Here is a 57,671-nt window from a genome sequence, read left to right as displayed (position 1 = left end):
CTGCAAGCGGGATTCCCGAGTCAAGGGGATCCAGCTGAGTCGGAACTTCGGCCAGCACTACGCGCTGACCGCCGGGCTCGACGCCGCGAACGGCCGATATGTGATCGTCCTCGACTGCGACCTCCAGGATCATCCGAAGTACATCCCGGTTCTGTACGAGAAGGCCCTCGAGGGCTACGACGTCGTGTTCACCCGCAAGAACCGACGAGCTCACGGCGGGAAGCGCAACGTCTTCGGCCGCGCGTTCCACCGGATCCTCAACTTCCTCGTGAACGAGCCGACCGTGCGCAGCGACAGTGTCATCGGCAACTACTCCCTCCTCACACGCCCAGTGGTCGACGCGTTTCTCCGGATGAACGACTACTACCGGCACTATCTGGGCTTGCTGCGATGGCTGGGATTCGAGAGCACGAGCATCGAGATCGAGCACTACGAGCGCCCGGAAGGGCGAAGCTCCTACACCTTCGCGAAGCTCGTGCACGAGGCGATCATCGGCATCACGTCACAGTCCCAGCGACTCTTGCGGCTCACGATCATCGGTGGCTTCACTTTCGTCGGGCTGTCGATCGTTGCCATCCTCGGCCTCGTCGTCGCCTACCTCATCGACGGCTTTGCGGAGGGTTGGACCTCTGTCGTCGTGCTCAACCTCGCCACGACGGGCGTCATCCTCGTGTGCATCGGTGTGACCGGGATCTACGTTGGCAAGACCTTCGACCAGACGAAGAACCGGCCGCTATACGTTGTCCGGACGACCTTGAACCTGCAGCGAGATCCTGAGGCAGTGCCGGCCGACCGCCTCCCGGTGCCGTGACCCCCGCGTATCTCGGAGCGTAAGAAGAGGCTTCCATGGACGCGATGCAACGCGAATTCGACCGCGAATCTGAGCGCGCAGCGACGGCGGCGGAGTCGACGGTCCTGACGACCCTCGACGCTGCTGTGCCTCCTGGGCTCGGTCCTGAGCAGAGCCCCTGGGGGGACGTGCCGATCCGGCCGGTTCCGACGCCCGAGGCGGGTGACGCGGTCATCCCGTTCAACAAGCCGTTCATCGCCGGCCGGGAGCTTTATCACATCGCCAAGACCGTGACGTACGAGAGAATCGCAGCCGACGGTGCCTTCACGCGTGAGTGCAGTCGGCTTCTCGAGGAGCGATTCGGCATCCGCAGGGTCTTGATGGTCACTTCGTGCACCGCCGCACTCGAGATGGCGGCCATGCTGTGCGAGCTCGAGCCCGGCGACGAGGTGATCATGCCGGGGTTCACCTTCGTCTCGACTGCGTCCGCAGTGGTGAGAGCAGGTGGTCGCCCGGTCTTCGTCGACATCCGACCTGACACGCTCAACATCGACGAGGAGGAGGTCGAGCGCGCGATCACACCTCGTACCCGGGCGATCCTCCCGATCCACTATGCCGGTGTCGGAGCCGAGATGAACGACCTTTGTCGGCTCGCCGACGATCACGGTTTGCGGATCATCGAAGATGCAGCGCAAGCGGTCAACGCCCGGTACCGGGGTCGGGCCCTCGGATCGATCGGGGATCTCGGTTGCTTCAGCTTCCACGAGACCAAGAACTACGTGAGTGGTGAGGGCGGCGCTCTGTGCATCAACGATCCGGCGCTGGTGGAACGGGCCGAGATCCTGCGCGACAAGGGCACGAATCGTCAGCAGTACTTCCGCGGCCAGGCCGACAAGTACACGTGGGTCGACGTTGGTTCCTCCTTTGCGCAAAGCGAGATCCTCTGTGCGTTTCTCTACGCGCAGCTCGAAGTCATGGATTCTCTACTGGCGCTTCGCGGAAAGATCTACAACTGGTATGTGGAGCACATGTCGCCGCTCGAACGCGCTGGTCTCCTGAGTCTCCCGAAGCATCCCGCACACTGTGAGAGCAACTCACACATCTTCTTCGTCCTGCTACCCGACGAAGAGATCCGTGACGGGCTCATGAACTATTTGGCCGAGCGGAACATTCATGCCGTCTTCCACTACGTTCCCCTGCACACTTCTCCGATGGCCAAGAAGTTGGGTTGTGCTACGCCAAGCTTGCCGGTCACCGAAGCCATGAGTTCTCGGTTGCTGCGTCTGCCCTTCTACTACGAGCTCCGCGAAGAGGACATCGTCCGGATCGCCCGCACGATCAGGGCCTATCTGGCCTACTAGCGAGAAATCAGAGCCCGAGGCCCCCGTGGCGAGACTCTCGTTGTCGTAGAGACTGTTGGTGCCGTTCATGATTCGATGGTGCCGATGAGCGTCGCAGTTCGAGACGCAACATCGGAGCAAGCCGGGGGCGACCGCTCGTTTGCACGCATTGCCGCTTACCCCGCGGTGATCCTGGCGGCACTCGTCGTCGGATTCCTCGCGATCGGCATCGCGTGGGTCTCGAGCGAACCGCCATTGGGAACCGATGAGTCCGTGTACGCGCAGCGCGCGCGCGACATGGTCGACGGCACGAGCCCAGATCGCTTCTGGCACGATCTCCGTGCACCCGGGTTCCCCGCCGCCCTCACGGCGGGCGTCGTGGTGGGAGACAGCGAACTGTCAATGCACGTCGTCGTGCTGGCGTTCGGTGCCGCAGGCATTGTCGTCACCTGGCTGCTCGCGCGTCAGCTGGCGGGTGAACGGGTGGCACTGCTCGCCGCAGTGCTCCTCGCCCTGTGCCCGGGGTATCTCCGTTCCAGCACGTACTTGTGGCCGGACGTCCCGGGCGCGGTGCTCTCCATGGGCGTGATGTGCGTCGTGGCCTATGGCACGGCTGACGGTCGTGTACGACGGTGGATCTACTGGGCGATACCGCTGTCGATCGTTGCGACGTACGTCCGATTCGGATCACCCATCCCGATCGCGGTCGGCTGCGCCGCGATCCTGCTCTACCGATGGCGCACGACACGCCAGCTTCTCAGGCGAATCGCCCTCCTGGCGGTCGGCATCGCCGGTTCGGCCGCTGCCATCCTCTTCGTTCCGTGGTTGACCGGATCAGACGAGTCTCCGTACATCGCGGCCTACAGCCTTCCGCAGACCGCTGAATTCGAGGCGTTTCAATCGTTCACCGACTTCGCCCGACAGCTGCCCGGCTACCTCGGCGCGGCGAGTCTGGGGAAGACGTCCCTGTTGCTCGGTTACGTGTTCTTCTCGGTCATGGTGGTCGGTCTGGTTCTCGGCGCCATCCGGTCGGTCCGGGAGAAGCGCGTGGAGGAGGGCTTCGTGGTCCCGATCGCGACCGGGTTCGCGACCGTCTTCCTTCTCGCGATGACGTTGAATCACGGTGAGTCCAGGTATCTCAGTCTTGCCGTCCCTTATTTCGTGATCGCCGGTGCATTCGGCCTGTCGGAGCTGACGTGCCGCGTGCCGCGTGGTATATGGAAGAAGGCCGTAACTGTGTTCGTCGTGATAGCGATCGCAAGCCTCTCCGCCCTCATGGTCCATGACCTCGGCCAGCGAGACGGTCACGAACGAACTCGGCACGCTGGGCTCGCGCTCAGCGCTTCCCTCAGAAGCGACTGCGTGGTGATCAGCAACTTCCGGGGTCCGCAGATCCGGTGGTACTCGGGCTGTCCCACGGTCGTTTTCCCCCGCCGAAGGACTGAGAACGCTGCGTTGCGGCAACTGGATCGGATCATCGGCGCGCGCGACGAGGCCGATGTTGTAGTTATCGTCGACCGGCGGGACGGCGACCCTGTTCCCGCGCGCCGAGCGCTTGAGGCACACCTCGGCGTGTCATCCCGGCGTGACCCGGCGATCGAAGGAATCGAAACCTACATCGTCGGGCGCTCTGGTGATGCGAGATCGGCTCGATCGACGGCGACCGGGGCGGTCCGGCGACGGGCGGGCGCGTGATACGACATCGAGCGACGCAGCCGCGGGAGTCGTGGGCTCACATTCGGGTCGCGGACCCGCCGATGCCGTCCGTGTTCATACCTACCTGGAGACGTCGGGATCGTCCGGCGTGTACCCGAACGAGCGAGCTGCCTCCGCCAGTCTCTCCCGTGCATCTCCTGCTGGCAGGTCCTCCCACGACAGAGGTGGACGAGATTCCGTTGATTTTCGCGTCGCGGCGTTGATGTCTCGGGTCACGTGGGCGATGGCTTGCTCGGCCCGGCGTTGGGCGTCGTGCGAGTCCACGACGCCGACCATCTCCAGCATGGAGCTGAAGAGCTCTGCGTCGATGCGCTCGACCTGATAGGTGAGGTCGGCGTACGAGGCGGCGGCGGCGTTCCACTCGACCCACCACCGCATGGCATCGAGGAGATCGTCGCCAAGGATGTCGAAGTACATGGCGGCGAAGCGTCGGTACGGGACGTAACGCGCAGCATCGGTGAAGAAGCGCATGTCCACCAGGCTTTGGATGACCTTGAGGGGGTGACGAAGCTGAAGGAACACCGTGCCTCGGAAGCCTGGTAGGCGTGGGACCGCCATCCAAGAAGCGTCTCCGGCGATGGGTAACCGTCGGCGCCGGACTTCTTCGCGGACACGCAATGCGGGGCTCGCGAGCCTCGAAACTCGGCGGTTCCTCGGCATGGCTTGAAGGTCCCGTACGCCCGCACGGTAGTTGAACCACTCCTCATGGCCACATCGAATGCCGGCGGTCGTGAACACGGTCGATGCGTAACCAGTTCCGCTGCGGCCTGTGCCGGTGACGACGAATCTCATAACTCGACTCCGGGGTTTTCGAGGTGGTCGATAGCCGACTTCGTCGTGGGGGAACGCGTTGGCGAGAGCATAGCGACGCGAGTGTGAAGAGTGGGATCTGCAAAGACAACGCCAGCCCTCAATGGCCGGCGTAATGTTCCGGCCGACTCTTACTCGCGCTTTCGCACGTCTGTCATGGCATTGCTTGCCGTCTACGCTGCGCTCGGGCCGGAGCAGTCTCGTCGAGGTGGACGCGAAGACCGGGATCGGACGCACATTCGTCCGGATCGCCTGCGACCGCTGTCACTTGATCACCACCCGTCAGCGCAGCTCGCGCGCGATCGTTCGGTTCAGCGCGTGGAGCGTCGCCTTCGCAGCTGCTTCCGGGATGCGTTCGGCCCGCGCGATGCCGTAGCGCATCTGACCGGACTCGGGGTCGCCAAGCCCCACGACGATGACCGATGCCTCGTCGGGGGCGGTGCCGAGCGGCCGCGCCCAGTTGCGCGTGAACGCCAACTCAGGAATCAACTCGCCAACAGCCTCGAGTGTCGCGTCGACGGCACCCGCGACTTCGCGGTCGGCGTCGGACCGGCCGATGATCCGACGCCCGTCGAACGCGATGTGCACCTCGAGCTCGTTCGTCTCCGGGAAGACGAGCATCGCGAGCAGCTCGAGCCGGGGGTCGGGCCGCACGACGACGACCTCCGCACCGGTACTGGCCGCCGACCCGTCCGAGCCCGATCCGCCGTTGCCCGGCGCTTCCTGCGGCGTGGGTGGCCTTGCTCGGACGAGCTCTACGGCCACGAGCCCCTCCGCATGGCGGGCCGCGATCCGAGTGGCCTTCGCGACGAGCGCATCGTCGACGTCCGCGTCCACGCAGACCTGGACGCACAGCACATCGTCCTGCTCCGCGAAGCCCGCGGCGTGGACACCGTCGAGCCGCCGCAGCTCGAGCTCGAGCTCGTCGATCGTCATGCCCGCCGTCGCTTCGCGTCGTACAGGCGCTGGTCCGCGAGCGCGAGGAGCTCATCCGAGTCGGTGGCATCGGTCGGGCAGATCGCCGCGCCGTAGGAGAATCGCGGTACCGGTTGATCGTCATCGGTGTCGATCCGTTCGAAGAGCCGCGCGACCTGCTCGGCATCCGTCTCGGGAAGGATCAAGGCGAACTCGTCTCCCCCAATGCGGGCGGCGTCGTCGCTGAGCCGGAGTGCCGTTCGCAGGTACTGGGCGAGGGCGCGCAAGGCCGCGTCACCGGCCGGATGTCCATACTTGTCGTTCACCGACTTCAGATCGTCGAGATCGACGAGCACCAGCGCGAACCGCCATCCAAGCCGGCGGCTCCGCGCGATCGCGGTGTTGAGCAGGCGAGTGAACGTTCCCCGCGTGTACAGCCCGGTCAGCGGGTCGTGGGCCGAGTCGTGGCGCTGCAAGTCGAGGCGCAGGGCGACGAGCGAGAGGCTCGCGAGCAGCGAGGCGTCGAAGCTCGTGTCCGGCATGGGCGGCGAGGTGTAGAGCCCGGACGGCAGGTCGATGAGGCGCATCTCGTCTTCCCGCAGCCCGCGGCGCCCGGCGCGAAACACCTGCCGCCCGAGTTCGGCGTCATCGACGACGAGCGCGGCGTCCTCGAGGCCGAGCTCGTCGACGAGCCGGTCGAGCGCACGGTAGATGAGCGCGATCCCAGATTCGGTGACAGCGATATCAGCAGAGAGCTGCGCCCCGAGCCTCACGACCCGGGAGCTCCCAGCGCTGTCGGGAGCCGCGTTCACCCTGGGCCCGTCGAGTGGCTCGACCGGCGTCGGCACGACCGAGGCCAGCCCGATCGGACCGCTGCGCTCGGCCACCGAACCTCCTAAGGGGGGAAGAACCTGTGATTGTACAATCGCAGATTCCCGCCCACGCGACCACTCCCGCGACCGGCGGGCGCGCGCTGCGCCGCTCGAGAGTTCGCGCCGGGGAACGCGGCGACGCCACGTCGCGTACACCCAGACGCGGGCCACGTCTGAAGGATCTGCCGCGGGCCACAAGAAATCGACCTCGGGGAGCCCGTCGAGCCTCCGCGACCGGTGGCCGCCGAGTTGCGGCGCTAGCGGCCGATCGGGGTCAGGTCGGAGCCAGGCGCCAGCTGCTCTGGTGGGTCCTCCTCGTCGCGCAGCAGCGCGTCGAGGAGGCTTCCCCGCACGCGGCCGAGGGCTCGAACGATGACGCTCCCGACCCACGCGACGATTGCGGCGACGAGCAGTGGAGCCGCCGTGGCGATGGTCAGCAGGTACCGGAAGACGCTCACGTTGCCTTCGAACTCGGTGTCGACGTACTGCACAGCACCGATGGCGGCACCGACGAAGAGCACCAGGAGCACGATCGCCGCCCGGTTCAGCACCCTGGCCATGCGCTCGAGTCTCGACTTCGGTCCGGGCATCCAGCCTCCTCCTTGCCCTCGGTTCGGTCTGGCGAGCGCGTCTGCCACATTAGGCGCGCCCTCGGTGCTCACGCAGCGCGTTCAGCGTCGAAGGCCAGCCGCGGGGAGTGGTAACGTCCTCCCGGCGAGATGGGCGCGCATCGCGGGACGGTCCGACGTGTGCCGCGAGGAGAGGCGTGACCGTTGACCAATTCGCCGGACGGAGGTTACGAGCTCGGTACGGCGGCGCGGATCCACGCGTACATCGTCGAGAGCTTCCTGTTCGGGGACGACGACGGATTTGGCGACGCGGATTCACTGATCGAGTCCGGCGTCATCGACTCGACCGGCGTCATGGAGATCGTGGCTTTCTTGGAGGAGACCTTCGCGCTCGAGATCGACGAGGAAGATCTCATCGCCGACAACCTGGACTCGGTCGAGCGACTGGCGACGTTCGTCGACCGCCAGCTCGTACACGGAGCCGGTCATCGTGCCGACGTGGAGGGAACCGCATCCTAGTCCACGACCTTCTCGCTGAGGCCGTGGCGCGTCGCCCGGGCGCAACCGCCCTCATCGCCGACGGGTACGTGCACAGCTTCACCGCGATCGATCGCGAGAGCGACCGCCTCGCCTGCGCGTTGCAAAGCGCCGGGATACGCCGCGGCGACCGGGTTGCCGTCATGCTCGAGAACTCGCCTGAGCTGGTGGTGTCTCTGTTCGGCATCCTGAAGGCCGGCGGTGTGTTCGTGCCGGTGAACCCGACCATGAAGGCGCACAAGCTTGCCTACATCTTGAGCCAGTGCGGCGTGAGCTGTTTGGTGGTTCACTCGCGGATCGCCCGAGTGATCGTCCCCGCGCTGGTCGCCGCGCCGACCGTCGGCGCCGCCATCTGGATCGGCGGGCTCCCGGCCGGGGCCCCGTTCGGGCTCGCGTTCGAGGAGGTGATGCAGGCGCCTGCGAGCCCGGTGGCGACTCCTGGTCTCATCGACGCCGATCTCGGCGCCATCATCTACACATCGGGAACCACGGGTGATCCGAAGGGAGTGATGCTCACCCACCGTACGATGCGCAACAACGCGTGGGCGATCTCGACGTACCTCGCCAACGTGCCCGACGATGTCGTGGTGTGCGCACTGCCAATGGCGTTCAGCTACGGGCTCTTCCAGGTGCTCGCGGGAGCGCGAGTCGGTTACGCGGTGCTCATCGAGCGATCCTTCGCGTATCCACGCGATGTGATGCACCGGGTCGCGCAATACCGAGTCACGGGCTTTCCCGGAGTGCCTGCAATGTTCGCGGCGATGGTCCAAGTGGCGCCGTTCGACGACCTCGATCTCTCCCACCTTCGATACCTCACGAACGCCGCGGCGCCCATCGCGCCGGCGCACATTCGTCGCCTCCAGGAGTTGTTTCCCCAGGCCGACATCTTCTCCATGTATGGACTCACCGAGTGCACGCGTGTGTCGTACTTGGATCCGGCTCGACTCACGGACAAGATCTCGTCGGTTGGCACGGCCATGCCGAACACAGAGGTGTACATCGTCGACGAGTACGGTCATCGCGTGCCGCCGGGTGAGGTCGGTGAGCTCGTCGTCCGCGGTGCGAACGTCATGCGCGGGTATTGGGGGAAGCCGGAGGAGACCGCGGAGCGGCTACGCGACGGTGAGATCTCGGGCGAGAAGGTTCTTCACACGGGCGACCAGTTCCGGATGGACGACGAAGGGCTTCTCTACTTCGTCGGCCGCACGGACGACATGTTCATGTGTCGGGGCGAGAAGATCAGCCCCAAGGAGATCGAGAACGTCCTCTACGAGTTGGAGGCCGTGAGCGAGGCCGCCGTCGTCGGGGTCCCGGACCCCGTGGAGGGGATGGCGATCAAAGCGACGGTCGTGCCACGCGATGGGGTGACGCTCACGGACCAGCAGGTCCGGCTCCACTGCCGCGACCGATTGGAAACCTCCAGAGTGCCGAAGCTGGTCGAGATCCGCGAGTCGTTGCCCAAGACCGAGTCTGGCAAGATCAAGAGGTCCGCGCTCTCCCAGGCGTAGAGCCGACACCTGGGAGAAGGGCCGGAACGGGGCACGAGCGTCATGTGTGGAATCGCCGGCATCCTGGCAGGATCCGGGCCGGTGTCCTTGGAGGACCTTCGCCGGATGATCGCGATGCTCGGGCATCGTGGACCCGATGGCTACGGTCTGTATCGCGACGATCGGGTCGGGTTGGCGCACGCGCGGCTGAGCATCATCGACCTGGCGGGGGGATTTCAGCCGATTCACAACGAGGACCGCACGATCTGGCTGTCCTTCAACGGCGAGATCTTCAACTACCTGGAGCTCCGCCGTGAGTTGGCAAGCCTCGGTCACCGCTTCTACACCGACGGAGACTCCGAGGTGATCGTCCACTGCTACGAGCGCTTCGGCCCCCGCGCCTGGACGATGCTCAATGGTCAGTTCGCGTTCGCGCTCTGGGACGCCCGCCGCCGGCTCCTCTGGCTCGTTCGAGACCGTCTCGGGATCTTGCCCCTTCACTACGCGCGGTCGGCCCGCCGAGTGCTGTTCGGGTCGGAGGTGAAGGCACTCTTTGCGTGCGACGACCTCGAACCCGAGATCGACGCCAACGGCCTCGCCGAGGTGTTCACGCGCTGGTCCACGACACCGCCCCACACCGTCTTCGCGGGCGTCCGCTCGGTGCCGCCCGGAACCGCGCTGTCCATCGACAGCGACCTGACGGAACGATCCCATCGCTACTGGGCAGCAGATCTCGCCGAGAACGCGACGCTTCGCGACCTCACACTCGACGAAGCCGCAGATCGTCTCGGCGACCAACTCTCCGATGCCGTCGACCTGCGGCTACGGGCCGACGTGCCCGTAGGCGCGTACCTCAGTGGCGGTCTGGACTCGTCGGTGATCGCCGACCTCGCGCGGAGTGCAGATCGGAGCCCACTCCAGACCTTCGCCGTGCGCTTCGCCGATCCTGCGTTCGACGAAACGGCCGAGCAGCGCCGGATGGCCACGAAGCTCGGCACGGAACACCACGAGATCGTCTGCGGCGCGCCCGAGATCCAGAACGCGCTGGAGGACGTCGTGTGGCATTGCGAGGCACCGCTCCTACGGACTGCGCCCGTGCCGCTGTTCCTGCTGTCCGGACTCGTGCGCGCGGCGGGCATGAAAGTGGTGTTGACCGGCGAAGGCGCCGACGAGCTGCTGGCGGGCTACAGCATCTTCAAGGAGGACAAGGTGCGCCGGTTCTGGGCCCGGCAGCCCGACTCGGCGCTGCGCCCCGCGTTGCTCGCCCGGCTCCATCCGGAGGTGGCCGCGGCCGGAGCGAGGGACAGCCAGCTCTGGCAGCGATTCTTCGGCCGCGGGCTGACCGATACGGACCATCCCTTCTACTCTCACCTGATCCGATGGCGGAACACGGGCTGGTCGACGCGCGTGCTCTCACCCGATCTGCGAGGGAGCATCGACCTCGACGCGATGAACCGAGCGGCCGAGAAGGAGCTGCCCGCTGACTGGAACGCGTTGACGCCACTCGCACGAGCGCAGTGGATCGAGATCCACAGCTTCCTCTCGTCGTACCTGCTCTCGTACCAGGGCGACCGCGTCGCGATGGCGCACGGTGTGGAGGTCCGGTATCCGTTCCTCGACCCTGGCGTGGTCGAGTTCTGCTCCGGTCTGCCGACCCGGCTCAAGATGCCGGCGCTCCGGGACAAGGTGACGCTCAGACGCCTCGCGTCACGCTCCCTGCCCCCCGAGATCTGGCGACGTCCCAAGATGCCCTATCGCGCGCCGATGACGACCGCGCTCTTCGGCCCCGACATGCCAGAGTACATCCGTGCGCTGGTGTCTCCCGCGAACATCGCGCGCCTCGGGCTGGTGGACCCGACGGCAGCCGCGCACTTGGTCGCGAAAGCGACGCGCAGCGACGGCCGGATGTCAGGTGAGCGCGAGGAGATGGCACTGGTCGGGCTTCTCACGCTGCAGTTGCTCGGCCAAGCATTCTTCGACGGCTTCCGGCAGCGGGCCCGCGATGGTCGACGTCGACTCGAGCACGCACACCTGTGCGTGCTCGAGGATCATTCCGGCGAGGATCGCGCCGAGCAGCGCGATGGGCAAGCCCACACCGGATCCTCGGTCCCCGACGGTGGAGGATTTCCCCGATGAGCACGTCGTTCGACCGCAGTGTTCTCGACATCGATGGCGCCCGCGTGGCGTCCGCCATCGAAGCGGCGATGCTGCAGGCCGTGTCTCGCACGTTGAACCGTCGCGGGGTCGCGGTCGGCGTGAGCGGCGGCGTCGACTCGGCCGTGTGCGCCGCGCTCGCGGCACGTGCGTTCGGCGCCGATCGAGTCGTCGCCCTCCTGATGCCCGAGGCCGACACTGCCGACGGCAGCACGGCCCGGGGGCGGGCGCTCTGCGAGCACTTCGGCATCACGTCCGTTCTCGAGGACATCGGCCCCGCGCTTGCCGCGCTCGGTTGCTACGAGCGGCGTGACGAGGCGATCCGCCGTCTGTTTTCCGACTACGGAGCCGGGTACCGCCAGAAGGTCGCGCTCGCCGAGGGACTGCTCGACCGCGATCGCGTCAGCTACTTCACCCTTACCGTGGAGTCGCCCTCGGGCGACCGATCGACCCGACGCATGCCGACCGACGTGTACCTCGAAGTCGTCGCGGCAACGAACATGAAACAGCGGACGCGTAAGCTCATCGAGTACTTCCACGCGGAGTCACGCAACTATGCGGTACTCGGGACACCGAACCGACTCGAGTACGAGCTGGGGTTCTTCGTGCGGGGTGGCGACGGGCTCGCCGATCTCAAGCCCATCGCGCACCTCTACAAGACACAGGTCTACGCACTGGCGGCCTACCTCGGCATCCCCGAGGAGATTCGCGACCAACCCCCGACCACGGACACGTACAGCTTGCCCCAGACCCAGGAGGAGTTCTACTTCGCGCTGCCGTACGCGGAGATGGACCTCATGCTTTACGCGTGGGAGCATCGTGTCCCCGCGGTTGAAGCCGGACGTGTCGTCGGGCTTACCATCGAACAGGTCGAGCGGGTCTTCCGTGACATCGTGGCGAAGCGCCACGCCGCGGAACGCGGGCTGCGCGACGCGCTCCTCGTCGAGCACGTCGAAGTCTCTTCGGGAGCGTCATGAGCTTTGCCACGCGCGCCCGCGCGGGCATCACTCGCTATGTCGACAACGATCGGGACGCGCTGCGCGACTTCCAGCTGCGGATGTTCGGACCGGGGTCACGCCAGATCGACCCCGACCGGTCCACCTGGCTGTTCGACCGGAACCCCTGTCGCTTGCCTGACGGCCCGGGCCTCTGGATCTGTCGCCGCGACGGCGCCGTGGTCGGCCAACAGGCCGAGATCCCGTTCGAGCTCAAAGTCGGCGATCGCACGTGTCGCGCGGCCTGGGCCATCGACCTGATGGTCGATCCCGCGTGGCGGCTGCGCGGCGTCGGTCCCGCGCTGGTCGAGGCCCAGCTCGACGTGAACCACATCGTGGGCGGCCTGAACATTTCCGAGAAGGGGTATCGAGCGTATCTGCGAGGGGGATGGACCGACCTCGGCATCGTTCCCGTCTACGTGCGTCCGCTTGTCGCGCGCCGTGCCCTGTCGGTCAGCCCCGTCCCGGAGCGCTGGCGCCGGCCGGCGGCTGCGGTTGCGACACCCGCCCTCGCGGCCGTCGGTGCCGTGCACGGTTCCCTTACCCGGCTGGCGGCCGCGCGGCTCGAGTCGATCGAGCGTTTCGACGAGCGAGCCGACGATCTGTGGGAGGTAGTCGCGCCTCGTTATCAGGTCCTCGCGGTGCGCGACGCCCCGACGCTGCGCTGGCGATGGGACCAGCGACCCGACCGGACCCGGCACCATCGCTTCTACCTCGTCCGGCGTGGGCGGGTGGTCGGATACGCCGTGGTTCGCTTCACGGCGTGGAGTGACGAGCGGGTGGCGCTCATCGTGGACTATCTGGTGGCGCCGGGCTGGGTCGTCCCGCTCTTCACGCGAGTCGCGGACCACGCCAGGGCGAAGGGGGCAGTGGCCGTAGTCTGCAAGACCCTCAACGAGTCGGCTGACCGACTCTTGCGCTCCATGGCGTTCCGGCGGTTCCAGCGCGGTCCCGACCCGCCCATCCGGTTCATGGTCCGCTTCTCCGATGGCGATGAGCAGTTGCGATCCGCGCTGTCGAGGCGACGGAGCTGGCTCCTCACCGCGGGCGACAGCGACCTCGAATGGGGCACCGCCAGTCCTGCGGCCGGGGGAGCCCGCTCCGACGACGTGAGAGGCTCCGACCGGTGAACCGGCTCGAGTTGCGTGTCGTGAGCGATGTCGTGGAGTTCGATCGATTGCGCGCGCCGTGGAACGCGGCGGCCGACGCGAGCGTCGATGCCAACGTGTTCCTGACGTGGGAGTGGTTGCGGACGTGGTGGGAGCATTTCGGGGCCGCGGCGCAGTTGCACGTGGTGACGCTGTGGGAGCGCGATGAGCTCGTGGCGGCGGCGCCATTGATGCGTTCGCGGGTCGGCGTGGGGCCGGTGGAGGGCACGCTGTTTCAGTCGGTGTGCCACGACGCCGGCGACTATGGCGGCGTCGTCCTGGTGCGGCGCGAGGAGGAAGCAGTGGCATTGCTGCTCGCGCACTTTGAGGACGTGGCGACGAGTCGGCGTAGCCCGGTGCTGCTCTCGCGGCTCGTGGCCGACAGCCGGTTCGTCGAGCACCTGCGACGGCGACTGGCCTCGGTGCCGACGCTCGCTTGCACGGAGGTGCCGCTCGACGGTGCATGTCCGTTCATCGACTTCACCGCCGGCTTCGAGTTCGAGAAGCTGACGAAGAAGCGGGATATCCCGCGGCTTCTCCGGCGCCTCGAGGAGCGACATCGCGACTTGTGCTTCGAGCATCACACCGGTGCGCGTCTGGACGCCGGTTTCGAGGCATTCCTTGACGTCCACCGACGACGCTGGGCCGGAAAGACCGAGCGTCTCCGCGGCATGCTCGCCGATGCGGCGTCGGAGCGCTTCCTCCTCGATGCCATCCGGAACCTCGATTGCATCGGCCGGGTACGGCTCCTCAGCCTCAATGCCGGGCAGCGTCCGATCGCGGTCGAGCTCGACCTCGAGTACCGCGCGCGCCTCTACAACCTCAAGGTCGCGTTCGATCCTGAGTTCGCCGAGTACGGTCCCGGCTGGCTGCTGCGGAAGCGGGCGATCGAAGACGCATTGCAGCGCGATGTCACCGAGTACGACTTCATGCGCGGCGGACAGGAGTACAAGCGGCGGTGGGCCAACGGTGAGCGGACCTTGGTCGCGGCGACGCTCACGCGCGCCGGGCCGGCTGGTCGCCGGGACCGCCAGAGGCTCCGCGTCGTCCGGTCGCTGCAACGGCGGCTCCGGCTTTCGCCGTCGGGTGCTTCGCGGTTAGGGCGGTGAACACATGAGTACCCCGCTCGAGCTGCGCGTCGTGAGCGATGTCGCGGAGTTCGATCGATTGCGCGCGCCGTGGAACGCGGCGTGCGACGCGAGCGTCGATGCCAACGTGTTCCTGACGTGGGAGTGGTTGCGGACGTGGTGGGAGCATTTCGGGGCCGCGGCGCAGTTGCACGTGGTGACGCTGTGGGAGCGCGATGAGCTCGTGGCGGCGGCGCCATTGATGCGTTCGCGGGTCGGCGTGGGGCCGGTGGAGGGCACGCTGTTTCAGTCGGTGTGCCACGACGCCGGCGACTATGGCGGCGTCGTCCTGGTGCGGCGCGAGGAGGAAGCAGTGGCATTGCTGCTCGCGCACTTTGAGGACGTGGCGACGAGTCGGCGTAGCCCGGTGCTGCTCTCGCGGCTCGTGGCCGACAGCCGGTTCGTCGAGCACCTGCGACGGCGACTGGCCTCGGTGCCGACGCTCGCTTGCACGGAGGTGCCGCTCGACGGTGCATGTCCGTTCATCGACTTCACCGCCGGCTTCGAGTTCGAGAAGCTGACGAAGAAGCACCGGGTCACGCAGCGGCTCCGGCGACTCGAGGAGCGCCACCCCGACGTGGTCTTCGAGCACCGCACCCACGAGTGCCTGGAGGCCGGTCTCGATGCGTTCCTCGAGGTCCACCGTCGGCGGTGGGCGGGGGAGACCGATCGCCTCCGGGGGCTTCTGGCAGATCCGGCGTCGGAGCAGTTCCTCCTCGACGCGATCCGAGCCCTTGACCAGATCGGTCGTGCACGACTCCTGACGTTGACCGCCGACGGGCGCCCGATCGCGGTCGAGCTCGACCTGGAGTACCGCGCACGCCTCTACATGCTCAAGGTCGCGTTCGACCCGGAGTTCGCCGAGTTCAGCCCGGGCTGGCTGCTGCGCAAACGGGCGATCGAAGACGCAATGCAGCGCGGTGTCACCGAGTACGACTTCATGCGCGGCGGACAGGAGTACAAGCGAGGGTGGGCCAACGGTGAGCGGACCTTGGTTGCCGCGACACTCACGCGTGCTGGACTGGCGGGGCGATCCGACCGCCAGCGGCTTCGTATCGCCCGGTCGCTGCAACGGCGGCTCCGGCTTTCGCCGTCGGGTGCTTCGCGGTTAGGGCGGTGAACACATGAGTACCCCGCTCGAGCTGCGCGTCGTGAGCGATGTCGCGGAGTTCGATCGATTGCGCGCGCCGTGGAACGCGGCGTGCGACGCGAGCGTCGATGCCAACGTGTTCCTGACGTGGGAGTGGTTGCGGACGTGGTGGGAGCATTTCGGGGCCGCGGCGCAGTTGCACGTCATCACCATGTGGGAGCGCGACGATCTCGTGGCGACTGCCCCGTTGATGCGTTCGCGCGTGGGCGTGGGCCCCGTGGTCGGCACCTTCTTCGAGTCGGTGAGCCACGACGCGGGTGACTATGGAGGCATCGTCCTGGTGCGGCGCGAGGAGGAGGCGGTGGCGTTGCTGCTTGGCCACCTCGAGGAGGTCGCCACGAGCCGGGGACACCCGGTGGTCTTCTCGCGACTGGTGGCCGACAGTCATTTCGTCGAGTTCCTGCGCCGCAGCCTTCGCGGCGTTCCGGGGATCGGCTACTCGGAGGTGCCGCTCGACGGTTCGTGCCCGTACACGGACGCAACCGCCGGGTTCGACCTGCGCAAGGCGGCGAAGCGGCACAAGATCGGCCAGCGTCTCCGGCGGCTCGAGGAGCGACATCGAGAGGTGGTCTTCGAGCACCACACCCACGGGCGTCTGGAGGCCGGCCTCGACGCGTTCCTCGAGGTCCACCGTCGGCGGTGGGCGGGGGAGACCGATCGCCTCCAGGGTTTGCTGGCCGACCCCGCGTCGGAGCGCTTCCTCCTCGATGCCATCCGTGCCCTGGACATCGTCGGCCGCACCCGGCTCCTGACCCTCAGCGCCGACGGGCGCCCGATCGCCGTCGAGCTCGATCTGGAGTACCGCTCGCGGCTCTACATGCTCAAGGGCGCGTTCGACCCCGACTACGGCGAGTTCAGCCCCGGTCAGCTCGTGAACCATCGCGCCATCGCGGACGCGTTGCAGCGAGGGATTACCGAGGTCGACTTCATGCGCGGGGGGCAGGAATACAAACGACGATGGGCGAACGGCGAGCGCACGTTGCTCGCCGCCATGCTCTCGAGACGAGGCGTCCCTGGCCGCCTCGACCGTGGGCGGACCCGCGCCGCCCGGTCGCTCCGGCGGCGCCACCGGCGCGTCCGGCGTTCGCCGGCGGCGGAACCCACCCGGCGTCCTGAGACGCTCCACGGGGAGCGCTTGAGCAACGAGTAGATGCGAGCGATCACCCACATCCACACGCGTCATTCCTGGGACAGCCGACTCCGGGTACCTGTCTTGCTCCGGGTGCTGCGGGCCAACGCTGTCGACCTGGCAATGATCACCGACCACGACTCCTTCGCCGGGAGCCTCGAGGCACGGTCGATCGTGGGGAGGCAGGGGCTGCCCCTGATCGTGCCCGTCGCCGCGGAGATTCGTACCGATCTCGGCGACGTGATCGTGGTGTTCCCCTCGGAGGAGGTCCCTCCGGTGTCCGATCTGAAGACGTGGCGCTCGCTCCGAGTCCTCGCTCGCGAGTACGGGGCCATGGTCTGGCTGCCTCACCCATACCGGAGCCACAAGGAGATCGAGGAGCTGGCCGCGGGCGCCGACGTGATCGAGGTGTTCAACTCGCGTTGCAACCGCGAGGAGAATCGCGAGGCGATCGAGCTCTGCGCGCGCCACGGTAAGGCGGTCGCGTTCGGATCCGACGCCCATCTGAAGCGCGAGGCTCGCTGGTTCGTCGACTATCCGGACGGCCCGGATCCGCTGGTCGTGCTCCGAGCCGATGCGACCTGTCCCGTCCCGGTGCCGACTCGCACGAGTGACGTCGCCGTGGCCGAGGCGATCTACGGATGGAAGCGCCGGCGGCCGCGCGTCGTCGGCTACCAGGCTCGGCGTTTCGTCAAGCACAAGGCGTTGGAGTTGGCAGGCAGGAGTGGCTAGGTCAGGCGCCCGCCGCGGAGCCGAGGGAACACAGGCCTGCGTGATCGGTGACATGGATCTCGTCCGCCCACTCTTTCTGGCCGGGATCCGCGGCGCTGTCGTCACCCAGCGATGGAAGCCTCCCCGCTTCTCCCGGTTTCGCCGAGACGCGATCGACTGGGTCATCGATCCGTGGAGCGAGCAGGAACTCCTTGTCGAGCGACTCTCGGCCTGGGCTGGGCGGCAGAAGTTGCCGCCGGTTCTCTTCTACCAAGGGGATCCCGAACTTCTCATGATCTCGCGGCACCGAGAACGGTTGCAGGAAGGCTTTCGGTTCGTGGTTCCGAGCGCCGATCTCGTCGAGGTTCTCATCGACAAGGCCCGCCTCGGAGCGGTGGCGCGGACTCACGACCTTCCGGTGCCGCGCGCTGAGGTGCTGGCTCCCGGCGTCTCCGACCTCGATCTGCGGGCACTTCGGTTCCCGGTCGTCGTGAAGCCATGCCGGCACATGGACGAACTCTGGAGGTCGGTCGCCGGCGCAGCCAAGGCCCTCGAGGTACCCGACGCCGGCGGGCTCGCGGAGCTCTGGGGCAGTCTCGAGGCGCGCGGTGCCACCGTGATGGTCCAGGAGCTCATCCCCGGTGGGGAGACGCATGTGGAGAGTTATCACGTCTACATCGACGATCGACGCCAGATCGTGGCCGAGTTCACGGGCCGGAAGATCAGGACGCTGCCCCGCATGTTCGGCGAGTCGACGGCGGTGACGATCACCGACGAGACCGACGTGAAGGAGCTCGGGCGGAAGGTCACACATGCCCTCGGTCTCACGGGTGTGGCCAAGGCGGATTTCAAGCGCGATCCGGAGGGGCGCCTCTGGTTGCTCGAGATCAACCCGCGCTTCAACCTCTGGCACCACCTGGGGGCCGTGGCAGGTGTCAACATCCCCGCGCTCGTCTACGCCGACCTCACGGGCACCCCTCGACCTCCGATTGGCCCGGTGCTCATCGGCGCCCGCTGGTGCAAACCCTGGAAGGACGTCGTCGCCGCTCGCGAGGATGACATCCCGGTCCATCGGTGGCTGCGTTCCATCGTCGGATACGAAGCCACCTCGAGCTTCGCTTTCGACGACCCCCTCCCCATGTTGGGAGTGGCCATGCGGACCGTCCGAGACCCGCTCAAGCGGCTGGTCAATCGGACGAAGCACCGGTGAGGACTTGTGCTGAGCGTCCCGCGGAGCGCGCGATTGGCTACCCTCGGGACCCGCGCGAACGTATGCGGCGGTGCGCCGCGACGGCGATGACTCGGCGGGCACCATTGACGGATCACCTGCCAGGAGCCGCGAGTGCTTGGATCTGATGCCAGGAATGCCTGAAGCCAGCGCGCCCCGCTTCGGATCGTTCATCCTGACCTTCAATCGCCCGACCCAGCTTCGGGAGACGATCCGCGCGCTCATCGCACAGACCGTTCCTCCCGAGCTCGTCGTCGTGATCGACAACGGCGACAACGAGGAGACGACCTCCGTCATTCGCGAATTCGGGGATGCCCGCCTCGAGTACTGCGCCACCGGCGAGAACCTGGGCTCAGCCGGTGGCGTCGCGTTCGGGATGCGTCTTCTCCTCGACCGGGGATGCGAGTGGATCCACTCCGTCGACGACGACGATCCGCCACTCACACCCGACACGGTCGAGCGTCTCCGTGCCCTCATCGAGCGGAACGACGACGGCCGGCTCGGCGTCGTGGCCGCGGTCGGGAGTCGCTGGGACTGGACGACGGGGGAGCAGCGCCGGCTGCGCGACGATGAGCTGACAGGCGACGTCCCCGTCGACATCGTCGGTGGTGGTCAGCAGCTGACGGTCTGCCGACGAGTGCTCGAGGAGATCGGGACGCCGGACCCCGAGTTCTTCTTCGGGCATTACGACCCGATCTGGTGCCTGCTCGTGGCGAAGGCCGGATATCGCCTGATGGTCGACGGCGAGCTCATGTACCGCAACCGCGAGATCGCGAATCGGGTTGGCGTGACGGTGCACCGCGCCAAGTTGCCGCGCCAGCCCTACGACGCGATCTGGCGGCGCTACTACGTCACCCGCAACTACGTCTACGCGATGCGCCAGATGTTCGACCGACCGGACCTCGCCCGGCGCGAGACTGCAAAGTCGCTCGTTCGCACGGTCGCGTCCTGGGGTCACGGTCCGCGCTACGGAGCCCGGTTCTCGTTGCTGCAGCTGCGCGGAGTGGTCGACGGCTATCGTGGGCGACTCGGTCGGACCGTCATCCCATGGGCGGATCCGAAGCAGCCGTCCACCCCGCGTCGCTGAGAGCCCGGCTTGCGTCTTCTGTACGTCATCGACAGCCTCGTGCCCGGTGGTGCCGAACGCTCGCTGCTCGCCCTCGCACCCCACTACGCCGCGCGGGGCGTCGACCTCGAAGTCGCCTACCTGCATGACCGACCGGGCCTCCAGGCCGACCTTGAGCGCGCGGGTGCCATGCTCCACTTCGTCGATGGCAACAGACGGATGGAGCGGATGCGACGCCTGACGACACTGCTCGGAAGGCGACGCCCGGACCTCGTCCATACGACCTTGTTCGAGAGCGACCTCGCGGGACGCGTCGCCGCGCGCCGCACGCGGACACCCGTGGTGTCGAGCCTCGTGAGCGAGCACTACGGACCCGCCCATCGCAGCAACCCAGCGCTGCGACGCTGGAAGCTGCGAGGTGCGCAGGTCGTCGACGCGCTGACCGCCCGACTCGCGGTACGGCTGCACGCGGTATCCGCGCACGTCGCGGACCTCATGGCGCACAACCTCCGCTATCCGCGAAACCGCATCGACGTGGTACCGCGCGGCCGAGATCCGGACTCGCTCGGCGCTCGGACACCGCAGCGTCGGGCCACGGCACGAGAGCAACTGGGTCTCGCGCCGGACGCGCGCGTCCTGCTGGCGGTAGCACGCCAGGAGCACGCGAAGGGCCTCGATGTCGTCCTCGAAGCGATGCCGTCGTTGGCGGCCGACGTCGACGCGATCCACCTGTTCGTCGCCGGACAAGAAGGCGGCGCCACGACCGACCTCCGCGCGCTCGTCGATCGGCTCGGCCTCGGTCACTCGGTGACGTTCCTCGGGGGTCGTGACGACGTCCCTGATCTGTTGTGCGCGGCCGATGTCTTCGTGCTGACCTCGCGCCGCGAAGGCTCGCCGGGGTCAGTGATGGAGGCGATGGCGCTCGAGCTCCCGATCGTCGTGACCGACCTTCCACAGATCCGCGAGGTCGTCAACGAAGCCAGCGCGGTTCTCGTGGCCCCGAGCTCGCCGCCGGAGCACCTCGCGCGCTCGATTGCGCGTGTGTTCCGAGAACGCGGAGCCACCGAGCGACGCGTGAACGTCGCTCGTCGGCGCTTCCTCGCCGACTTCACGATCGGGCAGGTGGCCGACGACATGGTCGCGTTCTATCGCCGTTCGCTCGCGTCGGTATCCCGCGCGGCCGGCCACGGCCCACGCCGATGATGCAAGACCAGGGTTCCGCGGGTCTCGCCCACGCGTCGGCCCCAGGTGCGCCCGCGTTCAGCGTCGTGATCCCCACGTACAACCGCAGCTCGATCGTGCCGCGGGCGATCTCCAGCGTCCTGGCGCAGACGGTGACAGATTTCGAGCTCATCGTCGTCGACGACGGCTCGACGGACGATACGGCGAACGTCGTGTCGGCGATCCGGGACGACCGGATCCGTCTTCGTCGCCAACAGAACGGTGGCCTCTCTGCGGCGCGGAACGCCGGCGCGCAGATCGCCCGTGGTCGGTGGCTCACGTTCCTCGACGACGACGACCAGGCGCTGCCGTGCTGGCTCGAGCTCTTCCGCGCCGAACGGGCCGACCCGGCCAGCGGGATCGTGTGTTGTGGTCGCATCGTCGTCGACGCGGAAGGTGCGCCGTTGCGCACCGAGGAGCCCATGCCTCTCGGCCCGGCGTACGACGACCAGGTGGGGTCGTTCGCCAGTGGGACCTTCGCGGTCCGTCGCGAGCTCTTCGAGAGCGTCGGCGGCTACGCACCGGGACTGCAGACGACCCACGGCACCGAGCTCGCGTTCCGCCTCGTTCCCCACTGCCTCAACCTCGGGCTCGAGGTACGGAGCGTGGCGGAGCCGGGCGTGAAGATCGAGGCACGCCCGCCCACCGACCGCCCCCTGAGCACCGCTGCCCTGTTGTACGAGGGGGTCGTGTACGTGCTGGAGCATCATCGCGAGCGGATCAGTCGTTCCCCCCGCGCGCTCGCCAACTATCTCTCCATCGCCGGGGTCAGTGCAGCGCGCATCGGGAAGCGTCGCGAGGCCCGACGTCTGCTCGCAGCAGCGGTGCGCGCCGAGCCGCGGTCGCCGCGGCGCTGGGCCCGCTTGGCCGCGGCCTGGGTGCCCTCGATGGGTCAGCGGGTGTGGCGCCTCGGCGAGGGGGAGGGCCTCGACGCTCAATGAGCCGCCGAGCGAGCGAGGCGCCGCGGACCGGACCTGACACGGTCGACGTCCTCCAGGTGATCACGAGCACCGACCGGCGCGGCGCCGAGGTCTTCGCAACCGACCTCGAGCGGGCCCTCACCGATCGCGGGCGGTCGGTACGGACCGTCGCGCTCGTGCGCGGTCGCCAAGAGGGCGGGCTCGACGTGCCGACGCTCGGGACCAGCCGGCTCGGAATCGCCACGCTGCGCGCGTTGCGAGCCGAAGCTCGCCATGCTGGTCTCGTCGTGGCCCACGGCTCGACGACCCTCCCGGCGTGCGCGCTCGCCACGACCGGCACGCGCACGCCGTTCGTCTACCGCAACGTCGGGGATCCCGCCCACTGGGGTACGACCCCCGCCCGCCGGCTCCGAAGCGTTGCCTTCCTGCGTCGGACGTCAGCCGTCGTCGCGCTCACTGCAGCCACCGCAGGCGAGCTGAACGCGCGCTATCGCGTTTCGCCGGAGAAGATCCGCGTGATCCCAAAGGGTGTCCCCACGGAGCGATTCACGCCAGCGACCGCCGAGGCTCGTCGGCGCGCCCGTGCTCACTTCGAGCTCTTGGCGGAGGCACCGGTCGCGCTCTACCTCGGCGCGCTGAGCCCGGAGAAGAACGTCAGGCTGGCGATCGAGGCCGTCGCGTCGATCCCCGGGCTTCATCTGCTCGTCGTCGGCGACGGTCCCGAGCGATCTGCAGCGGAGGCCGAGGCATCGCGCGTCGCGCCCGACCGCGTGCACGTCGCCGGGCCGACGGATCAACCGGAGCTCGCGCTCGCGGCTGCGGACGTCGTCGTGCTCACCAGTCACACGGAGGGTCTTCCGGGGGCCCTGATCGAAGCGGGCCTCTGCGGCCTCCCCGTCGTCACGACCGACGTCGGCTTCGTGCGTGAGATCGTCGCCGACACCATGACCGGCTATGTCGTTCCACCCGGTGATCGGGCGGGCTTCGCCGACGCGCTGGAGCGCGCGCTGCGTGCGCCGAGCGCGCTCGGGTCGGCCGCGCGCCGCCGGTGCCTCGAGCGTTTCTCCATCGACCGGGTGGCCGACGCGTGGGACGACCTCATTTCGGCGATGCTGCAATAACCGAAATCCACCCGTGTGGCGGGTGGTTCGGTCATGCTGTCGTCATCGTGGATGCGCCGGACGCGTCGACGGAAGCGTCGAGGAGCAGCGCGAGGCACCTCCGTGCCCTCTCCGACGGAGTGATGAGGCCCAAGAGGTCGTTCCTGCGCCCCGCACTGGTGGTCGTCGGGACGCTCGCGTTCCCGGTCCTTGCGGTGTCGCTCGTCGCGGGTGAGGCACCGATCATCGGGATCGTCGTGAGCGGCCTCCTGCTCTACCTCGTTGTCGTACTGCTGATGCCCTCGTTGTCGGCAGGAGCTGACCTCCGCTCACGCTCGGACTGCCTCGTCGTCTCACGTGGGCACGTGCGCCGGCAAGATGCGTCGCCACAGCAGCAGGCCCGCGGTGGAGAAGACGACGATGACGACGACGGCCGCGACCGTCGCCGATGATCGAGAACCCGCGAGCCGGGAGCACAGCACGACGACACCGAGGTGAATGGCCACGATCACGAGCGCGTCCCGTGACCAAGGCTCACGCGGTGCCGGGCGCGCCCGCGATCGGAGCAGTGAACGGACGGCGGGCTCGAGCAACAGCAATCCGACGCACGCGATCCCCCCGACGATCGATGCCGGACGTCCCCGTCCGCCGACGGCCGTGGTCCAGGCGACGAGCCCGACCGCCGGGGCTGCTCCGGCTGCTCCGAGCGAACAGAGAGGCTTGGGCCAGCCCAGGAGCGCGACGGCGGCGAACGCCCCGACGAGGGACAACGCCTGTTCGGTGTCGGGGACACAGAGAAAGACACCGCCAGCAGTGACAGCGAGCGCGACGGGCCCGAGTCCGTCTCGCGCATAGTGGCGATCGAAGCCGACGATCGCGGTACCAGCGGCCACCACGGCGACGAGCACCAGAACGCGGACCCAATCGCCGCCGATCTTGCTGTGAGTGACCGATGACGCGGCGTCCGACACGAGCACGGCTCCTGGGACCAGCGTAACGAGCCGCACGAACCAGGGGACCTTGGGGATGGCCGCAACGAGGCCGGCCGCGGCCAACGCGGCAAGGCCGCGGTAGAGGTCGTCGGCATCGCCCAGCACCGCGTCGGTCTCTCGAAGAGCGAGGATCGCAGCACCGACGCCGACGAGGCCTGCCACGGGGAACACGCGGTTCGTCGCGCGCCAGCGTTGATACGCGAGCGCGGTTACGGCGATCACAGCGCTGCCCGCGAGGGCAACGAGAAACGCGAGCGAGAAGGCTTCCCGGCTGACGAAGTCGAAGCGCGCCATCCAGGTGACTCTACCGACTGCTCTTGTTGCTCGACGTGGAACAACAGCCGCCCGACGCGCGGCGTACGATGGTTCTTAGGCTTGAAAGCATCGGGGTTCGATGAAAGCGCGCAAGAGGGGATACAACGGGTGAAGCGGCTCGTCGACGTATCGGCCACGGCGCTCCTGTTCGTGCTCACGTCGCCGGTGCTGGCCGTGGTGGCGCTTGCTGTCCGCGTCACGATGGGCAGCCCTGTTCTGTTCCGCGACACGCGAGCCGGCCGTCGAGGGCGTCCGTTCGAGTTGCTCAAGTTCCGAACGATGCGCGGTCTGCGTGCCGGGGAGACGATTCCCGAATCGGACCACGCGCGCATCACGCGCGTGGGCAAGATCCTGCGCAGCACGAGCGTCGACGAGCTCCCGTCGCTCGTCAACGTGCTCCGCGGCGACATGAGTCTCGTCGGGCCGCGGCCACTTCCGGTCCGCTACCTGACCCGCTACACACCGGGCCAGGCGCGCCGGCACGACGTGCGCCCCGGCGTCACCGGCTGGGCGCAGGTCAATGGACGCAACGCGGTCGGCTGGGACGAGAAGCTCGAGTTCGACGTCTGGTACGTGGATCACCGCTCCTTGGGTCTCGACCTCCGGATCCTCGGCATGACGGTCGCTCATCTCCTCCGCCGCCAGGGCATCAGCCACGGCGACCACGCAACGATGCCGGAGTTCGGCGCGACCGCACAGACGGAGTCCCCCAGCGGGCGCTCGAACCTGCAGCGACGATCATGACCGGGAACGTGCTGCTCTCCTCGGCGGGACGGCGGGTCGCGTTGCTCCGCGCGTTTCGCGCGAGCCTGCGCGAACTCAGCTCCGACGGCATGGTGATCGCGGCGGACGCGTCGCCGCTCTCGGCAGCCTTCCACGCCGCCGATCGGGCGGTCGTCGTCCCGCGCTGCATCTCCGAAGAGTTCGTTCCCGCGCTGCTCGAGGTGTGCCGTCTCCATGACGTTCGCCTGATCGTGCCCACGATCGACACCGAGCTGGCGGTGCTGGCGGCTCACCGAGGGACGTTCGCGGACGCCGGTGTCATCGTCGCGATTTCGGATCCTGAGACGGTCGACGTCGGCGCCGACAAGCTCCGGACGAACGAATGGCTCGTGGCGAACGGTTTCCCGACCGTGCGCCAGGCCCGCCCCGACGCGGTGCTCGGCCGCGGCGATGGCTGGCGCTACCCACTCGTGGTCAAGCCCCGGCGGGGGAGTGCATCGATCGGGGTCACCACAGTGGGCAGCGCCGACGAGCTCGACCTCGTCGCGGACGCCGACGTCGTCGTTGAGGAGGTCGCGCGCGGGCACGAGTACACCGTCGACGTGTTCGCTGATCGTTCCGGACGGGCACGTTGCGCGGTTCCGCGCCGCCGACTCGAGGTTCGAAGTGGTGAGGTGAGCAAGGGCGTCACGGTCCGGTGCCCGCTGCTCCAGCAACTCGCGTGCCGCGTCGTCGAGGCGCTCCCAGGCGCGTACGGCGCGCTGAACGTCCAGGTGTTCCTCGACGCCGACGAGAAGCAGCCGCGGATCATCGAGATCAATCCGCGCTTCGGTGGTGGGTTCCCGCTCTCGTGGGAGGCAGGCGCGCCCTTTCCCCGCTGGCTCCTCGAGGACGGGGCCGGTCTCTCGCCGAGCGCGGTCGCGGACGAATGGCGCGACGGCGTCGTGATGCTGCGCTACGACGATGCGATCTTCGTCGACGCGAGCGACGTGGGCCTCGGCCAGGGCTCGGGCCGATGATTCCCGCGGCGGACTGCGTCGTCTTCGACCTCGACGACACGGTGTACCTCGAGCGGGACTACGTGCAGAGCGGCTTCCGAGCGGCGGACGAATGGGCCTCGACCGAGCTCGGTGTTACGCACTTCGGCGAGCGCGCCTGGGATCGGTTCGAGGCTGGTGGGCGCGGGACGATCTTCGACGACGTGCTTCGGGACTGTGGCGTCGAGCCCTCGCCGCGGATCGTCCTCGCCCTCGTCGATGTCTACCGGCGTCACGAGCCAGCCATCGAGTTGCTCCCCGACGCGGCCCGGATTGTGGAGGCGCTGGCGCCACTCGTCGCGCTCGCGGTCGTGACCGACGGGCCCGTCGAATCCCAACGGGCGAAGGCCCGTGCGCTCGGGGTCGACCAGTGGGCCCGAACGATCGTGTTCACGGCGGAGCTGGGCGACATCTATGCGAAGCCACACCCCCGCGCGTTTGAGGGCGTGGAGCAGGTGTTCGGGGTGCCAGGAGCGAGGTGCGTATACATTGCCGACAATCCGGCAAAGGACTTCGCGGGTCCGCGCGCGCGGAGATGGAAGACAGTGCGCGTCCGTCGCCCGATGAGCCTCCACGCCGCGACGCCCAGCGGACCCGACGTCGACCTCGAAGTGGGCGACTTTCGGGATCTCGCCGGTCTGCTGGCCACACTCGACCGCTGAGCAGCCGAAATGCGCGTCGCCCATCTCACGACCGTCGACAGCAGCTTGCGCTTCCTGCTCTTCCCGCAGCTCCGCGCAGTCGTCGACGCGGGAGGCGAAGCGGTCGGGATCAGCGCGCCAGGACCCTGGGTCGAAGGGCTTGAGCGCGACGGCATCCGTCACATCGCGCTGCCGTCCTCGACACGGGGCGCGAACTTGCGTGCGGACCTGCGCGCCGCGCGGGAGCTCTGGCGGATCCTTCGACGTGAGCGCCTCGACGTGCTGCACACGCACAACCCGAAAACGGGCGTGTACGGCCGGATTCTCGGGCGGCTCGCGGGCGTACCGATCGTGGTGAACACCGTGCACGGCCTGTACGCCACCGACCGCGACCCCCGGCGCAAGCGCGTCGTCGTCTACGTGCTCGAGGCGATTGCGGCACGGTTCTCCGACGTCGAGCTCGTACAGAACGCAGAGGATCTCGAGCTCATGCTTCGCTGGCGAATCACGCCGAGGAAGCGGGCCCGTCTGCTCGGAAACGGTGTGGACCTCACGCGCTTCGATCCCGCGCGATTCAGCGATGCAGACCGTGAGTCGACACGACGCGAGCTCAGCATCCGACCCGGGCAGCTCGTCGTCGGAACGGTTGGACGTCTGGTCGCAGAGAAGGGCTACCCGGAGTTGTTCGACGCAATGGAGGCGCTCGGCGACCGCTACCGGTTGGTCGCCGTGGGGCCGGAAGATCCGGACAAGGCGGATGCCCTTCCCCGCGCGATGCTCGATCGGGCCGCCCGGGACGGCATCTGCTTCCTCGGGCAACGCGACGATGTCGATCGTCTCTACACGGCCTTCGATGTCTTCGTGCTCGCGACGCACCGGGAAGGGTTTCCGCGCGCCGCGATGGAGGCGGCCGCGATGGGTTTGCCAATCGTTGCAACGGACATCCGCGGGTGCCGTCAGGTTGTCGAGGACACTGCCACCGGGTTCCTCGTCCCCGTAGATGACGCGGGTGCGCTCAGCGCGGCGATCGCACGGCTCGGAGATGACGCGGAGCTTCGCGATCGTTTCGGAGCCGGTGGACGAGAGTTCGCGCTGAGGCACTTCGACGAGCGGAACGTAGTACGCACCGTCATGGAGAGCTATCACGAGGTCGCGGCGCGCAAGGGCAGAGCATCCAGCTAAGAGGTCGCGCGGAACGGCGACCATCCAACGGTCGTCGTGACGGCTTGGGTTTGACCCCGGGTGCCGATCCAAACACGACGACCCGGTGGGAGGTCCCTGACATCATGCGCGCGCGCCTCCTGGGCAACCAGGTGTGAGAGATCAGGCTCCGCTGGGTTGCTCGGCTGGAGCACACAAGAGATCATTCGTACGGCGTCATCGAGGAGCTTCGGGGACCCGTTTGGTCGTGGTCCCTGCGACGAAGGAGGCACTGAAGGAATGGACCGTGAATTGGTGTTGAGCGAGATGCGCGCGGTCACCGACGCCCACGGGCCATGGAATGCTCACAACTTCGAGGTTGCCGACGGCGTCTACACAAAGGGCTCCGATGACACCTCGGCGACCTGGGCGAGGCTGGTAGGTGTCGTGCAAGTGGTGAGCGACCTTGCGCCGCGCCCCATCGATCAACTTCGTGTTCTCGACCTTGCATGCCTCGAAGGCATCTTCGGGCTTGAGTTCGCGAAGCGAGGTGCCGAGGTCGTGGGTATCGAGGGTCGCCGATCGAACCTCGAGCGGGCGTCCTTCGCCGCCCGCGCGCTGGAACTCGGCGAGGTGCAGTTCCTCCACGAGGACGTTCGAAGTCTCAGCGCCGAGACCCATGGTCAATTCGACGTGGTTCTCTGTCTCGGAATCCTCTACCACCTTGATGCACCAGACGTATTCCAATTCCTCGAGCGGATCGCCGATGTCTGCCGCGGGTTTGCCGTCATCGAGACTCACGTGAGCCTCCGCCGGAAGGAACGGCGCTCGTACGGAGGCATCGACTACTGGGGTCGCTCCTACGTCGAGCACGATCCCGCTAGCACTGCCGAGCAACGCGAGCGCGCGCTCCGGGCCTCGCTCGACAACCCGGCGAGTTTCTGGCTCACGAAGCGGTCTCTGCTCCGCGGGCTTGCTGAGGTCGGTTTCACGACAACGCTCGTGGTCGAGACCGCCGTGGGTTTCACGCGCTATGCGGACCGCTTGATGCTCGTCGCTTTCCGCGGATCCCCGATGTCGCCCGAGTTGGTCCGCGGAGGCGACCCAACGCCGCGGGCTCGAGCCTGGCCAGAACGAGACCCTCGGCGTCCGCATCGGAGCCAGGACTGGCGAGAGCGCGCCCGTATCCGCATCGCGCGTGCCCTGCCGAGGCGGGCTCTCGAAACCCTTCGACGCCTACGTCGGCGTGACGGCAACCCCACTGCGCTCTCAGACACCAACGGCCGGCCACGCGGCTCCCCGCCCGCCTGACCAACGTGCCTGGGATCTACAACTAGGCTGGTTGGCCATGGAAGCCTCCGGGGTGCGGAACGCGTCGGACTCTCGCGGCGGATCACCCGGGTGATGTCGACCGATTCTTGGGTTCTGTCCCGGTAGGCAGGTCGGTCGCTTCGCTCCTGAGGGAACGGCTCGTCGAGCCCGCTCAGCGGCGGCTTCCTCGCCGCTTGGCGGTTCGGAACCTGCACCGGGTGCTCGAAGGCGCCAAGCCGCGGGTCGTCCTTGTCGACTACTTCGGCACCGTCGTCACGCGCACCGTCCCTCCTTGGTACGTGAAGCTGCTGGCCGGGCGCCGGCTGGTGGAGCAGCTCGACCTCGATGTCGACCCCATCGACCTGTACCGAACACGCATCGAGGTTGAGCGCAGGCTCTGCAACCGGGCGCTCGAACAGGGTCTCGACGCCGACTTCCGACTCGACGACCTCGCCGACGAGCTCGCGGAGGTCGTGGCGCGATCGGGCCGTGGTTCGCGAACCGCCGAGTACTCGACCGAGGGCCTCGCGACGCTGATGATCGACGCCGAGGTGGAATCGGACCTCCTGGTGCAGCGAGTCGACGTCGCCCTCGTAAAGGCGCTCCGCCAGCGACCCAACGGTGCGGAGCTGGTGCTCGTCTCCGACTTCTACATCCCGCAGCCCCACTTCGGCCGGTTCCTCGAGCACCACGGGTTGACCGATCTCTTCGGCGACGTGTTCGTCTCGTGCGAGCATGGCCGCACCAAGAAGAGCGGGGCGCTGTTCGAGCTCGTCGCGAAGCGTGTCGGCGTCGACCCACAGGACGTCTTGGTCGTCGGGGACAACCCCATCTCGGACGGGCGACGCGCCAGGGAGGCCGGGATGAGGTCACACCTCGTGACGCAGGGAACGTGGGAGCGGCGGAAGGACGCTGGAGCCGACGAGGTGGCCAGGGACGTCGAGCGCCAACTCGACGGCCTGCTTCGGCCAGCCGACGAAGCGGACCTGTTCCCGGCGATGGGGCTCACCCTCTACACCTTCGTTCGCCGCCTGCACCGGCGGCTCCGGGCCGAGGGTGCGCGCGAAGCCCTCTTCCTGGCTCGCGAGGGCCAGTTCCTCTCTCGGCTCCTCGCTGCCTACGAGGAGGAGACCGCGCTGCCCGGCTCCATGCGGATCACGCAGAGCTACCTCATGGTCTCGCGCCGGGCCACCTATCTGCCGTCGCTCCCGCCGCTCCCCCACGAGGAGTTCGAGGCAGTCCGCGAGAGGAGACCCGGCCTGACCGTCGGGGAGTTCCTTGAGACGCTGGGCTTCGACGCCGCGTCGCTCGAGCGCTTGGCCACCGCCATGACCGGTGACCCCGCGGGCTCGACGTCTCTTGACCTCGACGCGGTCCTCGCACACGCGGCCTTCGCCGAGGAGTACGAGCAACGTCGGGTCGAGCAGAGAGAAGCGCTCCTCGAGTACCTCGACAAGAGCGTCGATTGGTCGGCGCGCCCGGTTGTGCACCTCGTCGACGTGGGTTGGAAGGGAACCACCCAAGATCGGCTCGCGCGCGTCCTCGTTCCCGGCTCACGAGTCGCGCTCAGAGGGCACTACCTGGGGCTGCTTGTCGCCGCTCCTCCGGAGGCCCTGGAGTCCAAGCAGGGGATCTTGTTCCACAACTGGCCCTGGCGGTCCGCGCACCTGGAGGTCTTCGCCCACTTCAAGACGATTTTCGAGGCCCTGCTCTCGGCCGACCACGGGAGCGTGCGCGGCTACGAGTGGCGTGACGAAGGCGCGGTTCCGGTCCTCGAAGACATCCCGGAGGAGCGTGCGGCGTACGAGCAGTATGTCGCGCCCGTGCAGCACCGCATCGAGCGGCGTTTCCGTCTTCTTTGCCGAGAGCTGGCGCGGAGTCCCCTCGACGACGAAGAGCTGGTAGACCTCGCCGCCGGGTACCACGCTCGGATGCTCTTTCGGCCCTCGACGGCCGAGATCCGCTTCTTCGAGCAGCTCCCCGTGTACGACGCAGGGCGCCGCCGGAGGGGCTACCGCCCCAAGACGGGGCCGTCGAGCGCGCTCGGCATCGTGGGCCAGTTGTTCGCGCCACGCCGGCTGGTGACTGGCGGCGGCTGGCCGCCGATCCGCATGCGCGCCGCCGGTGTGGGTTGGTTGCGGTACCCGTACGGTTGGTACAAGGTCGGTGTCCAGCGGACAAGGGCTCGCAAGGCGCGTCCGGTGCCCTCGTCGTGATCGTCGAGCCGGCAAGCGACGATCGAATGCCTTGTCTTACTCCTCGGTTTCAAGCTCCGGGAAGAACGCTGATCCCTGATAGTTCGCCCCGAAGACCGTAACTTCATCATCGTTCACGCTGAGACGACCGGATCGCAGCCACGCAAATATCTGCTCGAGCATGACAACCTGCTGATCCAGGATGCTGTCGTAGTCGCCTTCGAAGACTTTGGCGGAGACTACATGCTGCATGATGATCGGCCCATCATCGACTCCGGGACCGATAAAGTGGGCAGTGTTACCAAGGAGATTACTCCCGGCGTCAACCGCCTGATCTACGGACAACCTTCCGGGAAACATCGGCAATATGGAGGGATGAAAGTTGATGAGCCTATACTTGTATTCGTTCAGAATCTCTCCCTTCAGCAGATGGTCGCCAAAGGAAAAGCAGTACTCCACACTGTGGCGCCTCAACAGTTCTAAGAGCTCGTCCGACAAGATCAAGTTCCTTGATCGATCCGTTCTACGTATGGCCTGATAATCCAAGCAGTGGTACTCGATTGCCAATCCCAGTGCAGGCTTCTCTAAGAAGGAATTCTGACGATCGTCAGAAAATATCAACTTGGTGCTCTTGATCAATTCTTCGCTGCCGTGCTCGAGAATTTTCTTGAGTCTCCCTGCTTTACCAGAGACATAGAATGCAATGTTCACCGGAGTTCGTATCTCTTCAGCATCTCGTGTACCTGTTCGATCTCATTGAACATCAGCACGTCCAGGATTGAAAGGTTGGGAACAAATGCATTCTCAAACTGTCGGTACACAACACCTCGCGTTTCGATGAACGAGAGGTGTATGCCTTCTTGACGGAACGCGTGCTTGTCGTACAAGTGAAGTCCACCAATTGGATTCATGTAACCCCCGGCATCGAGGGTCTTGCAAAGAGCAATGACTCGCTGCTGCCCACGGAGGCGCGGCCCCTGGTCTATCTCTGATGAAATCACCAACTTCGTATCTATTGCTAGGTAGTCATTGATACAACGGAGGGAATTGAGTAAGAAATCAAAGAGATTGTGATTCGGGAAATCCAAGCATCCGGCGAAGAGAGAGTAGGCCTGTTCAAAGTTTGGTGCCTTTTGGTACGCTGCCTCGATTCTTCTCTTCAGCTTTTCCTTGTCCAGCTCGAAAGATGCTGCGAGGTATCTCTCGCTGATATTCAACACGTCGGAATCGCTCTTGAGCGGTAATGTAAAAAAGGCGTCCTTGCCGTTTTGCAAGTAGCGGTTCCGATTTATCCATCCCCGTTTGGAATATTGAATATTGTCATAGATGACGAAGGCATCGACCGCTCTCACCAGCTGAAAATAGCCTATATAGGGGAAGAAATAGGGCTGCATTATCCCTATAGTCATGGTGAAAAAGTGTAGCCGTACCTCGCCCGTGCCGTCCGCGGCCACCAGCCGGCAGGGCGCGACCACGTGACCCGACGGTGCCAAGGCTGGTGTGGAGATGGATCCAGGGCTTCGGACTTAGGCCCGCCGTCGGGGCGGACGTGAGGAGCGAGAGGTCGTACCCCTTGCGGTCATGTGCTGACCGTGCCCTTGCTTGCTGACATGGACGATCCCGCCAACTCCGCCGGTTGAGCAAGGGCGGCGTGTCGGTCGGTGGGGGCCTTCTCCGCCCAATCGGGCACGCGGCCATCGTCGAGCGGAGACGGCGTGGGGGGGAGTTGCGCGAGCTCCGGCGTCTTGTAGACGCCCTTGTAGTGGACGTAGGTGATGCGGTCGAGGTACCCGCTGTGGACGCCGATCGCCTGCATCCGCCGCCAGAGGTTCCAGTCGCCCGGCTCGGCCCTCTTCCAGCTCGTCATCGAGTAACGCATGAACCGGAGGCTGCTCGAGTAGAGGATCGACCCGTGGGCCACGCCTTCGGCGAGTTTCGGACCCCCACTGACCCACCACGAACCCGGAGTCGCTTCCATGAGCGCGTTGCTGTGTACCAGCTCGAGCCGGTCGTCCAGGGCCTTGCTCAGAAGCACCTCGACATGGTCGCCGGTGAGCTCGTCGTCGTCGTCACAGGGCGCGATCCATGCGCCTCGCGCGAGGTCGAGAGCGACGTTCGCCGGTGCAGCACCGGCGACCATCCAGCGGAGCCGCCGGTCGGCCGGGTACGAGCCGCGCACCGGGAGGTTCACGAACCGCACTCGAGGGTCACGCACCGAACGCACTGCGCGCTCAGTGACCTCGTCACAACAGTCGCCAACCACCAGGATCTCGAGACGTTCGTAGGTTTGACGCAGGATCGACGACAGCGCCCGCTCGACGATCAGGGGACCGCGGTCGTAGGTGACGACGCGGACCGTGACGAGCGGCTCACGCTCCTGCGCCGAGCGAATGTCCTCCGACGCGGCACGCGCCAGTGCCAGGAGTCGCCGCTCCTCACGGCGCTCGAGCCGTTCGCGGAGGCGCTCGTGCCCTCGCACCAGCGGACCGACCCGCGAGTACTCATCGATTCGCCATCGCACCGGCCGGGTGAGCGTTGCCGCGAGCGCCACGGCCCGCGGGCGCGTCGCAGATGAAGAGAGTCTCGTCACTGCGTCACCCTCCCGATGAAGCCGATGGGACAAGCCGTGCAGTCTCGGCCCCGCTTGACACCCACGGTGAACGAACCCTACGCGAACCAGGGCGCGCTCGGCGTTTTGATGGTCGAGAGAGGGCCCCTGCCCGTCTCAGGCCGGTCCAGATGCGCTGAGCGCGCTCACGAGGCAAGCCGGGCGGCGATTGCTGAGCCGTTCGCAGCGATGGTCGAGACGCGGTCGCAGATCCGGTCGATGTCGGTCTCGCTCAGCGACTCCCCGGTCGGCAGGCACAGGACGCGCCGCACGAGCTGTTCGGTCTCGGGCACCAGCAGCCCCGCGTGCGGGAACAGCGAGCGGTACGGCTCCATTCGGTGACAGCCGGGGTAGAAGTAGCGCCGAGCCAGGATGTTCTCCGCCCGCAAGAGCTCCATGACCATGTCGCGGCTGATGCCGAGCCGGCTCTCGTCCAGCTCGAGCACGACATAGTGGTAGTTCGCTTGGTCGGCCCCACCCGTCGGATGCTCCACAACGTCGACTCCATCGATCCCGCCCAGCCGATCGCGATAGTGCTCGTAGTGGCCGAGGTTGACGGCGCGGAAGTGCTCGAAGGACTCGAGGGAGGTGACCCCCATCGCCGCCGAGGCCTCGTTCATCTTGCCGTTCGTGCCGATGTAGGTGACGTCGTCGTAACCCGAGAAACCGAAGTTCTTCATCAGCCGCAGCTCGCCGGCCAGCTCCTCGTCGTTCGTCGCGACGGCACCGCCCTCGAACGCGTTGACGATCTTGGTGGCGTGGAAGCTGAAGACCTCTGCCTCCCCGAAGCCACCGACCGGCGTCCCGCCGCTCGAGCAGCCGAGGGCGTGCGCGGCATCGAAGAGCAGCCGTAGGCCCCGGCGGTGGGCGATCTCGGACAGCGCGTCGGTGTCGCACGGCCGCCCCCACACGTGCACGCCGATGATTCCGGTCGTGCGAGGCGTGATCATCTCCTCGACCCGCTTGGGGTCGAGGTTGTGAGTTGTCGGGTCCACGTCGCAGAACACCGGCGTGATCTGCTGCCACTGGAGGGCGTGAGCCGTCGCCACGAAGGTGAACGACGGGAGGATGACCTCGCCCTCGAGACCGAGCGCCCTCGTCACCAGTTCCAGGGCCACGGTGCCGTTGCAGGTGGCGATGCAGTGCGACACGCCGAGGAGGCGCGCAAGCCGATCCTCGAACTCGCGCACGTAGCGGCCGGCGTTCGTGAGCCAACGCCGGTCGAGGATGTCGTCCAGCCGAGCTTGGAGCGCCCGGCGGTCGCCGATGTTGGGTCGGCCGACATGGACTGGCTCCGCGAACGCCGGCCGCCCTCCGAAGTGTGCCAGGTCCGCGCCGGGATCGCTCATCCCCCGATCCTCACGATCCGAATGCCGCAGCGTCCTCCGAGTGGAGGTGCAACGACTTGATACAGCGCGCGATCTCGTCCACAGCCGACTCCTCGAGGTCGGGGTAGATCGGGAGGCTGATGACCGACCGCGCGACGCATGTCGTCACTGGCAGCTCGCGGTCAACCGAGTTGGCATACGACTGCTGCAGGTGTATCGGCGGCCAGAAGTACGTGCGGGTGTCGACGCCCTCGGCGTGCAACGCGGCCACGACCCGATCGCGATCGAGCCCGAACGCGTCTGCGTCCAGCGCGATCGTGAAGTCCTTGTAGGTCACGTCATCCTCGGGGTCGACGGCCTGCACGTGCACACCGGGTACCTCCGCGAGTGCACTGCGGTACCGGGCGGCGATCGCACGACGTCGTGCGAGATGGTCGTCGAACGAGGCGAGCCCCTCGAGTGCGAGCGCCGCGTGGAGCTCTGACATGCGGGCGTTGAGTCCGACGAAGCGAGTGTCGTAGTCACCCGGGTTGCCGTAGTCTCGACCCCAACGGAGGTGCTCCGCCACGTCCTCGTGTCGGGTGGCGACGAGGCCTCCTTCGCCGGCCACGAGCGGCTTGGTGGGCGTGAGGCTGAACACCTCGGCGTCGCCGAATGCCCCGACCGGGCGCCCGTGGCGAACGGCGCCGAGCGCGTGTGCTGCATCGAAGACGAGCCGTACGCCAGCGGCGTCGGCCAGCGCCTCGAACCGCTCCGGTGTGCACGGTGCTCCGAAGACGTGCGTCGGCAGCAGCACACCGCACCCGTCGATCCGGCGCTCGGCGTCGGCCGCGTCGAGCTGGAACGTGTCCGGGTCGCACTCTGCGAACCGCGGTCGCAGGCCGTTCCACGCCACGGCGTGGGCGGATGCCGAGAACGTGAAGCTCGGGAGGACGACGTCGCGGCCGCTCGGCGCCAGCACTCGTAGCGCGAGCATGAGCCCCGCGGTGCACGACGCCACCGCGACGACGTGCGGGACCTCGAGCCGCTCGGCGATCCGATCCTCGAGCTCGCGCACGAGTGGGCCGTTCGTGAGGACGCCCTCGTCGTACGACCCGCGCAGGCGCTCCATCACGTGCTCGAGGGGAGGCAGTGCCGGACGCGAGAACGGCAGGCCGTCCGGGAACGCGGGTTCGCCACCGAGGATCGCGGGTCCCTGTACGCGCATCAGAGCCCGTCAGGTGGTGGCGTCGGCGTAGCGCCGAGCGTTCATCGCCCGTCGCAGCGTTCCCTCGACGGTCATCCCGCCGGCGACCTTGCGCGTGAACCAGCGCATCCCATCGGACGACTGGATCGGCGTGCGGGCAAGCCCGTAGGGATCCGTGGCACCGTAGCGATTGCTACGGATGATGCCGAGTGCGGCCGAGCGAAAGCGTCGCCGCACCGCGGCGTCGGCTGCGGCCGATCCGGGCACACCCTTCGGATAGGCGAAGTGCGCCGCCTCTGTGCCGAGCCGGTCTCCGATGAGGCCGATCGAGCGGTCGAGCTCGCCGTCGACGTCGGTCGCGTCCACTCGGTCGAGGACTGCATGGGTGTGCGTGTGCGAGCCGACCGAGACCACGCCGGTCGCCACTGCGTCACGCAGCGCGCTCCAGGTGAGCGGCCGGCCGTCGTGGGGGAACGGTCGCTGCCGTTCCACGAAGTCGGTCGCTACGTAGAGCATCGTCGGCACGCGATGGCGGTCGAGGATCGGGAGCGCGTGGTCGGCAAAGTCTGCCGTGCCGTCGTCGAAGGTCACGACCACCGGGTCCTCGGCGGGAGGAGTGCTCGACGCGAGGGCGCGCAAGGCCTGGTCGACGGTGACCGCGCGCCGCCGCTCCGCGAGAAACTCCATCTGCCGCTCGAACGTCGCCGGCGAGAGGTCGATCTCGAGGCCGGACCCGCCGCCGACCCGGTGGTAGATCAGGAACACGACGCCGCGGTGGCGGGGCAGCACAAAGTCTGCGGCAGCCGCGGTGACCTTCACGGCGCGTAGCGCCAGCACTCGGCCCTTCTGTTTCATCGGTACCATGCCCATCCGGCACGACCCCGCGCGCGCGGCGCCTTTGAATGTGTGCCGTGCGGAACGGTAGTCGCGTCGCCGCGCCGGCGGGATGCGTGCGTACCGAGGTCGGGCGGAGGAAGGAGCGAGGTGTCGGATCTGGAGCACCCGCTGACGATCAGGCCGAGCCGCGAGGCCGACCTCCCGGCCGTGCTCGCCCTGCTCGAGGCCTCGATGGGCTGGCTTCCAGACGACCTCCACGCCCGTTTCTTCACCTGGAAGCACGCGGAGAACCCCTTCGGTCCGTCGCCAGCCTGGGTGGCGGTCGACGAAGCCGACGGTTGCCACATCGTGGGGTACCGCACCTTTCTCCGCTGGGAGTTCGCGCGCCACGGGCAGCGCCTGCGCGCGGTTCGGGCGGTCGACACCGCGACGCATCCCGACTACCAGGGTCGCGGGGTCTTCTCCCGGCTCACGCTCGCGGCCATCGACGATCTGCGAGCGCGGGGGCACGCGTTCGTGTTCAACACGCCGAACGAGCGGAGCCTGCCGGGATACCTGAAGATGGGCTGGCGCACGGTGGGCCGCCTCCCCGTCGAGATGCGCCCACGATCGGCCGGCTCGCTCGCGCGACTGCTCCGAGCGCGCACCGCGGCCGAGAAGTGGTCGCTCCCGTGCGACGCGGGACTGGCCGCCGCCGACGCGTTCGGCAACCGGGCCGCCACCACGGAGCTTCTCGGCACGCTGGAATCGCCTCACGGGCTCGTGACCCATCGAAGCGCGGAGTTCCTCGCTTGGCGCTACGGCTTCGGACTGCTCGGTTACCGCGTGCTGCTCGCTGGGCGGGAGCTCGAGGACGGGGCGATCGTGTTCCGCCTCCGACGGCGCGGTACCGCGACGGAGGCGGCGATCACCGACCAGCTCGTGCCCGGAGCCGATCGCCGACTCAGCGCGTCCCTCGCTCGGCGGGTCCTGCGGGAGTCCGGCGCCGACTACGCCGTTCGGCTCCGGACCGAGACACGCGCCGGGTTCGTGCCGCTCCCGCGACAGGGGCCGGTCCTCGTCTACCGCCCGTTGGCGGATGCCGCGGAACCGCCGCCGCAGCGCGACTGGGCGCTCGCTCTCGGCGACGTGGAACTGTTCTAGCTAGCGGGACTCCGTTGAGCAGGGGGTGGGCGTTGGCGTTGGCTTGTCGCGGGCCCTCCCGTTGCGCGCACCGCGTGCGAGCCGAGGAACGGGAACAGCAGGTCTGCCAGCCGGTCGACGAGGCTGTCGATCTCGGCAGCAACCCGGGCATATTTCTGTCGGCTTCGGCGGTACGGATCCTCGATGTCGTCGTCACGATCGAGTCCATCGACCCGACGCCGAACGCGATGCGCACGGTCGATCCATGCGTCGAGCGACTCCAGCCCATCCCGTGTGCCGGCTGCCTCCCCGAGGCGCACGAACTCCCGGAGTGTGAAGACGCGCTGGACCGCCGACGGCCGCAGCGCGACGGCCTCCCATGCGTGCATGCGCGCCGCTCCGAGGACGAGATCCGCCTCGTCGATCATCGTCGCCGTGAGCCGCCGGCTTCGGTGTCCCGTGATGTCGAGGCCCCGCTTGCGCATCAGGGCCACGGCATGTCGAGGCGGAGCGACTCCTTCTGCCGTGAGCCCCGCCGAGACGAGGCGCACCTCGACACTGAACGCCGCGGCCCGGGCCTCGAGCATGGACTGTGCCATGACCGAGCGGCAGATGTTGCCCGTGCAGATCAATAGGATCTCGAACGGCGTTTGTACGATGGTGGGAGTGTAGGTTGCTCCGAGCGGATGAGAGGCAGCGCGCACTCTGCACGCGGCTGTTTGCGCAAGCAAGAACCAGCAAGGCTGGCACCCGCTTCCCATGCTGTTCGGGGAAGGTCCGAGTCGGATACGCTTTCTGACTCGCGCCGAGCGTTTGCCGGTCCGCACGCAGTGCTGAATACAGCCCGGCGGAGGTTCCATCAGTTGTTGCCAAGTCGGGAGTCGCTGTGACCGGCGAAGCGGTTGTCCAGGTCCACGACCTCACCAAAATCTACGAACCGTCACCTCTCTGGATGCGCTTTCTGCTGCGCTCCGCAATCGATTCGCCGGTGCGTGCACTGGACGGTGTCTCGCTTTCCGTAGGACCCGGCGAAGTGTGCGCAGTGGTCGGTCCCAACGGAGCGGGCAAGTCGACACTCTTCCGGGTTCTGATGGGGCTCACAACGCCGACAACCGGCCACGCGACAGTTGTCGGCCATGATGTGTCGCGCGAATCGCGCCGGATCCGCGCTCAGGTGGGCTTCATGCCCGCCGACGACCGAAGCTTGTTTCTCCGCCACACGTGCTGGCAGAACCTCGCGTTTCACGGGAAGCTTCAGGGAGTTCCGGCATCGAAGCTCGAGCGGCGCATCGATGAGACGCTCGAAATGGTCGGACTGAGCCACGCCCGCGATCGCGCTGGGCACGCCCTCTCCACCGGCATGCGCGCTCGGCTCCAGCTCGCACGCGCACTCCTCCATCATCCGCGTGTGTTGATCCTCGACGAGCCGACCGGTTCGATCGACCCGATTGGGGCTCACCAGCTGCTCAATCTGATCGAAGAGTTGACACGCGAGCTGAAGCTAGCGGTGCTCCTCAGCTCGCACCGATTGGAGGAGATCGACGCCTTGCACGACAACGTGCTGTTCCTCGATCTGGGCAAGGTCGTCCACTGGGGTGATCTCGATGCCCTCCGAAGCGTCTGGGAGCAACCTCGCCTGACGATCGAATTCAAGCGCGAAGGCGCTGCGCTCGAGGCGCGTGACGTGCTGATCAGGCTGCCTGGGATCGAGTTGGAGTCAGTGAGCGACATCGCGCTCACGGTCGTGACACCCGACCACTTGGGGGATCTGCTGTTGCACCTCGACCGACTGGTCGCCGACGTCTCCTCGGTCAATGCAGCGCGGATGCCCCTCCGCGATCTTCTCAGCAAACTCATCACCGACTCACGCGGGGCAGAACGGGAGCACGATGCGTCGCCCTAGTTCTCCCGCGGCCCGCGTACGACGAGGTGCCCAAGTATTCGGCGCGTTCTTGTGGATGGGCTACATGGAAGCGATGGCCTACCCACTGGCGGTCGTGATGGTATGGCTGACAGCGGCCATCAGCCCGATCATCTATTACTTCGTCGGCCAACTGGTGGCTTCAGGGCCCGTGGTCGGCGGCGACTACTTCACTTTCGCCGTGATCGGGATGGTTGGCCAGATGGCGATGAGTGGGGCGCTCCAGTCGTTCGGTTCGAGAGTCGACGGATATGTCCAAACTGGTACGTTCGAGACCCTCCTTGTGGAGCCCGTGAGCTGGCGCTTGCTCCCCTTCGGGATCGTCGGCTGGCCGATCGTGCAGTCATTCATGAACGTCAGCGTGGCCGCAGTGGTCGCAGTCGCGCTCGGCATCAACGTCGACGTCAGCGGCCTGCCTGCAGCGATCTTCATCCTCATTATGGGGATTGCAGCGTCGCACGCGATCGGCGTGCTCGCGGCCAGTGTCAGGGTGCTGTCCAAGCGATCCGACCCGATCTTGGGCCTGTACCTGATCGCAGGAACCGTGCTCTCGGGCGTGCTCTTTCCGATCAGCGTCCTCCCGGAGCCTGTCCGCGTGCTCTCGTACTTCTTCCCGCTCACGTACGTTCTCGCCGCCACGCGCAAGGTGCTCATGCCGGGCGGGGATCTGGTCACCGGACCGTCTGCGCTCGAGGCTGTGATTCTCCTGCTGGTGTTCCTCGTCGTCGTGTACCCCATCGCGCTCTGGCTCTTCGGACGAGCGCTCGACTACGGCAGGAAGCTGGGCGTCCTCGGCGGCTACTGATGGAGTCGTCGCACCAATCGGGAGCGCGGCCGAGAACGGATCACTCATCCGCGGCGGCCACCGCACGATGGAGAGCGAAAGCCTCTCCCTCGATGAGTGTTTCGGCCACTCGAACAGGTTCCTTGGCCACTGAGCGTGGCAGGCAAGCACGTCGTGAACACTTCACCCAGGCACCTTGCCACGCTCCGTGGCAGCAGATAACGTGGGCTCCTCTGCGGTCGCTGGGCAGCGGGCGGAGAGGGGCAGGCCAGGTTGGCCTGGAAGCGGAATGGCTGGGAGGCCAACAGTGGGGCTTCGGTGGCGGGATTCCGTCAACGAGCGGGTCGTGCGAGGGCGTCGCTGGATCAAGCGCGGCGTGAGCCGAGCGCGCACCCGCACCCACCTCAGGCTCTACGCGCTCGACGCGGTGCTCATTGCGACAAGCTATGCGGCGGTGCTGCTCCTGCGCTTCGACGGCGCGGTGCCCAACGACTACTGGAAGCGATTCCTCGCCTTCCTCCCGTTTGCGCTGCTCGCCCACCTCGCGAGCAACACGGGCTGGGGTTTGTACCGCCAGATGTGGCGACACGCGAGCGTCCAGGAGGCGCGCCGCGTCCTCCTCGCGGGGGTGACCGTCGTCGCGATCGCCGCGCCCCTGTACTTCGTGCTGGACGCACGACCGGTCCCGGTCTCGGTCCTCGTCTTGGGAGCTCTCGTAGCAACCGCCCTCGCCGGGCTGCACCGATTCCAGGGACGGCTGGTCGGTGTCCGCCGCCGAGCGGCGACGCCGGCGGGTCTTCGCGTCCTCGTGATCGGTGCCGGTGAGGCGGGCGCCGCCATCGTGCGGGAGATGCAGCGCAAGCCGGCGGCGGGCCTCAACCCGGTGGCTGTCCTCGACGACGACCTGCGCAAGCAAGGCCTCGCGCTCCTCGGGGTGCCGATTGCCGGGGAAACGAGTGACCTCGGCGAGGTCGTCGAGCGTGACCGCATCCAACGCGCCCTGTTGGCGATCCCGACGGCGGGGCAGGAGCTCGTGCGCCGGGTCGCGACCGCTGCCGAGGAAGCAGGGGTGCCGCTCCAGGTCGTCCCCGAGCTGGGCGACCTCATCGCGGGTCGCGTCTCGCTGCGTGACGTCCGAGACCTGCGGATCGAGGACCTGATGGGTCGCCAGCAGGCGAAGACCGACCTCGAGGCGGTCCGCTGCCTGCTCGCGGGCCGGCGCGTCCTGATCACGGGCGGCGGCGGGTCGATCGGTGCGGAGCTGGCGCGCCAGGTGGCCGAGTGCTCGCCGGCGTCGCTCGTCCTGGTCGACAACGACGAAACTCACCTCCACGACGCCACCGCGTCGCTGACCGGTCCGGTCGAGACCGCGCTCTGCGACATCCGCTCCGCTAGCCGGCTCGTGCGGATCTTCGAGCGGCACCGACCCGAGGTCGTCTTCCATGCCGCCGCGCTGAAGCACGTACCCGTACTCGAGGACCATGCCTGCGAGGCGATCGAGACCAACGTGTTGGGGACGGACACCGTGCTGAAGGCCGCCGCACGGGTCGGTGTACAACGGCTGGTCTTCATCTCCACCGACAAGGCCGTGCGCCCGACGAGCGTGATGGGCGCGTCGAAGTGGCTGGCCGAGCAACTCGTGCTCGCGTGTGCCTCGGAGTCGACGCCGCATTGTGCGGTCCGGTTCGGGAACGTGGTCGGCAGCCGGGGCAGCGTCATCCCCACGTTCTCGCGGCAGATCGCCGCAGGGGGTCCCGTTACCGTGACCGACCCCGAGATGACCCGTTACTTCATGAGCATCGAAGAGGCGGTGCAGCTCGTGCTGCAGGCTGCCGTGTTCGCGACCGGCAGCGGCGAGGTGTTCATGCTCGAGATGGGCGAGCCGGTCAATATCCTGGCGCTCGCCCAGCGGATGATCATGCTGTCGGGGTTCAGCGTCGGTGAGGAGATCGAGATCGACATCGTCGGGGCCCGACCAGGCGAGAAGCTCACCGAGGAGCTCCGCGCGCCGGATGAGCGCTGCGAGCCGACCCCGCACGAGTCGATCGTGCGTCACGAACCGCGAATTCTCTCAGATAGTCTTCTCGATGAGACCCTTGAGGAGTTGACCTGGGCCGTCGCTCGCGACGACGAAGCCACGGCGCGCAAGGTCGTGTCGCTCGCCAATGGTGCCGACGCAGTGCTCGAACCCGATCTCGTCATCGATCTCACGGTCACCGAACGGAGCAAGCAGTGGAACCCATCGAGTATCTGAGGGCACTACGGCAGTGGTGGTGGGTGATCGTCGCCTCGGTCGTGGTCGGGGTCGGCGTCGTCACCCTCGTCGGTTCCCAGAACACGACGACGTACACGGCGACCCAAGACATGCTCTTCGCGCCCGACGTGCAGGGGGAGGATGCCGCCGACCCGGCGGTGACCCTCAACCGGATTGCCTTCCTGACGACCCGCGGCTCGATCCCGGATCGAGTCGCGGAGCAGCTCGGGTCGACCGACCCGATCGCGCTCGCCCGTCGAGTGAGCGCGGCGGTCAACGCTGAGCTCCGCACGTTGTCGATCACCGCGACCGGTGCCGACGCGCAACGAACGGAACGGCTTGCGAACACGTTCGCCCACGAAGTCGTCGCGAGCCTCGACGAGCAGGCTGCCTCCGAGCGAGAGCTGGAGGTCGAGCGGCTCCAGGTCGAGGTGGACGACCTGGAGAGGCAGCTCGCGGCGTTGGACAGGTCGATCGGCGCTAACACGGAGGGTGGGGTGCTGGGCGGCCAGCGCGAGGCGCTGGGCCAGCGGTACTCCGCAAACCTCGCTTTACTGCAGGAGCTGACTACCGGCCCCGCTCCTAGCTCGGGCCTGTCCACCGTCGCGCCGGCACGGGCGGTCGTCGCGGCGGGCGGCGGCGCGAGTCGGACCACCAGCTTCGCGCTCGCCGGCTTCGTCAGTCTCCTGATCGGCGCCGGTCTCGCGCTCGCGCTCATGCGGTTCGACACCCGGATCCGCACCAAGGAGGAGGCGGAGGAGGCGTTCGGCCTCCCGGTGATCGCCGAGATCCCGCTGCTCTCGCGTGCGCGCCGGGACCGCCACGACGTGATCTCGATCACCGAGCCCGAATCGCCCGGTGCCGAGGCCTACCGCACCCTCCGCACAGCGCTCATCTTCGGCCCCCGCGTTCGCTGGTCGCTGAACGAAGCGACAACCCCGCGCCGTCGCCGCAAGGACGCGCGCGTTGAGGAGCCGTCACCAGCGCGTCTTTCGCACACCCTGCTCGTGGTGTCGCCAGGGGTTGGCGAGGGCAAGTCCACGTCGGTGGCGAACCTGGCCGTCGCCTTCGCCGAGTCGGGCAAGTACGTCCTGGTGGTGTCGGGTGATCTGCGGCGGCCGATGGTCGACACGTACCTCGGGGTCGAGGAGGGTCCCGGGGTCAGCGAATTGCTCGCGGGCGAAGATGAGATGCGACTCGTCGATATCGTGCGCACTACGTCGACGCCCGACGTCAGGATCGCGCCGAGCGGCGAGGCGGTCTCGAACCCCGGCGAGCTGTTGAGCCATCACGGAGCGGAGCTCGTCGACCAGGCGCGGAACCTCGCGGACGTGGTCCTGATCGACAGCCCGCCGCTCCTCGCAACCGACGACACGAGCCCGCTGATCCCTCGCATCGACGAGGTGCTCGTTGTCTGCCGTGCAGGGGTGACGACCGCGGAGGCGGCGCGGCGAGCGAGCGAGCTGCTCTCCCGCCTCGGGGCTTCCGTCGCCGGCGTGGCGCTCGTCGGCGTCACGGCCACGGCGACCCCTCGCGGCTACTACCGGGCGTACACCCGAAGCGGTCGCCGGGCACCACGCGAGCCAAACCCCGAAGCGGGATCGGCCGACGGTGGTCAATCCGCCGACGACCAGAGGACGAAGTCGACGCGCCCCAGGGCGTCGAAGACCGCCTGAGCTCAGGGCGTCGTGGCCGGTTCGACGCACGCGGATCCTCTGAACCGATCCCGGATCGGTGCGGTCGCCCCGCCGCGTCCGCGCGTCCTGTGGCTGACGAAGGGTCTCGGCCGGGGCGGGACCGAACGACTGCTTGTCGGCGGGGCGCTGTTCCTCGACCGGGACCGGTTCGACGTCGAGGTCGCGTACCTGCTCCCGTGGAAGGACGCGTTCGTTCCCGAACTCGAGTCGCAAGGGATCGCCGTGCACTGCCTTGGCGCGCGCCGGCTCGCCGACCCGCGCTGGGTGACGCGCCTCCGTCGCCTGGTCCGAACCGGCGGGTTCGACATCGTGCACACCCACATGCCCCTCCCGGCCGTGACCGCCCGCCTGATGGCGCGGCACGGTGTTCCCGTGATCGTGCACACCGAGCACAACCTGTGGCCGCGGTATCGGTGGGCCACACGCTGGGCGAACTCGCTCACCTACCGACGCAACCGCGCCGTAATCGCGGTTTCGGGCGCGGTCGCGGATTCGATCCGGCGGCCTCGTCGACGGGCCGCGACGTGGCCGTCCGTCGAGATCGTCCACCACGGCGCCGACCTGCGGGCGGTCCGGCGTGGCCACCGCGCCCGCGCCGAGGCCCGGGTGCGGCTGCAATGCCCGCTCGACGGGCTCGTCGTGGGCACCGTTGGCAACTTCACGCGGAAGAAGGACCAGCAGACGCTGCTCGATGCGTTCGCGATCGTCGCCCGAGCGCACCCTGCCCTCCGCCTCGTGCTGGTCGGGAGCGGGCCGCTGGAATCGGAGCTGCGAGACGCGGTCCATCGGCTCGATCTCGAGTCGTCGGTGAACTTCGCCGGGTCGCGCGACGACGTCTTCGAGCTCCTGCCAGGGTTCGATGTCTTCGTGCTGAGCTCGCGTCACGAGGGACTCCCCATCTCGCTCCTCGAGGCGTTGGCCACCGGCGTGCCCTGTGTGGCGAGCGCCGTCGGCGGGATTCCGGAGGTCATGGCGGACGGCCGCGAGGGGTTCCTGGTCCAACCGGGCGATCCCGTTGCCCTGGCGACCGCGTTGTCGAGGTTGCTCGAGGCCCCGGCCCTCCGCGCCTCCATGGGAGCGGCCGGGATCGAGCGGACGGCCGACTTCGACCTCGAGCGTGCCATGCAGCGAACTCAGCAGCTCTACGACGACGTGCTCTCGGCGCGATGAGCAGGCTTCGGTCACACGCCGTGTCGGCCGTGAGCCGGCCGATCACCATGTGGGCCGTCGTCGGGCTGCTGCTCGCCACGGTCTACCTGGCGTTCCTCGCGCGCGAGATGGCCACCCAGTCCTACACGGTCTGGGGCGGATTGGTGATCGCCCCAGTGCTCATCGCCATTTCGCTCCCGATCCTCTTTCGTGTCGCCCACAAGACCGACGACGCGGGAATGGCGGGGCTGTTCGTTGCGGCGCTGCTCCTCAAGTTCATCGGTGCTCTCGTCCGCTACTACGTCGTAATCGACGTCTACGGCGGGAATGACTCGATCGGGTACCACCAGTGGGGGGTGCATCTGGCCCCCATCTTCCGGAGTGGCGACCTGACGGTCGACATCGGTCGGGCGGCGATCGGCACCGGCTTCATCGAGATCTTGACCGGCTGGGTCTACGTCTTCACCGGCCCAACGATCATCGGTGGCTATCTGGTCTACTCATGGTTGGGGTTCTGGGGTCTGTTCCTCTTCTACCGCGCGTTTCGCATCGCGGTCCCGAACGGCGACTTCCGCCGCTACGCGCTCCTTGTGTTCTTCATGCCGTCGATGCTGTTCTGGTCGTCGAGCATCGGCAAGGAAGCCTGGATGACCTTCGCCCTCGGCGTGACGGCCTACGGCGCGGCCCGGCTCCTCACGCACAAGCGTTGGGGTCTCCCCATCGTCGGTCTCGGGCTCCTGGGGACCGTCATGGTCCGGCCGCACGTCGCGCTCGTCGTCTTCCTCGCCCTCGGCGCGGCGTACATCGTTCGCCCAGCCAAGCGCGCGTCCCTCACCAACCCGGTCGCGAAGGTGGGAGGGCTCGTTGTGCTCGCCGTCGTGGGGCTGATCGTGCTCTCGCAGGTCCAGGACTTCTTCGGGGTGCAGAAGGTCGACACGACAGCGGTGGAGAGCGTGTTTGACAGGACGCGCCAGCAGTCGTCGCAAGGCGGCTCGGAGTTCGAGGCGCTCGAGCCAGGTAGCCCTGCTGGGTACGGGCTCGCGATGGTGTCGGTCCTCTTCCGACCGTGGCCGGTCGAGGCGCACAATCCCCAGGCACTGGCCGCGTCGCTCGAAGGAGTCGTGCTGCTCGTTCTCTGCTTACTCTCATTCAGACGCCTGGCCGCGATACCACGCGCGATGATCCGAACTCCGTACGTCGCGCTCGCGGTCGTCTTCTCACTCGCATTCATCTACGCGTTCGCGAGCATCGGCAACTTCGGGATCATCGTGCGCCAGCGGGTGCAGTTGTATCCGTTCGTGTTCGTGCTGCTCGCGATTCCCGCCGCCGATGTGAGATCCGGCGTGTCCCGGCGCGTGCAACATCCGATCGTGTGGCGATCCGAGGGGCCCGACAACGCCGGCCCTGTCTCCTAACACCAGTGCCCGGATGCCCAGGCCGAGCACAGCCGCCAAGTGATCGTCAAAGGAGTTCGCCGCGGAATGTCCGGCGTGCAGGTGCAGGTTCCTCACTCACGGTCGAGTTCGGTCTTGGCCTCGGCGATCGTCTCGGTGAGGATGTCGTCGAGGGTGCGCCGAGACCGCCAGCCGGTCAGCGCAGCCAATCTCCCGGTGTCGGGGACCCGGCGGGCCATGTCCTCAAACCCGGATTCGTAGGCTTTGTCGTAGGGGATGAGCGCGATCTCGGACGAGCTCCCCGCTATGTCCCTGATCCTGCGGGCAAGATCGAGGATCGAGATCTCCTCCCCGGAGCCGACGTTGAACACCTCGCCGACCGCCTCGGCAGAGCCGATGATCCGCAGGAGCGCGTCCACGACGTCCGCGACGTGACAGAAGCAGCGGGTCTGCGAGCCGTCCCCGAACACTGACATCGGCTCACCGGCGAGCGCCTGGCGGACGAGCCGAGGGATGACCATTCCGTATGCCGGGCTCTGACGTGGGCCGACGGTGTTGAACAAGCGAACCACCAAGGTCGGCAGCCGATGCTCGTTGTGGTACGCATATGCCAGGATCTCGTCCACGGCCTTCGACGTGCTGTACGCCCACCTCGCCACGGACGGCGATCCGAGCACGCGGTCGGCGGTCTCGGCGAGCGGCACGGAGGAGTTCTTGCCGTAAATCTCCGACGAACTCACGACCAAGATCTTCTTGCGGTATCGGTGCGCGGCTCCGAGCACGGTCTCGGCACCGCGGATGTTTGTCGTGAGCGAGTGCAGCGGCCGCTCCACGATCAGTTTCACCCCGACGGCAGCCGCGAGGTGCATCACAATGTCGCAGTTACGCACGTGCTCGTCGACCATGAGTTCGTCGAGGACGGACCCTTGGACGAAGCAGAAGTTGGGAGACGTGCTCGCGGAGCTGAGGTTCTCCGGTCTTCCGGTCGAGAGATCGTCGAGCGCGATCACGTGGTTGCCGCGCTCGAGGAGCGCGTCGGCGAGATGCGAGCCGATGAAGCCTGCGCCACCCGTGATGAGGACCGTTTCGGACATCTGTGAAGCCTCGTCGTCGTGTCGCGCCAATCGGGTCGAGGCGTTTCCCGTTTCCCGGTGAAGCGAATCGGGGGAGTCTAGGGCGCGGTCGGCGCGATCTTTGGTGTTGGGCACATCTGCCGCGCGATGAAATCCTCGAGTTGCTCGGCTCGGTCGTCCCAAGTGTGACGGCTCTGAACGAGGGTGTTACCGCGCCGGCCGATCTCGCGGAGGTCCTCGGGTGCCCGCCCGTAGTGGTCGAGTTTCTCGACGAGCTCGTCGAAGGTCCGGTACGAGACCATGGTGTCGCCGTCCGCGAAGCCAAGGTCGGCGAGCTCGTCGATCTCGTCGCAGATCGGCGCGCATCCTGCTCCCGGAACCTCGAAGTTCTTGATCATCGGTTCGAGTCCCGATTTGAGCACGAGGCCACGGCTCGGAGAGAGCCGATGCATGACACGACCGAGGCCGCGACCGACGATGCCCTCCATGTTGCAGATGAGGCAGCCGAGGAACTGGTTCAAGTGCTCGTTCAACTCGAAGCTCTGGCAGCGAAAAGATGTGAACCCAACCCGTCTGCGCTGCAGGTAATCGAGCATCGCGCGCCGGGCCTGGTAGGCCATGCCGTAGTAGCCAATGCCATTCCGCTCGAGGTCGAGGTCGAACATGCGCGCGGCGTCGTAGCCCTTCGGTAGCCAGTAGGAGGGAACTCCTGCGGCGGCGAGCCGCTCGCTCGTCGCCTTCCCACTGCTCGCGAGCACCTGGAAGTCGTTGCGGTGGAAGACCTCCGGCCACGCACCGATGTAGCGCGATTCCGAAACCGCGAAGTTCTGCACGGCGTCGTGCTCGAGCATGACGCGCACACCCGCAAAGTCTCCCCACCGGAACCCCGGACGCTCAATCAGCTCGCGGAAGCGGACAAACCAGATGCACGCGTCCGCTTCGTCGTGGCCCGAGATGTCGGCGATCGACTCCGGCCACCCGTCGTCGACCCAGGTGAACCTGATGTCGAACCGCTGACCGAGGGCGTCGTAGAGCCCGCGCGTGTACTGCTCGAGGTGATAACGGTGGCCGACGAACGCGATCGTCCTCTGCGTACCCAATGCCCTACACCGCAAACGGCGGGTCCTGCCGACGGCCCGGGGGTGGCCGTACACGCTGCCGCGTCATGAGGACACGGAGCGTATCGGTGAGCGATTACCGCGGCAAGCGTGCGCGCAGCGCGGTCGGGCGCGCCCCGCGGACGATGACACGAACAGCGGCGATAGCGTGGGACGCATGGCTAAGCCGCGCTCGACGGATGATCCGTCGGTGTTCGGTGTCCGCACACGACGCTCGCATCGCCGAGCCGGCCTCGCCTTGATCACGAGTTCGCTGCTCAGTGCCAGCGCCGCGTGGGGCGCTGCAAACCACGCGGTGGCTGGAATTCCCGGCGTACCGGCCGACGCTGTAATTCGCGGTCAGGAAGTCGATTGCCCGCGGCCGGCCGCGCCCGCCTCAGTCGACGGTCCCTCGAACGAGGCCGAGCCCGTGGAGACGGCCGAGGATGCGGGAGTCGACGTGGCGCTCGTTCGGTACCCCCGCCCTGAGGGCGAAGGCGATCCCTGGTCGCAGTGGGGTCAGGGCCTCGTGCTCCCGGACGGTCGGTTCGTGTCCGCGATGGGGGATCACCGCGGTCCCGACGGCGACTCGTATCTCTTCGTCTATGACCCCGAGACGCAACGGCTGACCCGCTTTGCCGACGTGCTGTCGCTCGTCGAGCACGAGCCAGGTGCATGGGGCTACGGAAAGATCCACGGGCAGATCGTTGCCGGCCCGTGCGGCGAGGCGTACTTCAGCACCTATTGGGGCGACCAGTCCGACGAGATGTACACGTCGACGTACCGCGGGGATCTGCTCTTCCGTCTCGACGCGAGGCTCGAGCCGAAGCCGCTCGGCGCGCCGGTCGCCGAGCACGGCATCCCCTCGCTCGCAGCATTCGCGCCCGATGGTCTGGTCTATGGGGAGGCGACCGACCCCAAGCGCTTCGACGAGGAGCTCGAGGATGATCACGGCACGTTCTTCGTGTACGACATTCAGCGAGACGAGGTCGTCTTTCGTTCGGACGAAGCGGCGCACATCGGCTTCCGGAGCATCCTGGTCGACAAGAAGGGCCGCGCGTACCTCGCTGCGCGCGATGGGCGGCTGCTCGTGTGGGAGCCCGGCTCGAAGGAGCTGCGAGTGCACGACGCGACCCTCCCTGGCGGCGGGTGGCTGCGCGCGTCGACGCGCCCCGCGCCCGATGGCACGGTCTACGGCGTGACGAGGGAGCCCAACGAGCTCTTCGCCCTCCGCCGAGATGGTTCGATCCGATCACTCGGGTCTGCTCGTGGCTACACGACATCGCTCGCGTTGACCCCTGACGGGTCCCGCGTCTTCTACGTGCCGGGCGCGCACGGCGATGCCTGGGAGCAGGGGACGCCCGTCATCGCCGTGGACACGAAGACCGGCGAGCAGGAGGTGATCGTCGAGCTCAACGACTTGGCCGAGGAGCAGCTCGGCCTGACGCTCGGCGGCAGCTACAACGTCGTGCTCGACCCGTCTGGCGACCGGCTGTACGTCGGATTGAACGCCGGGAAGGACCGGGACGAGCCGTGGGGCGAGGTCGTGCTCGCGGTCATCGATCTGTCCCCATGACGGTGCGGCGTCGCCGGCTTGTGGCCAGCGTGACGCTCGCCGGCGCCGTCGTGTTCGGCGCCACGCTGGCGAATCTTCCCGCGACAGCTCGTGCGTCGGCGCAGACTAGCGAGCGCGGCGCCGGCAGGGGAGACGGCGACGCGCTGACGGAGGTCTACCGAGCGCCGCGTCGCGGGCCGGGCGGAGCGCCGGCCTTCCTCGACGCGACCAGCGACTTGGGGCTGCTCGAGCCGCTCACGGGCATGCGCGTGCACGCGACCGCGACCGGTGACGTGAACGACGACGGCTGGAGCGACCTCTTCGTCGGGACGTTCGCCGACCGTCCGGAGGACGACTACCGGGTGCGCGGTGCCGACGGCCCTTCGCCGGACCGCCTCCTCCTCGGTGGGTCGCGCGGCTTTCGCGTCGACGAGTCGTTTCCGGCCGAGTGGGGGCGCACGGCCGCGGCCGCATTCGCGGACCTAGACGGGGACGGGGATCTCGACCTCGTCCTCGCGCGCAACGTTCGGGACGTCGAGCGCGGCCGGGCGCCGTCGACAATCCTCCGGAACGACAGGGGACGGTTCGTCAAGGCGGCGGAGCTCGACCATCCTCGCGGTGCGCGAGCGATCGGGCTCATCGACTTCGACGGCGACTCGCGGCTCGATCTCGTGATCGTCGAGGACCGCTTCTCGGACGGCGCGAGCGTCCTCTGGCGGAACGAGGGCAAGCTTCGTTTTGTCGATGCGACTCGCACCGCGGGGCTGCCACCGGACGTGGCCGGCATGGGGGTCGCGACCGCCGATCTCAACGGTGATCGGGCGCCCGATGTGCTGATCTCTGGGTCCAACCGTCTTTTTCTCAACCAGGGCGACGGGAGCTTCCGCGAGGACGACACCGCTCGACAGACGTTCGACTGGCCTCGCTTCGGCGACGAGGACGACCCGGCCGGGGTCGTCGCGACCGACGTCGACGGGGACGCCCGCACCGATCTTGTGATCGGCCAGCACTACAACAGCACCGTCGACGAGGGCCGGCGCGTCCCGGTGCGCCTGTACTTGAACGACGGCAACGACGGCGCACAGGCGCCTCGCTTCCGCGACGTCACCGGTGCCGCCGGACTCACGCCGCTCCCGACGAAGGCGCCACACGTCGACGTCGTCGACCTCGATGCCGACGGCCGCCTTGACATCCTCACGACGGCGTCCGCCGGCAGCGTGGCCGTCGTCTTCCGTCAGGTCGGTGTCGACGAAGGCGTCCCGCGCTTCGAGCTGACCGGGATTCCGAATCCCCCCGACTACTGGGTCACGGCCGCGGTGCTCGACGCCGACCGCGACGGCCGACTCGACGTCTTCCTCGCCGAGTTCGAGCCCACGCGACCGAGCCCGCTCCTGCGCAACCGCACGAACGCCGGACACTGGTTCGGCGTCACCGCCACGCCCGGCACCGTCGTCGAGCTGTTCCACGCCGGTGGGCTCGGTGACCCGCATGACCGCCTCGCGTGGCGAGAGGTCGGCACGTCGACCGGGTTCGCGGCCGGCCCGTCGGTGACCGCCTGGTTCGGGCTCGGAGCGGTGCATCGCATCGATGTGCGCATCGTGAGCCCCGAGGGACGCACGGTCGTGGAGCTCCATGACGCTGGCGTCGACCGCCTCGTCCGACTCCCCTGACGTTCCGTGCCACGATCCACTACGAGCTCAGAGCAGCTCGCCGCGGAACTCGCGACCGCGCAGGCACCCCTTGGTGTCGAGCACCAACCTGGCGCGAGCGCAGATCTCGTCGAGTGGGAGGTCTGCGTGCTCGACGAGCAGGAGAACGAGGTCCGCCGCATCGAGTTCGTCAGCGGTGCAGTCGACCCGCGACACCGGCAGCCGGAGGTCGGTGTCCGCCGGAAGGTGGGCATCGTGGACGCGGACCTCTGCGCCCAGGGCGAGTAGCCGCTCGGCGACGATGGTCGACGGCGACTCGCGCCAGTCGGACGTCCCTGCCTTGTACGCGAGGCCGAGGAGGAGGATGCGGGCACCGCGGACCGCCTTGGCGTCCTGGTTGAGCAACGCCATGACCCGGGTCGCCACGTAGTCGGGCATGTGGCTGTTCACGTCGTTGGCGAGCTCGACGAACCGGAACCGGAGGCCGAGGCGCGTTTCAACCCGCCACGCGAGATAGGAGGGGTCGATCGGCAGGCAGTGGCCACCGACGCCGGGTCCCGGGGTGAACCGCATGAATCCGAACGGCTTCGTGGCGGTGGCGTCGATCGCGGACCAGATGTCGACGCCGAGGTCTCGCGCGAACATCGCGAGCTCGTTGACCAGGGCGATGTTGACATGGCGGAACGTGTTCTCGAGGAGCTTGACGAGCTCGGCTTCCGCCGTCGAGGACACGGGCACGACCTTCTCCACGAGCGTGCCGTAGAACGCCTCGACGGCGCGCCGCGATGCCGCGTCGATGCCGGACACGACCTTCGGTGTGTTGACCAGGTTCCACTCCGGGTTGCCGGGATCGATCCGCTCCGGTGAGTACGCGAGGAAGAAGTCCTCGCCGGCCCGCAGACCGGACTCCTCGAGCACGGGCCCAAGGAGCTCCTCGGTCGTGCCCGGATAGGTCGTTGACTCGAGGACGACGAGCGCGCCCGGCGTCAGCTTCGGGGCGAGGTCGCGCCCGGCGGCCTCGATGAAGGACAGGTCGGGGTTGCCGTCGCGCAATGGCGTCGGCACGGTGATCACGGCCACGTCGAACGCCCGCAGGTCGAGCGGGTCGCGAGTCGGCCAGTAGCCGTTCTCGAGTGCCGACCGGAGCTGGAGGTCGGGCACGTCCTCGACGTACGACCGCGCCGCGCGCAGCGCCTCGATTCGTTCGGCCGAGGTGTCGTAGCCGACGACGCCGAAGCCGACCTCGCACGCGCGCATGGCGACCGGGAGCCCGACGTAGCCCTGGCCGACGACGGCGATCTTCGCTTCGCGCGACTCGAGGCGTTCGAGCAGCCCCTTGGTGGTGACCCGGTCCGTCATCGCGCGGTTCCCGGCTCAACGCCGACGCGGTTGTCGAACCAGGCCACCGTCCGGCGCAGACCCTCGGTGAAGCTCACCTGCGGCCGGTAGCCGAGGTCGCGCTGCGCCGCGGTCAGGTCGGCGAGCGAGTTGCGAACGTCGCCAGACCTCGGCTCGGTGTGCCGGGGCGCCACCGACCGTCCGACGATGGCTTCGAGCAGCCCGAGAAGTTCAAGGAGATCGTACGAGCGCTCCCCGGCGATGTTGTAGGCCCGTCCCGCGCACCGCTCGGGCGGTGCGTCGGCGGCCCGAAGGTTGGCGTCGACAGCGTCGGAGACGAAGGCGAAGTGTCGGCTCTGGTGACCGTCGCCATGGATCTCGGGTGCCATACCCGAGCGCAAGGCGTCGATGAACAATGGGATCACCGCCGCGTACATGCTGTCGGGCCGTTGTCGTGGTCCGAACACATTGAAGTAGCGGAGCGCGACGGTCTCGAGTCCGTACAGCTCCCAGAACACACGGCAGTAGTGCTCCGCCGCGAGCTTCGACACGGCATACGGCGAACGCGGAATGAGGGGCGCCGACTCGGGCGTCGGGAGTTGGGTAGCCCCGCCGTAGATGGAGGACGACGACGCCGAGACCACACGGCGTACACCGGCGTCGCGGGCGGCCACGAGGACGGTCAGCGTGCCCGCGACGTTTGCTCGGTCCGTCTCGAGCGGGCGCTCGACGGACCGAGCGACGGCCCGGTGCGCCGCTTCATGGAAGACGACGTCGCATCCCGCGGTCGCGCGGGCGACGGCGTCCTGGTCGGCGATGTCCCCCTCGATGAGCGTCGCCTGCGGATGCACGTTGTTGGCGTAGCCCGTCGAGAGGTCGTCGAACGCCACGACCTCGGCTCCCGAATCGACGAGCGCGTCGACCAAGTTCGACCCGATGAACCCGGCCCCGCCGGTGACGAGCGCGCGCATCAATCTGCCCCTCGCGTTCTGCGACGTGTCTACTGAAATGCCTCTCCAGGCTATCGGGTGGCGGGCGACACCTCGTGCGCGTCGACGCGAGCAGCGCTCGCAATCCGATACGAGGTCAGGCGAGCGGGATCCTTCGGAGGCCGTCGACGACGTCGATGCGACCGAGGGTGTTGAAGGTGTGGGTTGCTTCGAGGTCGTGAGACCACGTCGGCCCCAGGACCGCGATCGTCTCTTCGGCGTAGTCGTCGTCCGTGAGAATGTCGACACGTTGGAACGCGACCGAGAAGCCATAGCGAACGGAGCAGTCCTGGGCCGGTCGGATCAATGACCCGTCCATGAGGAACGGACGGCCTGCCGGCCGCGCCCGGCGGACGTCGGTCACGACCGGGTTCCGGGAATGGGGTGTCCAGGGTCCTTCGAGCGCGGCGCTCGTGAAGAGGTGGAGCTCGTCGTTGCGGTTGCGTCCGGGCTCCTCGATGCTCGTGAAGAGCCAGTACCGCCCACCGTGGTGGAGGAGCGAGCTGTCGAGCGCGCGCACGTCCTCGAGGATCACATCGTGCAGCTCCCATCCTCGCGGGAAGTCCACGGCGCGATAGAGCTCGACCGTACGGTTCGCCGCCGACTCCGGGATCATGAAGACGTCCGCGCCATCGCGGAACACGAACGGGTACGAGAGGTGGTACGGGCGCTCGAGGACGACCTCGGGGACGCCCGACTGACCGTCGTCGCCGACCGTCGTCACCGAGATCACCCCGCGGCCGCGCGCGAACTCGAACTCCTCGAGGAAGAGGTGCGTCGTCGACCCGTGGTCGAGCAGGAAGGGATCGGCGAAGGTCCGATCCGGCGGTGGCACGATCGCACGGAACCCGAGGCCGTCGAGGGTGGGCGTGTCCGTCATGCGCAGCCGAATCCCCAGGAGCCATTGCTCGCGGGTGCGGCGAGCGGCAATACGGTGCCCGATCGCCGCCTTGAGCTGACGTCCGGCGACCCGCGCGACCGCGCCGGCACGCGGAGGGCGCGCCGACACAGGCCTCCTCTCGGTGGGCCCTCGGTTCGCGGCCGCGACGTCATTGTTCCCATCGCCGACGCGAAGGCCGGCGAGCTGCTGGAGCACGAGCGTCGCCGCCTTCCAGTAGCAGAGGCTCCGGCTGACCGCGAGCGACGCCGGCTGGAGGCCGACGGTCGCCGTGGCGGCGACCACCGGGTCCGGCGTCCCGGCGACGCGGGTGACGAGCTGCACGTCGCACGTCGACTGTCGATCGTGAATTGCCCAGAAGACCGCGTCGCCGGGACGCGGGTGATCGCTCGCGGGCTCTGCCCACCACACGCCGTAGCGGGCGAAGTCGGTCGTTGGTGACGGACCGCGCGTCGCGCGCAGATCGAGCACCACATCGAACCGACGCGCCGCGCCGCGCGGCGCCGTCGGAGCGAGCAGCGGCGGTGCCAGATCTCGGTCGTCCGACACCTCGATGCGCGGCCGCCCGGCCACGAGTGCAGTCGCGTCGCGAGCGGCGAGTGCGTCGTTGGCCCGTGAGGCGTGGCGTCGCGCATCGAGCGCCTCGAACGCCCGGAACCCGAGCGCCCGGGTGCGGCCCCGTCTGGCGCGCCGCGCGTCACCGACCAGGAGCGTCAGTCCCCAGTCGAACGCCGGGTCACGCTCGAGTCGCGACAGCACCGAGTACACCCAGGCGGGGACCGTCGTCCCGTCGAGCACCACGCCGACGACAATGGTCTCGGCGACCGAGGAGCTGAGTCGCGGGCGCGCATGTTCCTCAGTCACAGTCGAGTGCAAGTCTCTCCGATCGAAGCCCACGTGGAACGGGCGCCGAGAACGCGGATGCGGAGCGTACGGGATCACCATCGGGTCTGAGCGCTCGGTGGTCTTGGGAGTGCTGCCCCGCCGGTCGGTGTGGCAGGGCACTTGCCACGCTCCGCGCGACTTGTTACTCTCCGTGACGGGTAGTGGGAGGCGGAGACCTTCAGCCGATGACTCGGTCACCGAGAGGCTGAAGCGAGCTAGTGGTGAGACCGGCCCACTCCTGCGAGCGAATGCAGGAGCTACCGACGTGGGCAGCGTCGGTCGGGACGAAATGGGCTGGTTATGGGGCTTCGCTGGGACAAGCTTCGTGGTGACGCGAGGCGCGCCGACGGACACAACCGCACCGCGCGCAGCGTGGTCGGTGTGGCCTCGGTGGCCGTCGTGCTGGCGCTCACCGCGGGGCCCGTCGTGCAGTTCGCGGGTGCCGACGACCCGGGCACCACTCCGTCGAGCGAGCAACCGCAAGCCGAGCCGTCGCTCCCCGACGGGAGTCAGCCTGACTCGACCCAGCCGGACACGACGCAGCCGGACACGAGCGAGCCGGACACGA

The 57,671-nt window shown here is 67.6% G+C and carries 50 protein-coding genes (1 of these 50 cut by a window edge); 33 read left to right on the top strand and 17 right to left on the bottom strand.

All coding sequences use genetic code 11. The features are described from left to right. The 3 genes from WEE69_14960 to WEE69_14950 form a co-directional block, all read left to right on the top strand. Positions 1-811, top strand: the 3' portion of a protein-coding gene (locus tag WEE69_14960) for a glycosyltransferase family 2 protein (protein ID MEX1146600.1). The gene continues 191 nt to the left of window position 1, outside the view; only the last 811 of its 1,002 coding nucleotides appear in the window; the start codon falls outside the window, past its left edge; it ends in the stop codon at positions 809-811. Positions 812-855: 44 nt separating this feature from the next. Next, positions 856-2,151, top strand: coding sequence for a dTDP-4-amino-4,6-dideoxygalactose transaminase (gene rffA, locus WEE69_14955; GenBank protein ID MEX1146599.1), 1,296 nt, complete (start codon positions 856-858; stop codon positions 2,149-2,151). 84 nt (positions 2,152-2,235) lie between these two features. Beyond that, on the top strand, positions 2,236-3,825 hold the full coding sequence (locus tag WEE69_14950) for a glycosyltransferase family 39 protein (protein MEX1146598.1): 1,590 nt from the start codon (positions 2,236-2,238) through the stop codon (positions 3,823-3,825). A gap of 81 nt (positions 3,826-3,906) precedes the next feature. On the opposite strand, the gene WEE69_14945 is transcribed toward WEE69_14950, so the two are convergent. The 4 genes from WEE69_14945 to WEE69_14930 all read right to left on the bottom strand — a co-directional run bounded on the left by WEE69_14945 (position 3,907) and on the right by WEE69_14930 (position 7,033). Continuing rightward, complete coding sequence (locus WEE69_14945) at positions 3,907-4,404, bottom strand: hypothetical protein (GenBank protein ID MEX1146597.1); 498 nt, start codon at positions 4,402-4,404, stop codon at positions 3,907-3,909. A 534-nt stretch (positions 4,405-4,938) separates the two neighbouring features. Next, positions 4,939-5,592, bottom strand: coding sequence for a hypothetical protein (locus WEE69_14940; protein ID MEX1146596.1), 654 nt, complete (start codon positions 5,590-5,592; stop codon positions 4,939-4,941). Beyond that, entirely contained in the window at positions 5,589-6,458 is an 870-nt protein-coding gene (locus WEE69_14935) for a GGDEF domain-containing protein (protein MEX1146595.1), read from the bottom strand. The genes WEE69_14940 and WEE69_14935 overlap by 4 nt, the downstream gene beginning before the upstream one ends. Positions 6,459-6,700: 242 nt before the next feature. Next, complete coding sequence (locus WEE69_14930; protein ID MEX1146594.1) at positions 6,701-7,033, bottom strand: hypothetical protein; 333 nt, start codon at positions 7,031-7,033, stop codon at positions 6,701-6,703. Positions 7,034-7,216: 183 nt separating this feature from the next. Here WEE69_14930 and WEE69_14925 point away from each other — a divergent pair, with 183 nt between their 5' ends. The 14 genes from WEE69_14925 to WEE69_14860 all read left to right on the top strand — a co-directional run bounded on the left by WEE69_14925 (position 7,217) and on the right by WEE69_14860 (position 23,006). Continuing rightward, the gene (locus WEE69_14925; protein MEX1146593.1) at positions 7,217-7,531 is read left to right on the top strand and encodes an acyl carrier protein; all 315 of its coding nucleotides are present in this window, start codon (positions 7,217-7,219) and stop codon (positions 7,529-7,531) included. Between the two features lie 23 nt (positions 7,532-7,554). Continuing rightward, positions 7,555-9,057 (top strand): AMP-binding protein, encoded by a 1,503-nt coding sequence (locus tag WEE69_14920; protein ID MEX1146592.1) that lies wholly within the window; start codon positions 7,555-7,557, stop codon positions 9,055-9,057. A gap of 42 nt (positions 9,058-9,099) precedes the next feature. After that, positions 9,100-11,172 (top strand): asparagine synthase (glutamine-hydrolyzing), encoded by a 2,073-nt coding sequence (gene asnB / locus WEE69_14915; protein MEX1146591.1) that lies wholly within the window; start codon positions 9,100-9,102, stop codon positions 11,170-11,172. Then, complete coding sequence (nadE, locus tag WEE69_14910; GenBank protein ID MEX1146590.1) at positions 11,169-12,167, top strand: NAD(+) synthase; 999 nt, start codon at positions 11,169-11,171, stop codon at positions 12,165-12,167. The genes asnB and nadE overlap by 4 nt, the downstream gene beginning before the upstream one ends. Next, positions 12,164-13,315: a GNAT family N-acetyltransferase gene (locus WEE69_14905; GenBank protein MEX1146589.1), complete on the top strand. Its 1,152-nt coding sequence runs from the start codon at positions 12,164-12,166 to the stop codon at positions 13,313-13,315. Before nadE ends, WEE69_14905 begins: the two co-directional genes overlap by 4 nt. Next, on the top strand, positions 13,312-14,442 hold the full coding sequence (locus WEE69_14900; protein MEX1146588.1) for a GNAT family N-acetyltransferase: 1,131 nt from the start codon (positions 13,312-13,314) through the stop codon (positions 14,440-14,442). The genes WEE69_14905 and WEE69_14900 overlap by 4 nt, the downstream gene beginning before the upstream one ends. 4 nt (positions 14,443-14,446) lie before the next feature. Then, positions 14,447-15,580 carry a GNAT family N-acetyltransferase gene (locus WEE69_14895; GenBank protein ID MEX1146587.1) on the top strand — a complete coding sequence of 378 codons (1,134 nt, stop codon included), beginning with the start codon at positions 14,447-14,449 and terminating at the stop codon, positions 15,578-15,580. Between the two features lie 4 nt (positions 15,581-15,584). Continuing rightward, positions 15,585-16,760, top strand: a complete 1,176-nt coding sequence (locus WEE69_14890) for a GNAT family N-acetyltransferase (GenBank protein MEX1146586.1) — start codon at positions 15,585-15,587, stop codon at positions 16,758-16,760. Next, complete coding sequence (locus WEE69_14885; protein ID MEX1146585.1) at positions 16,761-17,471, top strand: PHP domain-containing protein; 711 nt, start codon at positions 16,761-16,763, stop codon at positions 17,469-17,471. A 40-nt stretch (positions 17,472-17,511) separates the two neighbouring features. Further along, entirely contained in the window at positions 17,512-18,660 is a 1,149-nt protein-coding gene (locus WEE69_14880) for an ATP-grasp domain-containing protein (GenBank protein ID MEX1146584.1), read from the top strand. Positions 18,661-18,814: 154 nt separating this feature from the next. Beyond that, the gene (locus WEE69_14875; protein ID MEX1146583.1) at positions 18,815-19,765 is read left to right on the top strand and encodes a glycosyltransferase; all 951 of its coding nucleotides are present in this window, start codon (positions 18,815-18,817) and stop codon (positions 19,763-19,765) included. Between the two features lie 9 nt (positions 19,766-19,774). Beyond that, entirely contained in the window at positions 19,775-20,947 is a 1,173-nt protein-coding gene (locus tag WEE69_14870) for a glycosyltransferase (protein MEX1146582.1), read from the top strand. Further along, positions 20,944-21,906 carry a glycosyltransferase family A protein gene (locus tag WEE69_14865; protein ID MEX1146581.1) on the top strand — a complete coding sequence of 321 codons (963 nt, stop codon included), beginning with the start codon at positions 20,944-20,946 and terminating at the stop codon, positions 21,904-21,906. The genes WEE69_14870 and WEE69_14865 overlap by 4 nt, the downstream gene beginning before the upstream one ends. Continuing rightward, positions 21,903-23,006 carry a glycosyltransferase family 4 protein gene (locus tag WEE69_14860; protein ID MEX1146580.1) on the top strand — a complete coding sequence of 368 codons (1,104 nt, stop codon included), beginning with the start codon at positions 21,903-21,905 and terminating at the stop codon, positions 23,004-23,006. The genes WEE69_14865 and WEE69_14860 overlap by 4 nt, the downstream gene beginning before the upstream one ends. A 332-nt stretch (positions 23,007-23,338) precedes the next feature. Here WEE69_14860 and WEE69_14855 read toward each other — a convergent pair whose 3' ends face one another. Continuing rightward, positions 23,339-24,271, bottom strand: coding sequence for a hypothetical protein (locus WEE69_14855; protein ID MEX1146579.1), 933 nt, complete (start codon positions 24,269-24,271; stop codon positions 23,339-23,341). A 129-nt stretch (positions 24,272-24,400) separates the two neighbouring features. On the opposite strand from WEE69_14855, the gene WEE69_14850 reads away from it, so the two are divergent. The 6 genes from WEE69_14850 (at position 24,401) to WEE69_14825 (ending at position 31,360) form a co-directional block, all read left to right on the top strand. After that, positions 24,401-25,036 (top strand): sugar transferase, encoded by a 636-nt coding sequence (locus tag WEE69_14850; GenBank protein ID MEX1146578.1) that lies wholly within the window; start codon positions 24,401-24,403, stop codon positions 25,034-25,036. Continuing rightward, on the top strand, positions 25,033-26,034 hold the full coding sequence (locus tag WEE69_14845; protein ID MEX1146577.1) for an ATP-grasp domain-containing protein: 1,002 nt from the start codon (positions 25,033-25,035) through the stop codon (positions 26,032-26,034). The genes WEE69_14850 and WEE69_14845 overlap by 4 nt, the downstream gene beginning before the upstream one ends. After that, complete coding sequence (locus tag WEE69_14840) at positions 26,031-26,714, top strand: HAD family hydrolase (protein ID MEX1146576.1); 684 nt, start codon at positions 26,031-26,033, stop codon at positions 26,712-26,714. The genes WEE69_14845 and WEE69_14840 overlap by 4 nt, the downstream gene beginning before the upstream one ends. Positions 26,715-26,723: 9 nt before the next feature. Continuing rightward, the gene (locus WEE69_14835; GenBank protein MEX1146575.1) at positions 26,724-27,875 is read left to right on the top strand and encodes a glycosyltransferase family 4 protein; all 1,152 of its coding nucleotides are present in this window, start codon (positions 26,724-26,726) and stop codon (positions 27,873-27,875) included. Between the two features lie 258 nt (positions 27,876-28,133). Then, positions 28,134-29,144 (top strand): class I SAM-dependent methyltransferase, encoded by a 1,011-nt coding sequence (locus WEE69_14830; protein ID MEX1146574.1) that lies wholly within the window; start codon positions 28,134-28,136, stop codon positions 29,142-29,144. A gap of 194 nt (positions 29,145-29,338) precedes the next feature. Then, the gene (locus tag WEE69_14825) at positions 29,339-31,360 is read left to right on the top strand and encodes an HAD family hydrolase (GenBank protein MEX1146573.1); all 2,022 of its coding nucleotides are present in this window, start codon (positions 29,339-29,341) and stop codon (positions 31,358-31,360) included. Positions 31,361-31,396: 36 nt separating this feature from the next. On the opposite strand, the gene WEE69_14820 is transcribed toward WEE69_14825, so the two are convergent. The 6 genes from WEE69_14820 to WEE69_14795 form a co-directional block, all read right to left on the bottom strand. After that, a complete protein-coding gene (locus tag WEE69_14820; GenBank protein ID MEX1146572.1) occupies positions 31,397-32,050 on the bottom strand; it encodes a formyltransferase family protein in 654 nt (217 codons plus the stop codon). Continuing rightward, positions 32,047-32,814 carry a WbqC family protein gene (locus WEE69_14815; GenBank protein MEX1146571.1) on the bottom strand — a complete coding sequence of 256 codons (768 nt, stop codon included), beginning with the start codon at positions 32,812-32,814 and terminating at the stop codon, positions 32,047-32,049. The genes WEE69_14820 and WEE69_14815 overlap by 4 nt, the downstream gene beginning before the upstream one ends. A gap of 104 nt (positions 32,815-32,918) precedes the next feature. Then, positions 32,919-33,929, bottom strand: a complete 1,011-nt coding sequence (locus WEE69_14810) for a glycosyltransferase family A protein (protein ID MEX1146570.1) — start codon at positions 33,927-33,929, stop codon at positions 32,919-32,921. A gap of 164 nt (positions 33,930-34,093) precedes the next feature. Continuing rightward, positions 34,094-35,296: an aminotransferase class I/II-fold pyridoxal phosphate-dependent enzyme gene (locus tag WEE69_14805; GenBank protein MEX1146569.1), complete on the bottom strand. Its 1,203-nt coding sequence runs from the start codon at positions 35,294-35,296 to the stop codon at positions 34,094-34,096. Between the two features lie 10 nt (positions 35,297-35,306). Continuing rightward, positions 35,307-36,482 carry a DegT/DnrJ/EryC1/StrS family aminotransferase gene (locus tag WEE69_14800; protein MEX1146568.1) on the bottom strand — a complete coding sequence of 392 codons (1,176 nt, stop codon included), beginning with the start codon at positions 36,480-36,482 and terminating at the stop codon, positions 35,307-35,309. A gap of 9 nt (positions 36,483-36,491) precedes the next feature. Next, positions 36,492-37,316 carry a polysaccharide deacetylase family protein gene (locus WEE69_14795; protein ID MEX1146567.1) on the bottom strand — a complete coding sequence of 275 codons (825 nt, stop codon included), beginning with the start codon at positions 37,314-37,316 and terminating at the stop codon, positions 36,492-36,494. A 129-nt stretch (positions 37,317-37,445) separates the two neighbouring features. On the opposite strand from WEE69_14795, the gene WEE69_14790 reads away from it, so the two are divergent. Then, complete coding sequence (locus WEE69_14790) at positions 37,446-38,441, top strand: GNAT family N-acetyltransferase (protein MEX1146566.1); 996 nt, start codon at positions 37,446-37,448, stop codon at positions 38,439-38,441. Here WEE69_14790 and WEE69_14785 read toward each other — a convergent pair. Continuing rightward, positions 38,438-39,181: a hypothetical protein gene (locus tag WEE69_14785; protein MEX1146565.1), complete on the bottom strand. Its 744-nt coding sequence runs from the start codon at positions 39,179-39,181 to the stop codon at positions 38,438-38,440. The genes WEE69_14790 and WEE69_14785 overlap by 4 nt on opposite strands. A gap of 191 nt (positions 39,182-39,372) precedes the next feature. Between WEE69_14785 and WEE69_14780 the strand changes: the two genes are divergently transcribed. The 6 genes from WEE69_14780 to WEE69_14755 all read left to right on the top strand — a co-directional run bounded on the left by WEE69_14780 (position 39,373) and on the right by WEE69_14755 (position 47,640). Beyond that, entirely contained in the window at positions 39,373-40,323 is a 951-nt protein-coding gene (locus WEE69_14780; GenBank protein ID MEX1146564.1) for an ABC transporter ATP-binding protein, read from the top strand. 64 nt (positions 40,324-40,387) lie between these two features. Then, positions 40,388-41,146, top strand: coding sequence for an ABC transporter permease (locus WEE69_14775; GenBank protein MEX1146563.1), 759 nt, complete (start codon positions 40,388-40,390; stop codon positions 41,144-41,146). Positions 41,147-41,471: 325 nt separating this feature from the next. Then, complete coding sequence (locus tag WEE69_14770) at positions 41,472-43,379, top strand: nucleoside-diphosphate sugar epimerase/dehydratase (GenBank protein ID MEX1146562.1); 1,908 nt, start codon at positions 41,472-41,474, stop codon at positions 43,377-43,379. Then, positions 43,358-45,055, top strand: a complete 1,698-nt coding sequence (locus WEE69_14765; GenBank protein MEX1146561.1) for a P-loop NTPase — start codon at positions 43,358-43,360, stop codon at positions 45,053-45,055. The genes WEE69_14770 and WEE69_14765 overlap by 22 nt, the downstream gene beginning before the upstream one ends. Before the next feature lie 12 nt (positions 45,056-45,067). Further along, positions 45,068-46,246: a glycosyltransferase gene (locus WEE69_14760; protein ID MEX1146560.1), complete on the top strand. Its 1,179-nt coding sequence runs from the start codon at positions 45,068-45,070 to the stop codon at positions 46,244-46,246. Further along, positions 46,243-47,640 (top strand): hypothetical protein, encoded by a 1,398-nt coding sequence (locus WEE69_14755; protein ID MEX1146559.1) that lies wholly within the window; start codon positions 46,243-46,245, stop codon positions 47,638-47,640. Before WEE69_14760 ends, WEE69_14755 begins: the two co-directional genes overlap by 4 nt. Positions 47,641-47,732: 92 nt before the next feature. On the opposite strand, the gene WEE69_14750 is transcribed toward WEE69_14755, so the two are convergent. Further along, positions 47,733-48,713, bottom strand: a complete 981-nt coding sequence (locus tag WEE69_14750) for an NAD-dependent epimerase/dehydratase family protein (GenBank protein ID MEX1146558.1) — start codon at positions 48,711-48,713, stop codon at positions 47,733-47,735. A 77-nt stretch (positions 48,714-48,790) separates the two neighbouring features. Next, positions 48,791-49,792, bottom strand: coding sequence for a glycosyltransferase (locus WEE69_14745; GenBank protein ID MEX1146557.1), 1,002 nt, complete (start codon positions 49,790-49,792; stop codon positions 48,791-48,793). Positions 49,793-50,219: 427 nt separating this feature from the next. On the opposite strand from WEE69_14745, the gene WEE69_14740 reads away from it, so the two are divergent. Further along, entirely contained in the window at positions 50,220-51,365 is a 1,146-nt protein-coding gene (locus tag WEE69_14740) for a hypothetical protein (GenBank protein ID MEX1146556.1), read from the top strand. Beyond that, positions 51,362-53,014 (top strand): CRTAC1 family protein, encoded by a 1,653-nt coding sequence (locus tag WEE69_14735; protein ID MEX1146555.1) that lies wholly within the window; start codon positions 51,362-51,364, stop codon positions 53,012-53,014. Before WEE69_14740 ends, WEE69_14735 begins: the two co-directional genes overlap by 4 nt. Before the next feature lie 27 nt (positions 53,015-53,041). Here WEE69_14735 and WEE69_14730 read toward each other — a convergent pair whose 3' ends face one another. The 3 genes from WEE69_14730 to WEE69_14720 all read right to left on the bottom strand — a co-directional run bounded on the left by WEE69_14730 (position 53,042) and on the right by WEE69_14720 (position 57,082). Then, a complete protein-coding gene (locus WEE69_14730) occupies positions 53,042-54,352 on the bottom strand; it encodes a nucleotide sugar dehydrogenase (GenBank protein MEX1146554.1) in 1,311 nt (436 codons plus the stop codon). Beyond that, entirely contained in the window at positions 54,349-55,302 is a 954-nt protein-coding gene (locus tag WEE69_14725; GenBank protein MEX1146553.1) for an NAD-dependent epimerase/dehydratase family protein, read from the bottom strand. The genes WEE69_14730 and WEE69_14725 overlap by 4 nt, the downstream gene beginning before the upstream one ends. 115 nt (positions 55,303-55,417) lie before the next feature. Then, a complete protein-coding gene (locus WEE69_14720) occupies positions 55,418-57,082 on the bottom strand; it encodes a hypothetical protein (GenBank protein MEX1146552.1) in 1,665 nt (554 codons plus the stop codon). A gap of 321 nt (positions 57,083-57,403) precedes the next feature. Between WEE69_14720 and WEE69_14715 the strand changes: the two genes are divergently transcribed. After that, on the top strand, positions 57,404-57,671 hold a 268-nt coding region (locus WEE69_14715), incomplete at its 3' end, for a hypothetical protein (GenBank protein ID MEX1146551.1).

It is taken from the genome of Acidimicrobiia bacterium (assembly GCA_040881685.1).
In the GTDB taxonomy this organism is placed as follows: Bacteria; Actinomycetota; Acidimicrobiia; order IMCC26256; family PALSA-555; genus SHVJ01.
The sequence above is the reverse complement of the archived record's forward strand: the minus strand, read 5'-3'. Positions and strand labels throughout refer to the sequence as shown.

Excerpts from the sequence above, each read along its gene's own strand:
- rffA (MEX1146599.1), top strand. The coding sequence starts at position 856 with ATGCAACGCGAATTCGACCGCGAATCTGAGCGCGCAGCGACGGCGGCG.
- WEE69_14950 (MEX1146598.1), top strand. The coding sequence starts at position 2,236 with ATGAGCGTCGCAGTTCGAGACGCAACATCGGAGCAAGCCGGGGGCGAC.
- WEE69_14945 (MEX1146597.1), bottom strand. The coding sequence starts at position 4,404 with ATGGCGGTCCCACGCCTACCAGGCTTCCGAGGCACGGTGTTCCTTCAG.
- WEE69_14940 (MEX1146596.1), bottom strand. The coding sequence starts at position 5,592 with ATGACGATCGACGAGCTCGAGCTCGAGCTGCGGCGGCTCGACGGTGTC.
- WEE69_14930 (MEX1146594.1), bottom strand. The coding sequence starts at position 7,033 with ATGCCCGGACCGAAGTCGAGACTCGAGCGCATGGCCAGGGTGCTGAAC.
- asnB (MEX1146591.1), top strand. The coding sequence starts at position 9,100 with ATGTGTGGAATCGCCGGCATCCTGGCAGGATCCGGGCCGGTGTCCTTG.
- nadE (MEX1146590.1), top strand. The coding sequence starts at position 11,169 with ATGAGCACGTCGTTCGACCGCAGTGTTCTCGACATCGATGGCGCCCGC.
- WEE69_14905 (MEX1146589.1), top strand. The coding sequence starts at position 12,164 with ATGAGCTTTGCCACGCGCGCCCGCGCGGGCATCACTCGCTATGTCGAC.
- WEE69_14895 (MEX1146587.1), top strand. The coding sequence starts at position 14,447 with ATGAGTACCCCGCTCGAGCTGCGCGTCGTGAGCGATGTCGCGGAGTTC.
- WEE69_14890 (MEX1146586.1), top strand. The coding sequence starts at position 15,585 with ATGAGTACCCCGCTCGAGCTGCGCGTCGTGAGCGATGTCGCGGAGTTC.
- WEE69_14885 (MEX1146585.1), top strand. The coding sequence starts at position 16,761 with ATGCGAGCGATCACCCACATCCACACGCGTCATTCCTGGGACAGCCGA.
- WEE69_14875 (MEX1146583.1), top strand. The coding sequence starts at position 18,815 with ATGCCTGAAGCCAGCGCGCCCCGCTTCGGATCGTTCATCCTGACCTTC.
- WEE69_14865 (MEX1146581.1), top strand. The coding sequence starts at position 20,944 with ATGATGCAAGACCAGGGTTCCGCGGGTCTCGCCCACGCGTCGGCCCCA.
- WEE69_14860 (MEX1146580.1), top strand. The coding sequence starts at position 21,903 with ATGAGCCGCCGAGCGAGCGAGGCGCCGCGGACCGGACCTGACACGGTC.
- WEE69_14855 (MEX1146579.1), bottom strand. The coding sequence starts at position 24,271 with ATGGCGCGCTTCGACTTCGTCAGCCGGGAAGCCTTCTCGCTCGCGTTT.
- WEE69_14845 (MEX1146577.1), top strand. The coding sequence starts at position 25,033 with ATGACCGGGAACGTGCTGCTCTCCTCGGCGGGACGGCGGGTCGCGTTG.
- WEE69_14840 (MEX1146576.1), top strand. The coding sequence starts at position 26,031 with ATGATTCCCGCGGCGGACTGCGTCGTCTTCGACCTCGACGACACGGTG.
- WEE69_14835 (MEX1146575.1), top strand. The coding sequence starts at position 26,724 with ATGCGCGTCGCCCATCTCACGACCGTCGACAGCAGCTTGCGCTTCCTG.
- WEE69_14830 (MEX1146574.1), top strand. The coding sequence starts at position 28,134 with ATGGACCGTGAATTGGTGTTGAGCGAGATGCGCGCGGTCACCGACGCC.
- WEE69_14805 (MEX1146569.1), bottom strand. The coding sequence starts at position 35,296 with ATGAGCGATCCCGGCGCGGACCTGGCACACTTCGGAGGGCGGCCGGCG.
- WEE69_14800 (MEX1146568.1), bottom strand. The coding sequence starts at position 36,482 with ATGCGCGTACAGGGACCCGCGATCCTCGGTGGCGAACCCGCGTTCCCG.
- WEE69_14795 (MEX1146567.1), bottom strand. The coding sequence starts at position 37,316 with ATGAAACAGAAGGGCCGAGTGCTGGCGCTACGCGCCGTGAAGGTCACC.
- WEE69_14785 (MEX1146565.1), bottom strand. The coding sequence starts at position 39,181 with ATGGGAAGCGGGTGCCAGCCTTGCTGGTTCTTGCTTGCGCAAACAGCC.
- WEE69_14780 (MEX1146564.1), top strand. The coding sequence starts at position 39,373 with ATGCGCTTTCTGCTGCGCTCCGCAATCGATTCGCCGGTGCGTGCACTG.
- WEE69_14775 (MEX1146563.1), top strand. The coding sequence starts at position 40,388 with ATGGAAGCGATGGCCTACCCACTGGCGGTCGTGATGGTATGGCTGACA.
- WEE69_14755 (MEX1146559.1), top strand. The coding sequence starts at position 46,243 with ATGAGCAGGCTTCGGTCACACGCCGTGTCGGCCGTGAGCCGGCCGATC.
- WEE69_14750 (MEX1146558.1), bottom strand. The coding sequence starts at position 48,713 with ATGTCCGAAACGGTCCTCATCACGGGTGGCGCAGGCTTCATCGGCTCG.
- WEE69_14735 (MEX1146555.1), top strand. The coding sequence starts at position 51,362 with ATGACGGTGCGGCGTCGCCGGCTTGTGGCCAGCGTGACGCTCGCCGGC.
- WEE69_14730 (MEX1146554.1), bottom strand. The coding sequence starts at position 54,352 with ATGACGGACCGGGTCACCACCAAGGGGCTGCTCGAACGCCTCGAGTCG.
- WEE69_14725 (MEX1146553.1), bottom strand. The coding sequence starts at position 55,302 with ATGCGCGCGCTCGTCACCGGCGGGGCCGGGTTCATCGGGTCGAACTTG.